This window comes from Chitinophaga sp. W3I9 (assembly GCF_050434025.1).
In the GTDB taxonomy this organism is placed as follows: domain Bacteria; phylum Bacteroidota; class Bacteroidia; order Chitinophagales; family Chitinophagaceae; genus Chitinophaga.
This window is the reverse complement of the sequence record NZ_JBNPWC010000001.1, coordinates 5,789,120-5,846,790: the sequence shown is the minus strand read 5'-3', so window position 1 is coordinate 5,846,790 and position 57,671 is coordinate 5,789,120. Positions and strand designations below refer to the sequence as shown.

Below are 57,671 nucleotides of genomic sequence, written 5' to 3'. Positions count from 1 at the left end.
AAAGACTATGTGATCGATAACGGTAATCTCGTGATCTATCCAACCAATGGCGGTCACGGTAACCTCTATACGAAAGACGAATACAAAAACTTCTCTTTCCGTTTCGAATTCCAGCTGACACCGGGCGCTAACAATGGCCTGGGTATCCGCGCACCGCTGGAAGGTGATGCTGCCTACGAAGGTATGGAGTTACAGATCCTCGATAACGAAGCAGATATCTATAAAGACCTGCAGGTATATCAATATCATGGCTCTGTATATGGTGTAATCCCTGCCAAACGCGGTTTCCTGAAACCCGTTGGAGAATGGAATACAGAAGAAGCGATTGTAGATGGCACCCATATCAAAGTAATATTGAATGGCACCGTTATCCTCGACGGCGACATTGCAGACGCCCGTAAAAATGGTACGCTGGATCATAAAAAACATCCTGGCCTGAACAGGGAAACCGGTCATATCGGCTTCCTGGGGCATGGATCTATTGTAAGGTTCAGGAATATCAGGGTGAAAACGCTGTAGTTTTTTGTTTGAGATATAGAACCGTTCCTGCGTAAGCGGGAGCGGTTTTTTTATTGTTGTACCAGTTCAATCTTTCTTCCGTCAGGGTCCTGGATAATAGCGGTATATCCCCATGCTGTTAATGCAGGTGCGGTGAGGATGTTTTCTTCAGGGAGTTCTTTCATAAGGTTATCCAGATCGGCAACTTTGAAGCCCAGCCTGGTAGTATTATCTGCAACAGCAGTCCCTTTGGGTAAGGGATAGATTTCCAGGACTATATTTCCACCGGTACTTGCATAATGATAAGGTCCTGTACCATGCCGGTGATAATCAAACTGAAAACCAAGCTTAGTATAGAATGCAGCATGTTCGGCAAGTTGGCCGGTTTTTATAACGAGCAGATTCAGGTCGGGCATTATTTATTATTTATTGTAATGTGAAGTTAGAAATAAAGTGCCTGACAAAATACCACGAATGTGGGATGATCCGGTTAATGATAAGTTAATTACTTTTGGCCCCGGATTTAATTGATTTTTACTATTTTGTGTCAGAATTAACTGTAGTGTTCAACCCAGTAGGAATGTAACTGTTTACCCTTATAGTAAGTCATAGTCATATACCTGATAAGTTTGTTTAATTGTTTTATCCTTTATTTATGAAATATTCTTGTTCCCTGCTTCTTTCTTTTGTTGCGTTAAGCAGTTATGCCCAGAATAAGCTGGAAGCCACTGGTAATGCGGGTGTTGGTACTACTGTACCTACGGAAAAGCTGGAAATTTACTCCGCTGGTTTATCAAATATAAAGCTGACACATTCGTCCGACGTTTTAGGCGTGGTAGGTGCTCTCAAATTTAATATGTCCGGTTCCGACCTGGGTAAACTGGAAGTTGAGAGAACTGACGCTTCTGGAAGGATGTCTGCCATGAAGTTTTTTGTGAGAGGTAGCGGAGGTGAGTTTGAAACGATGAGGATTGTGAATAATGGATTTGTGGGGATTGGGACAACGTCACCGGCTGCGAGGCTGCATGTCGTCAATTTGCCGGGAACTGTATCTGCCGAATTTACACAAACAGATGTAGACGCAATGGACGGAGCACTGAGCTTCATGAATGCCACTGGTACCGCGGGGAATTATTTTCCTCAAATTAATGCGCGTAGTTATGTGCCAGGTCGCTCGTTAGGTCTTTATATTACCGCCGAGGTGGAGGACGTGCTTCCTGCTTCTGATCTTGTCTATGGAGGGATAATACTTGACAGCAGAAATAAAACAGGTGCGAGATTGGCCACCAGTAATGTCCTTGCAGTTAACAGCGCCGGCGTGAATCTCATGCTGGTAAAAGCCAACGGCAGCGTAGCTATTGGAACTACAGACGCCAAAGGCTACAAACTAGCCGTAAACGGCAGCGGTATCTTTACAAAGGTCGTCGTGAAATCCTATGCCAATTGGCCCGATTTCGTTTTCCACCCGGATTACAAATTACCTGCCCTGTCTGAAGTAGAGCAGTTTGTTGCAAAGAATCAACATCTTCCTGGTATCCCATCTGCCAGCGAAGTAGAGAAAGAGGGAGTAGATGTAGGAGAGATGAACAAACAATTATTGCAGAAAGTTGAGGAGCAAATGTTGTATATTATAGAGATGAATAAGCAACTGCTATCCCTTACCAAAGAAGTAGCAGTGCTTAAAGAAAAGATCGCTACGAAATAACCCCCGTATTCGCCATGAAAACTATTTATCATCTGATCTTACTGTTGTTTGTCTGCTTTTGTACCGCGCAGGCCCAGGATAGCCTGTTGCAAAAAGCCAGCGCTATTCCGGATAAGTACCTGTCGCAGGTAAAACAAAAGTCGGATAAAATGGAGCGGCAAATCACCCAGCGCAGCGAAAAAGCCCTGAGCCGTTTCATGAAACAGGAGGAAAAGCTGAAATGCAGACTGGGGCGCATCGACTCCCTGAAAGCCAATAATCTTTTTGCCCATTCGATCGATTCTCTTGGAAGCCTGAAGTCCCGTATGAAAGGCAAGCTTGGGAAGTACTCCGGTGCCTTAACCCAAGCCGGTGGCCCTTACCTCGATAGCCTCAGCAATTCGCTTTCCTTTCTGAAAGACACCAAAGGCTTATTGAGCCAATCCAAAGGGATTACAGATAAACTAAATGGCTCATTAAAAATCTGTCGATAACCTGAAAGATAAACTGGCCCAGGCAGAGCAAATCAAAGCGTATATCCGTGAGCGTAAACAGCTGCTGAAGGAACAGTTAAGTCAGTATACCGGCTTCACCAAAGACCTGCAGAAGATGAATAAGGAAGCCTACTACTACGCCCAGCAACTGAAAGAGTATAAAGAGGTTTTTAAAGATAAAAAGAAAGCAGAGCAAAAAGCGATGGAAGTGATTAAGAAGATCCCCGCTTTCAATGACTTCATGCAGAAGCATTCTCAGCTCGCCAGCCTGTTTAATATACAAGGCGCTACTGCATCAGCCGCCAACCTCGAAGGACTGCAAACGCGCAACCAGGTGGAACAGCTCATCCAGCAGCGTTTAGGCAGCGGTCCTAATGCCAGTGCCGCCGTAAGCCAGCAGATGGCCGAAGCCCGCAGCAAATTCGACGAACTGAAAAGTAAGTTTCCCGATCTTGATAATGCTGCCGAGATGCCGGATTTCAAGCCAAAGGAAATGAAAACAAAAAGCTTCCTGCAACGATTGGAATTCGGAAGCAACATCCAGTTCCAGCGCAGCAATAAATTCTTCCCCACTACCGGCGACCTCGCCGGACAAGCCGCCTATAAGTTTCATAAAAACGGAAGCGCTGGTCTTGGGCTTTCTTACAAACTGGGCATGGGCACCGGCTTTGACAATATCCATTTCTCCGGTCAGGGTATGGGCATCCGCTCGTTCATCGACTGGAAACTGAAAGGCACCTTTTTCCTGAATGGCGGCTATGAGCAGAATTATCAGCCGGATTATGCCGGCGTACCGGAAGGTGTGGGGCAGAAGTGGACACAGAGTGGGTTAATTGGAATTAGTAAGAAGTACAAGATCAATAGTAAGCTGAAAGGGAATATGATGGTGTTGTTTGATTTTTTGTATAACCAGCATGTGCCACGGACGGACCCTGTGAAGGTGAGGCTGGGGTATAATTTTTAATTTTTTATTCAAAAACTATTCTAAATGCGTTCTTTTTTTCGTTCCTGCAGTTTGTTAATCAGTATCATTTTAATCATTTCCAGTTTAGGTGCAGAAGCTGCCCGTGTAAGTGAACCGGGTGATTGGCTTATAATGGGGCCCGCCAATACTAGTGCATCTCCCTATAATCTCTGCTACTATAAGGTGGCTAAAATCAACAATGATGCAGACCGGTATGCTACCACCATAGAATTGGATGTGGTGGGAGATGTCAATTACCATTATAGGCAAGGCGCCTACCTTATCCGGATTAATAAATATGAGGGAACTCTTGCAAGATTCGACGGACTAGAGATTCGTTGTATTTCAGGGAATCCATTAGCGGCGACTTTTTATGTGTTTAATAATGCGTTGTGGGTTAAGTCCAATTATCAGTGGGGTGCAATTTATTATCGCAGCGAAGATCATACGGCCGTTAGTCCCCTGAATACGGCTCCTTTTGACCAGACTATCACTGCACCGGTTGGCTTTGTGGCAAGTACCGATACTTATGGCTTGAATTGTGATTTTGATAATAGTAAGTTTTATCAGTTGTCCTATGAAGATGTGCAGGGAAATACCACAAATATGGGGAAAATGGGGATAGGCACTGTGCCGGGATATACGCTGCATACGGTTTCACAAGGTAATACAACTAAAGCATCCGCCTATTTATGGGGAGAAAACTATGGGGTGGCAGTAGGTACCTTGAATGCAACAGCTGCCAACTATTCATTTGCCGTTTTAAATAATGCTAATACAGACGGCTCCGGTGCCACGGGCGGAGGTAAGCCACTACTGTACGTTAGAGGTGATGGTAATGTAGGTATAGGTACAAATATCCCTCAGGCAAAGCTGGCCGTGAAGGGAGATATTTTTGCGCAGAAAGTAAAGGTTACACAAAGTGGTTGGGCTGATTTTGTATTTCATCCGGATTATGAGTTGCCATCGTTACAGGAGGTAGAATGCTTTATTAAAGCCAATAAGCATTTGCCTGAGATTCCTTCAGAGAAAGAAGTAGAGAAAGATGGACTGGATGTAGGAGAGATGAATAAGAAGTTGTTGCAAAAGATTGAAGAACTGACATTGTATATTATTGATCTCAAGAAGGAAAGTGTGGTGCAACGGAAGGAGTTGGAGATGTTGAAGGAGAAGACTGAAAAAGAAGCTAAGAAATCTACTGGGAAGTAAAGCGTATGAATAGTGGGCAGATAGGCAAATTGCTTCTGTTCATCCAACCATGTATATGTATCGATTTATGTTTAAGTGAAGTTCATTGAAATTATGAGATGGATTAATTGTTTTATTTTTTGTTTGGTTATCCTGTTGACCCAGGCGGAAGCACAGACGCTGCCCTCTGTCACTTTTAAAACACCAGAAGTCGCCGCTTTTAACCGGTTCATTGAAACACCGGTTTCCTATTATACCGGGGTCCCCAACATCAGTATCCCTTTGTATGAAATTAAGATAAAAGGCGTGACAGTTCCGATAACGCTTGATTACCACGCCGGTGGTATAAGAGTGGATCAGGATGCCACGTGGGTAGGACTTGGATGGAGTCTGAGTTACGGCGGGGAGATTTCCAGGAAAACCAAAGGCGCCCCGGATGAAAATTATTATTACACAGCCGGGGTAAATAATAGGGGATTTACCATAGATGAGTTTAATAATCTGGCTACTGACGTGGAGAGTCAGGCCCAGGTGAGATTGGAAAATATTACTGCTGCGAAATACAATAGAAAGGATTATATGCCCGATGAGTTCTACTATAATATATTGGGAATGGGTGGACGTTTTATGTATAGTCAGAAGCAAAATAAATTCATCCTGTTCCCTAAAGAAGATATTCTTGTTACGCAGTATGATAACAATAATACGCTTAATGGAACTATCAATCCATTCAATTACTGGAACCTGAAATTGCCCGACGGGACCAGTGTGGACCTGGGGAAAGACGGTACTATTACCGATGATCCGTTAAGTGTAACGCCAGCCGGAGCTTTTAAAAGCGCATGGAATATAAAAACTATTAGAAATATATTTAATGATAGTATTAATTATACTTACGAGAAATTTAACTATATCAATTATCGTTTATCGGGCCTTAAAGTAAGTCTTTTTCAATCCTCTGTGTCAAGTGGTAACGGTGGTAGAGATGGTCTTTATGACAATTTATCCAATAGCGCTTACTTGGCAGGAGTCAGGTATTACGATGCGAGACCAAGTTCAATCACTTACCCTGAAGGGAAAGTTGATTTTCTTACCACATCCAGGAATGACGCGCCTTCCAAGGCATTGAACGAAATAAATGTAGTAAGCCAACAAGGTAAACTGATCAGGAAAATACGTTTTTACTACAGTTACTTTTATGGTAATGCCTTTGACAGATATACCAATCAGGAAAGTATATTCCCCTCCGAATATCGTTTTCAACGATTGCGACTTGACAGCATTGCTATAAGTGGAAGTGATAATACTGAGTCAGTTAAATACAAGTTTGATTATTATGTAGCCCAGGATATGCCTTCCAAGTTTACCTATTCTCAGGATCATTGGGGCTTTTATAACGGGGCCGCCAATATTACTCAGTATTCCTTTATACCAGATATTGCCCCGAACTTATTTACCGGAGGAGATAGAAGAGTACATCCTTTAAAGGCCAATGTTTTTTCTATCAAGAGTATTACTTATCCGGAAGGAGGGAAAAGTGAGTTTATATATGAAGGTAATACAGCAGGCATTTGGAATATGCCTGTGGAAACTTATCAGGATGATAATAATAATATTGCAGATAAATCTGCGGCTATTGGAATCAGTAGCTATAGCAGGAGCACGTCATATCCATCTCCGGATTATGTGAATGGAAGCGGTGGGCGTTGTTTTACAAAAACTTTTACCATTGAAAACGGTGTGCAGCCGGCAATGGGATATGGCTGGGAGTGTAGTACGAACTTCGGTATTTCTGACATGGAGAAGGATATGCCTCCCAATGTTAATAATGTGAACTTCCTGTTAGAAAAACTCGAGGCAGGAAGATATGTTTCAGTACGGGAATTTAATACAGCTTCCTATCAGGGATCAGTGGTAGTCCGCAAGGGGGAAGATAAACAACCGTTATCACTTGCACCGGGGACCTATAAAATGACAGTGACTTTATCTTATGGTAATCAGCCCGGCTCTCCGGCTGATAATCAGCCATACAATCTGGCATTTACAGTGAAGTGGCGGGAAGTTAATACTGGGTCTAATATGGTAAACGTAGGAGGTTTACGGATAAAAGATATTAACTACTATGATAATAATGGTAAATTGGCAAAGAAGAAAAGTTATACTTATTTAAACCCATATGCCTACCCAACGAATCCTAATTTTACTTCAGGCAGAGTGGTGTCTTTTCCGCAGTATTATCAGTATAACTTCAAGTTTTATCCTATGACGACAGGTTCTGGAGGTGGAATTTATGCACAAATGCAATGGGGAATAAATTTCTATTCTAATTCTGTGCTACCTCTGGAAACAACTTCTGGTTCTTATTGCGGATATGAGTATGTGGATGAATATGCGATTGATAATACCAACCCCGATAATAATCAGCGAACTGGATATAGGTTTTCCTTTGCCATGCCTTACTTTAGTCAATATTATCAATATAACTATGATGGAATTATAGAACCACAAGAATGGACAAGGGGGAAATTGCTTGAAACAAAATATTATAAAGGAGACAAACTCGTAAAAAAGGATTCTATCAGCTATTATGATTGGTCCCCGCATTTGAACGATATCTCAGGAGAAGATTACGTACAGGAGATCAATACAAATCTTATCAGTTTCCAGTATCTCAATTTTTTTCAGAGTAATACAGCATTACCGGAGGATTTTTATGATAATGCTCCCAAAAGTATTAATTACGAAGACTATCCCAATTTTAATAGGGCCAGCGGTGGGGTCCATTGTGCAAAATTTAATTTTGGCGCTGTTGAGAAAACAGTGGATTTTGCCTGGCCAAATCTCCTGCTCTCATGTGGGCTCTCTACTTACGTGAAAGTCCCATACTTTACTCATAGCACAGGTTTTGATAAGCCGAAAACAAAAACTGTTATCACTTTCGACGATGCAGGTAATAGTATTCAGGAAAATGAAGCATATTACTATGAGAAAACGCCGCTCCATTACCAGTTGACACAAACAGCCACAATAAATAGTAAGAAAGACACACTGAAACAAAAAGTCCAGTATGCTGCTGATTTTGGAACCATGCCTCCCTATTCTGGTATGGTACAGCGAAATATGGTGAATACTGTTATAAACACATCCAGTTATAAGAATAATACGTTTCTGCGATCTTCGAAGGTAAATTATAAAGATTGGGGGAACAATATTTTTATGCCAGTTTCTTCTGAAACTCAGACGGGTGGCTTTGGTGCTGAACAACGTGTGAATTTTGAAAGCTATGACAACAAAGGTAACTTATTGGGAATGTCCCAATCCGGAGGTACACCCACCGCTTATCTCTGGGGGTATAAAGGATTATACCCAGTGGCCAGAATTGACGGCGCGGATTATAGCACCGTAAAGACATACATTACGCAAAGTATTCTTGACAATCCTCTAAGTGATCAACAATTGAGAGATGAATTAAATACTCTAAGAACTAAGTTCCCAAATACGCTGATCACGACCTATACCTATATGCCATCTATAGGTATTACAAGTGAAACCAGCCCTGCAAACAGAACTACATATTATGAATATGATGGTTTAGGTCGTCTCAGGCTGGTTAAAGACCAAAATGGTAAAATCCTGAAACAACTTGACTACCAGTATCAAAAACCTATTAACCAATGATTTCGTCCTTGATGTCTATCTCAAAGCAACGTAGAATTTCTTTTTACTTCAGGTTGGTTAGTATTGTAGCGGGCTTGTTTTCAGGTATATTAACTGTAGCCGCCCAGACTCCGAACCCATCTACAAGGCCTATTGCTACCCCTGTACAAATTCCGGCTGCCTATACTAATCCGGTGATCAATTATGTGCGCACCTGGGAACCTGCAACACCAACCGCTGATACTGCCTATGTGGCATCATCCAGTCGGTCGGTGGCGGAGGTAAGGCAAACAACCACCTATGTAGACGGACTTGGCAGACCATTACAAACCGTATCAAAAGCAATGAGCTTTGGTGGTAACGATATTGTGTCTCCCGTAGTTTATGATCAATTTGGAAGAGAACAGACTAAATATTTGCCTTATGTTCCGCAAGGCGTAAAAGATGGCAAGTTTAAAACAGATCCCTTTAACGCGCAAAAGAGTTTCTACCAAACACAGGTGCCCGGCGCCAGTGGAGAAAATGTGTATTATAGTCGTGTTGATTATGAGGCATCACCTCTGAACCGGGTATTGAAATCCTATGCTCCAGGTAACAGCTGGGCAAAGAATGATCCTTCAACGGTTGAAAGGGGAGGGAATCACCCGGTGGAAAGTCAATACCTGATAAATGCTGTGACGGATTCGGTGCGTATCTGGGATTTTGTAGCCGGAGCTATTATCCCAACCAGCGTAACGGGGCGCATGTATGCAGCCGGTCAGCTGTATAAGAACATATCAATCGATGAAGCAAATAACCAGGTAGTTGAGTACAAGGATAAAGAAGGGAAAGTTCTTCTTAAAAAAGTACAACTGGGTGCAAATCCGGGTACTGGCCACATGGGCTGGCTATGTACCTATTATGCATATGATGACCTGGGAAATCTGCGTTTTGTAATTCCTCCTAAGGCAGTGGAAGCTATTATCAGTAACTGGACAATCAGCACCGCTATCGCAGCTGAACTCTGTTTTATCTACCGGTACGATGGGCGTAACCGCATGATCGTAAAAAAAGTACCCGGCGCTGATTCAACAGAAATGGTGTATGATGTACGCGACAGATTGGCTTTCTCCCGGGATGGCAATATGAAGGGCAAAAGTTGGCTGGTTACTTTTTATGATGGACTGAACCGGCCCACGATGACTGCCCTTTACAATGTAGCTACTGACCGGGCTACATTGCAAAGTACTATGAATACGGCAACCAGCAATACACAAAGCCTGTCGTATGACTTCCCCGGAACAGCCGACCTGGTATTGGCATCTCATAATGGAAGTAGTTCCTATGTGGCCACCAACAGTATCACACTTACCGATGGTTTTGATACCGGAACGGGCGTGGAAGTGACTGCAGAAATTAATGCCTCGGCTCTTAATGGCAATGCAAATGTTACGGTTACCAATCCGCTGCCGAACATACCCATGAGTGCACTAATACCGCTAACTTATACCTTTTACGAGAATTACGGATTTGCAGGCAAGCAAAACTACGCCAGTACCGATATCACTAAACCGCAAGCCGGTAGCAACTTAAATGCAGAGGCATTACCTGCCGTGGCCAGCACTATGATAAAAGGGCTGGTTACCGGCACCAAAGTAAGAGTGCTGGGTTCCGATCAATGGTTGACAACCACCAACTATTACAACGACAAGGGACGGCTGATCCAGACATTATCAGATAATCTCAGCGGAGGACAAGACGTAGCCACTAACCTGTATGATTTTAACGGGAAGTTATTAAGCACCTATCTCCGCCATAGGAATCAGCGCAGCGGCACCATTCCACAAACCGAGGTGTTAACGATGTTGGCATACGATGCCGGTGGCCGTCTGCTTAACATTAAAAAGCGGTTGAATAATGATGTGAACCAGGAAAAAACAATAGCTGTAAATGAATATGATGAATTAGGTCAGCTAAAGAAGAAACGTTTGGGCGTAACAAGTACCACACAGCTGGAAACGTTGAACTATGAATATAATATCCGCGGCTGGCTGAAGGGAATTAATAAAGACTTTATTTCCACAGCAGGAAGTACTTCTAATTGGTTTGGGCAGGACCTGAATTATGACTATGGCTTTACCACCTCCCAGTATAACGGCAATATATCCGGAGCCAGATGGAAAAGCCGCAGCAATGGCATTGCCCGTGCTTATGAATATAATTATGATAAAGCCAGTCGTCTGACGGGAGGACAGTTTACCCAACAGAACACAGGTAGTACCAACTGGACGGATAACCTTGCTAATTTCTCGGTAAGCGGCTTGTCCTATGATGCCAATGGTAATATTTTATCCATGAACCAGAAAGGATTGAACGGTACAGTTGTACAAACTATTGACAGCTTAAAGTATGGTTATCTTACAGGTAGTAATAAATTATCCTTCGTAACAGACAGGACAAATAACACACAAAGTCAGTTGGGTGATTTTAAGGAGATCAATAACAATGAAACAGCGGATTATACTTATGATGTTAACGGCAATCTTACTAAAGATGCCAATAAAAATATAGCCGCTATTCGTTATAATTACCTCAATCTGCCTGATAGTATAGCTATTACCGGTAAGGGCGTCATTAAGTATCAATACGATGCTGCTGGTAATAAACTGAAGAAGACGGTTACAGACAACACAGTAACTCCGGCTAAAATCACTACCACAGACTATATAGGTAGTTTTGTGTATCAGAATGACACCTTGCAGTTTTTAGGTCATGAGGAAGGACGTGTACGTGCTGTTTTTCAACCCGGTCAGCCTTTTGCGTTTAAGTACGATTACTTTGTAAAGGATCATCTCGGAAATGTACGGATGGTGCTCACAGAACAAACAGATTTCTCAATGTATGCTGCAACAATGGAAACGTCCGCAGCCGCAACTGAAACAGCTTTGTTTAGCAATATTGATAATACCCGTTCGGCTAAACCAGTAGGGTACCCATCAGATGAGAGTGCCGGTAATAACGCATCTGTGTCGAAGCTGACAGCCGCCAATGGAGGCAAAAAGATAGGTCCCTCCCTTGTACTACGGGTGATGGCAGGGGATACAATCCAGATAGGAGCCAAAGCTTTCTATAAATCCACAGGACCTCAAAATAAGAATACCCCAACTGCACCTGCGGAAAGCATGCTGGAGGATCTGGTACAGGTATTTAATGGAGGCGCCTCCATAGATGCCACCCACGGGATGGCTTCGTATGAACAGGCAACGCCGTTTAACAGCAGCTTCTACAATAATGATTACCAGCGTCTGAAAGAAAAGGAGCCCGATCAGCAAAACATTGACAGACCCAAAGCGTATCTTAATTTTGTTTTGTTCGATGATCAGTTTAAATTAGTGGATGGGAACAGCGGAGTTAAGCAAGTAAAAGCAGAACCAGATCAATTACAGACATTAGCCCAGGATAAAATGGTGATGGAGAAGAGTGGGTTTCTGTATGTTTACACAAGTAATGAAAGCCCGCAGGATGTGTTTTTTGATAATGTAGTAGTGGCGCAGGCAAGTGGACCGTTGTTGGAGGAGACGCATTATTATCCATTTGGGTTGACAATGGCGGGGATAAGTTCAAATGCGTTGAAGGGGGCGAATTATCCCAAAAATCGAGAAGAGTTTAATGGTATAGAGCATACGACAGACCTGGATCTGAATCAGTATGATGCGTTTTACAGAAATCTAGATCCACAGATAGGCAGATGGTGGCAGATTGATCCTAAGGTAGATCTTTTTGAGGATTACAGCCCTTATAGTCATGTTCTTAACAATCCAATTGGATTAAGTGATCCATTTGGTGATGATACAGTGCATGTGAGTGATTTGCCAAAAGTTTGGAATGAATTTAATACTAGTACTGATGTAGTAAGATTAAATGGAATAGACGTTTCTCCTACGAAGGTTACTACTGGTTGGGATGAGTATGGATATGGATTGACCTTTGGGATTGGGTATAAAGCAGGGCCTTCTAGAAGTCCCATGGAAGAATATTTTGGAGGCCAGCGACAGAGGGGGGGGCATGTTGTTAATCGAGCAGGTTATATAACTTCTGATTTGGTTACTAGATATATTGCTGGGATGCCTCCTGATTATGTCGATGTAGGAGGAGTTAACCTCGGCAAGAATTTATGGAAGATTAGAAATGTGTTAGGGACGATTAAGGCTATGAAATTCTCTAAAATAGGAAGAATAATAGTCGAGTCTGGCGATGCGACAAAGGTTTTGGATAAATTGGGGCCTTCTGCAAGAAAAAGTGTTGAAGAAGCACTAGAGTTGATTCGGCACGGGAAGGCAGGAGGGAATCAACACGTTTTAACGGGGGATTTAAAAGGCTTTAATGCAATTGATGTTAAAGGGAGTGGAAAAGGTAGAGGGGCTCTTCGTATAGTTTTTCAATCGACTGAAGATGAAATATTTATTCATAGTATACAAGATTATCATTAGCCATTAATATGAGCATTAAACAAATTGAAATAAATATGAATGAGCCAGTTTCTAAATGGCATGATTTATTAATGAATAATAACTATCTCAATGATTTTATTTTATTTGAAGATGACCGAGACAAGTTAATTTGGTTTATAACAAACTATACTCAATATTTGGTTCGAAAGGGCGCTAACGAGGTTGTTCCTCTATATGGAAATGCTATTAATAGTTTAGAGAGGTTTATTTATCAAGTTAATTTAAGCTTGCCCGTAAGCTACCATTTAGGCTCAAGATTGGATGCTCTTTATGACTTGCTACTAAATTTTGAAACGGAGCCAGAGGGCAGATTTATTATTTGGAATGATTCAAGTTACTTGTTCAATAACAATAAGGCTGATTTTGAAAATATTTTTGAAAAGTTAATAGTAGCTGCATATTGCAATAGGAATGGTATTTCAACCATAAAGGAAGATGGAACACGTTATAAAGTCGATCAAAGAAATATACTCATATTTAATAATAATAAGTTAAAAGACATAAGGTATTTATTGGATAAAGAGTATTTTATTCCATCTATAGATGAGCAATGGCAATTAGATAAGATTATGGACTTTAATTTAATTGAATTAATCGAAGTATAAGATAGAGAGGCCGCAGATATTTTCCTGCGGCTTCTGTTTTTTAGATGCTTTACTGCTTTGTAATCGTGTAGGTAAGAATCAATAATATTAAATAAATAGTTTTAGTATTTGGGCCGGTGGCTTTAATTTATTCAACACGTTAAATTGTCTCTCTTTGTAATAGGAGGCAATCCCCCTCACCCCTTCCCCACAGGGTCCTGCCTGAATATCTTCACCAGCATCCCATACAACTCCGGGTGCTTCTCCGCCAATAAATCCGGTCTTTCAAAAAAGTACTCCGATATCACCGCAAAAAACTCCGCTTCATTCATCGCGCCATAAGGATTGATATCCGTATGCCCTTCTGAAATCTCCTGGATCGTTTGATGCACCAGTTTCATCCATGGGATGCTATAGCTGTGATCCAGTAGTTTACTTGGGAAGCCGTCAATGACGCCATCAGTTTTATCCAGGAGATGCACAAATTCATGAATGGCGGTATTGTTTTTATCGGTTACATTGGAGAAGCCTTCCCGCAGCGCGGAGCGGGAAAGGATCATCTGTCCGTTCAGTGTGCCGCTGCCCACCATGCCGAGGATGTTACGTCGATTCCCTTCATACTGGTAAGTTTCGTCGAAAGTATCGGGGTAGAGGATTACGTTGGTAAGATTGAAATATTCCCAGTCTTTGAATCCGAAGATGGGGATGATGGCGCTGGCGGCTACCAGCACGCGGTCCAGCGGTTCCACTTCGGTGCCTACGCCTTCTATGCTGGTTCTTTTGAGGAAGCGTTGCAGCATGCCTTCAAAGCGGGTTTTTTCTGTGGGTTGCAGCTGCTGGTAGTAGCGTACATGTTCTTCTAACAACGACTGGTACCCTTCAGGCACCGCCGTTTTCTTCCCTTTCCTGCGGCCGTACATATTTTGAAAGTACAGGAACAGGATGAGTCCTATCATTATCAATCCGAATAAAACCATGTCTGTAGTTATTTTCTGTATGCTTTAAACTCTGAACCTTTCTTCCATGCAGGGAAACTGCTTTCATTGCTGAGGTGGTAGCCTACGTCAAATAAGAGGCGGATATCTTCTACCATGCCGTCCATGTTCCAGGTGGCGGCATTAAATTCATCGGCAGGGGAGTGGTAACGTAAGCGGTTATACGCAGCTGTCTGTTCCTTTCCCCAGCCGGTTTCATGGCCGATGGCATCGTTGCCGGGGCCGATATACAATCCCGGCACGCCCTTTTTGGCGAAGTTGAAATGGTCGGAGCGGAAAAACCAGCCACCTTCAGGATTGGCTTCAGGCACGGTGACGCGGCCTTGTTTCCGGGCGGCGCGCAGCGCGTATTCGTCCAGCTCCGATTGGCCAAAACCTATCACCGTGATGTCGCGGGTACGGCCAAACGTATTGAGTACATCCAAATTGATATCTGCTACGGTCTTCTCCATCGGGAACACGGGATGCGCGGCGTAGTATTCCGATCCCAGCAGCCCTTGTTCTTCGCCGGTAACGGAAAGGAACAGGAGGGAGCGGGCCGGGCGCTGTGGCAGCCTGGTGAAGGCTGTGGCCAGTTCCAGCAGTCCTGCGGTGCCGGTGGCATTATCTACGGCGCCGTTGTAGATAGAGTCGCCTTTAACGGGCTCGCCTATACCAAAATGATCCCAGTGGGCCGAATATACTACACATTCCTGCGGGCGTTTGGCGCCCGGTAGTACTGCCAGCACGTTATGCGAGGTGGATTTTTTAATAGTATTATTGATAACGAGAGATGTTTGCAGGTGGAGGTCTACCGGCTTGAAACCTTTTGTCCTGGCCTGCTGCATAATATCAGGTGCTAGGCCGGCCAGCTGGAAGATCTTCTTTGCAGCATCCAATGTGATCCATCCTTCCAGCGCTGTACGATGCATATTGTTATTGGCGGTTTGCAGGTGCAGCTTGGAGTTTGACCAGCCGCTGCGCACTACCTTCCAGGGATAGCTGGCGGCGGCGGTTTCATGGATGATGATTACGCCGGCAGCGCCTTGCCTCGATGCCTCTTCAAATTTATAGGTCCAGCGGCCGTAGTAGGTCATGATGCGTCCTTTAAACAGCGTGCTGTCGGCAAAGCCGGGGTCGTTGATCATTACAATCACCGTCTTTCCTTTTACATCCAGCCCTTTATAGTCATTCCAGTTATATTCCGGCGCTACAATGCCATAGCCGGCAAATACCAGTTCGCTGGTGGGAATGGTTACCTGCTCCTGCACGCGGCGGGTGGCGGCCACAAAGTCTTCGAGGTATTGCAGCGATACTTCACCTCCCGCACCTTTTATTACCAGGTTGCCGGCGGGCTTGGAACTGATAGATACCATCGGCACTTCCTGGAAATAGCTGTTGCCATTACCGGGCTTTAACCCCAGCTGCTTAAACTGCGCCGCCAGGTATTGAATGGAGCTGTCTTCCCCGCGGGTAAAGGGCTTACGGCCCTCAAAGGCGTCGGATGCAAGTACGCTGATGTGCCGTGCAAAATCTGCCGGGTTAATAGCTTTGATGGCCGTTGAATCCTGCGCTTTCAGCCCGGTACCGGGGAAAAGCGCGGCAAGCGCCAGTATGATAGGTACTTTCAATGTTTTACGGTTTATTCAGGGCAAAAATTAGCGGACTTAAGCTAGAATTCCAAAAAATAGGTGAGGTGATAATATGCGGATATTTTTTAAATTTCGGTAGAAGATGAGTTTTTTCGGTTAAAATCTGCGTAGTATTGATTAATTACAGCAGCGTGCTATCGGGCCTCCACGGCTATTTTTGTTGACATAAAAAAGATAGGAAAAAATGGCAGCAATTAACTGGCAAGGCGTATTTCCCGCACTGCTCACCCCTTTTACTGCGGATGATCATATTGATTATGAGATGTTCGACAAAAACCTGCAGGCACAGATCGATGCAGGCGTTAATGGTATTATCCTCGGCGGCTCGCTGGGAGAAGCCAGTAGTTTACTGAACGAAGAAAAGTATGCGCTCGTGAAACACGCAGTGGCTTTTCTGGCTGGTAAAGTACCGGTAGTGATGAATATTGCAGAGCAAACTACTGCTGCAGGTATCGCCTGCGCGAAAGCCGCAGAGGAAGCCGGTGCAGCAGGACTGATGCTCCTGCCTCCCATGCGCTATAAGGCAGACGACCGCGAAACAGTGGCCTACTTTCTCGCCATTGCAGGCAGCACTTCTTTGCCAATTATGATCTACAACAACCCGGTGGATTATAAGATCCTCGTCACATTGGATATGTTTGAAGAATTGTCGAAAGCGCCCAACATCCAGGCCGTGAAAGAATCTACCCGCGATACCACCAACGTAACCCGCATGATCAACCGCTTTGGCGATCGTTTCAGTATCCTCTGCGGCGTGGATACGCTGGCGCTGGAATGCCTGGTACTGGGTTCCAATGGTTGGGTAGCTGGATTGGTAGATGCCTTCCCCCGCGAAACAGTTGCCATCTATCGCCTCGTGAAAGCCGGCCGCATCGCGGAAGCACTGGCCATCTACCGCTGGTTTATGCCACTGCTGGAACTGGACATCGATCCTAAACTGGTGCAATATATTAAACTGGCAGCCACTGCTACAGGTATCGGCACTAAGAATGTACGCGCACCACGACTCATACCACAGGGCGCCGACCTGGCCTACGCGGAAAACGTAATAGCAACAGCACTGGCTGTACGCCCGCAACTACCGGATTACTTAAAACTCCCTGCATGATAACAGGCAAAAATATTATCGGCTTCACGACGGCTGCTACGGGAACGGATACACTTCGTGCATACGATCCCGTTAGCAATGCCGCCCTGCCGGAAATGTTCGCAACAGCAACAACAGAAGAAGTAAACCTGGCAGTGGAAAAAGCCGCTACGGCTTTTAAAACATACCGCCACACTTCCCCGGAACAACGGGCCGTATTCCTCGAAGCCATCGCAACGGAAATACTGGCTATCGGCGATCCGCTGCTGGAAAGGGCTGTATCGGAATCCGGGCTCCCGCTGGCCCGCATTACCGGTGAACGTATGCGTACGGTAAACCAGCTTCGCCTCTTCGCAGCAGTGCTGCGCGAAGGCTCCTGGGTAGAGGCCATCATCGATCCGGCCCAACCGGAACGTACGCCGCTACCGCGGGCGGATATCCGAAAAATGCTGGTGCCATTGGGCCCCGTACTTGTATTTCCTGCCAGCAATTTCCCGCTGGCATTCTCTACTGCCGGAGGCGATACCGCATCCGCACTGGCTGCCGGTAACCCCGTTATTGTCAAAGCCCATGAATCTCATTTAGGCACCAACGAACTGGTGGCTTTCGCTATACAGAAAGCAGCCCAATCCTGCGGTATGCCCGATGGCGTATTTTCCAGCCTGAATGGCCCGGGCGCATTGCTGGGACAACAACTCGTAAAACATCCCGGTATTAAAGCCATCGGCTTCACAGGCTCCTTCAAGGCAGGCACCGCTATCTTTGATGCAGTGAACCAAAGGGCCGAGCCTATCCCCGTATACGCGGAAATGGGCAGCATTAACCCCGTACTGCTGTTACCCGGCAAACTGGCGGAATCCGCGCAACAAACAGCGCAACAGTATGCGCAATCTATCACGCTGGGCACAGGGCAGTTCTGCACCAACCCCGGTCTCCTGGTAGCACTGGCCGGCGATGCCACGGAACAATTCGTGGTGGCATTGCAAAAGGAATTAGCTGCCATCAACGCCGGAACCATGCTCAATCCCGGTATCTGTTATCACTATTATGAAAACAGGGACCAGCTGTCGCGCCGCAAAGGAGTGCAAACCCTGTATGCCGGCAAGCCGGAAAAAGACGCTACCAAAGGCTCTCCGGCGCTCTACCGCGTAGCGGCGCAGGATTTTATAGCCAATGAAGAACTGCAACAGGAAGTGTTTGGCCCCGCGTCATTACTGGTAGTATGTAAAGATGCTACGGAACTGACAAAGTTGTTATTACATTTACACGGTCAGCTAACCGGTACTGTAATGGCTACGCCTACGGACTTGTTAGCATATGAAGAAGCCGTGGAAACCCTGTGCCAGAAAGTAGGCCGCGTTATTTTAAATAATGTGCCTACCGGCGTGGAACCCGGTTACGCCATGCATCACGGTGGCCCGTTCCCTGCTACCACGGATATACGAAGTACCTCTGTGGGCGCATCGGCGATCATTCGTTTTGCACGACCGCTATGTTTCCAGGACTGGCCACAGCAGCTGCTTCCGGATGCCCTGAAAGATGAGAATCCCTTAGGTATCTGGAGAAAAATAGATGGTCAGCTGACAAAGGACACCGTTAGTCGTTAAAATATTAAATGCTTATGTCCACCAAGACTTTTTTTTGTATAGATGCGCATACCTGCGGCAACCCGGTTCGACTGGTTGCCGGCGGCGGCCCGGTGTTGAAGGGTAACAACATGATGGAAAAACGACTGCATTTCCTGCAGGAGTTCGACTGGATCCGTAAAGGGCTCATGTTTGAGCCCCGTGGCCATGATATGATGAGCGGCAGTATCCTGTATCCACCCACTGATGAAGCAAACGATACAGGCGTATTATATATTGAAACCAGCGGCTGCCTGCCCATGTGCGGCCATGGTACCATCGGTACCGTTACCATCGCCATTGAACAAGGCCTGATCATCCCGAAAGTCCCCGGCCAGCTGCGACTGGAAACACCAGCAGGACTGGTACTGGTCAGCTACGTACAGGAAGGAAAGAAAGTGAAATCCGTAAAGCTCACCAACGTAAAATCTTTTCTCGCTGCAGAAAATCTGGAAGTAATGTGCCCCGATCTCGGCATGCTGAAAGTAGATGTGGCCTATGGCGGTAACTTCTACGCAATAGTAGATCCGCAGGAAAACTTCGAAGGACTGGAAAATCATACTGCGGATCAACTGGTATCCTGGAGCCGGGAACTACGGAAAAGACTAAACGAAAATTATTCCTTTGTGCATCCGGAGAATGAGCACATCAAAGGATTAAGCCATATTCTCTGGACCGGCGCCACCATTAGCCCGGAGGCAACCGCGCGCAATGCCGTGTTTTACGGCGATAAAGCCATCGACCGCTCACCCTGCGGCACCGGCACATCCGCAAGGATGGCACAGTGGCACGCCAAAGGGAAACTGAAAGCAGGCGACCGCTTTATCCATGAAAGTATCATCGGCTCACAATTCACCGGCACCATTGAAGCAGAAACCACCATCGGCGGCAAACCCGCTATTGTACCGGGCATCGAAGGCTGGGCAATGGTAACCGGCTATAACACTATTATACTGGATGACGACGACCCGTATGTACACGGATTCCAGGTGATCTAACTTATTAAAACATGAAAGCAATCGTCATCGGTGGTGGAATTATTGGTCTTTGTACCGCTTATTACCTGAACGAAAGCGGTTGGGATGTAACTGTACTCGATAAAGGAGATTTCAGTAACAACTGCTCCTATGGAAATATGGGCATGATTGTACCCAGCCATTTTGTACCACTGGCAGCACCAGGCATTATCTCACAGGGAATCCGGTGGATGTTTAGCAGCAAAAGCCCTTTTTATGTGAAACCTTCGCTGAACAAACAACTGGTCAGCTGGGGCCTCAAATTCATGAAAAGCGCTACCGCAAAGCATGTGGAAGCTTCCGCGCAGCCGCTGCGGGATATTAATTTGCTCAGCCGCTCTTTGTATACATCGCTGGCAGAACAGCCCGGGTTTAACTTCGGACTGGAACGGAAAGGCATTATCATGTATTATAAAACAGCAGCCGTTGCGGAAGAAGAAGCACACCTCGCAGCCCAGGCCAATAGCATGGGACTGGACGCTGTAGTGCTGGATAAAGCCGCCCTGCAGGCGCTGGAGCCACAGGTGCAGCTGGATGTACTGGGCGGCGTGCATTATCGTTGCGACAGCCATCTCTATCCCAACGACCTGATGCAGCAACTGAAACAATACCTGGAACAAAAACAGGTGCAGTTCCTGCCGCATCGCGAAGTAACAAAGATCAGAACCAATGGCAATAAAGTAACAGCGGTAATAACCGGGCAGGAAACCCATACTGCAGACGTGTTTGTATTGGCAACCGGTTCCTGGAGCCCTGCTGTAGCACATCTGGCAGGTGAACGGCTGCCCATGATGCCCGGCAAGGGATATTCCGTTACCCTGGAGGCGCCATCCGTAAACTTAAATATTCCGGCCATCCTTTGCGAGGCAAGGGTGGCACTAACGCCAATGGGTAATCGTTTGCGTTATGGCGGCACTATGGAAGTAGCGCCGGTGAACGACCAGGTAAATATGAACCGTGTGGCGGGGATCGTGGATTCTGTGAACCGTTATTTTACAAATCTCCCTATACAAATACCCGACAAAAATCAGGTATGGAGCGGTTGCCGCCCCTGTTCGCCGGATGGCCTGCCTTATATCGGTTACGCGCCCTCCCATACAAATCTGCTGATGGGTACGGGGCATGCTATGATGGGCCTCAGCCTGGGACCCGCTACGGGCAAGCTGTTGGCGGAACTGGCCAATAATGCCAATACCAGTATGGATATTGCCGCATTTTCTCCCGCAAGATATCGTTAGCTAACAGCTAATAGTTATATTTGTTCCATGCAAACAGATATCGGAAAAAAAGCAGCAGGCGAAAAAGCCGCTGAGTATATTAAGCCTGGTATGACCGTTGGTTTGGGTACCGGGAGCACCGCATATTATACTATTCTGCGTATAGGCGAGTTAGTTAGGGCCGGTCTTGAAATAAAGGCAGTCGCTACTTCTGCACAGTCGGAGCAGCTGGCTGTTGAACAGCAGATCCCCCTGGTGGATTTTGAAAAAATTGAAAAGATAGATATTGATATAGATGGGGCAGATGAAGCCGATGCCCAGTTGCAATTGATCAAAGGAGGCGGCGGCGCATTGCTGCGGGAAAAAATTATAGCAGCAGCATCCAAAGAAATGCTGGTGGTGATAGACGAAAAAAAATTCGTGAAGCACCTGGGCAAATTTCCTTTACCGGTAGAAGTAGCCACGTTTGGATGGGAGCTTACCTTCAAACAACTGGCAGCGCTGGGAGCCCATCCCGTGCTGCGTTTAAAGGATAATAACCGCTTTGTAACAGATAACGGTAATTATATCCTCGATTGTCATTACCAGAAAATACACAATGCGGCCGCGCTGCATACACAGCTGAATAACATTCCCGGCGTAGTGGAAAATGGTTTATTTCTCCACTACGCCAGCCGGCTCATCATCGGTAACGCCGATGGCACCGTCAGGGAGATCACGCATCCTTATCAAGCAAAGACGTCTTTTTAGTATCCCGCGAAGTGGCGTATACCAGCAGCGAAATAAAGATGCAGATGGTTACATACCAATAGTACAGCGGTTCATACCCAATTTTTTTAAAGTACAGCGCAATAGGTTCTGCCGTGCCGCCAAAAAGCGCCACCGTAATGGCATAGGGAAATCCAACACCCAATGCCCGCACCTCTGCGGGGAACATTTCCGCTTTCACCACGGCATTGATGGAAGTATACCCGCTTACGATCAGCAGCGCCATTAAAATAAGCCAGAAGGCCGTCCATTCGGAGGCCGCACGGCTAATCCCCGTAAGAATAGGAACGGTGAACAGCGTTCCTAACACTCCAAAGCCGATCAGTAAAGGCTTCCGGCCATAGATATCTGAAATCCAGCCGAAAAGCGGTTGCAAAACCGCGAAAATAAGCATGAGGAAAAAGGTGAGGGTAGTAGCGTGTTCTATTGTAAGATGAACGGTGTTTACCAGGAACTTCTGCATATAAGTGGTGTAGGTATAAAAGGCCAGGGTACCGCCCATCGTTAAGCCTACCACTGTCATCACTGCCCGCGGATGCTTTTTAAACAGCAGCTTCAGGGAGCCTTTATCTTTTGTTGCTTTTATTTTTTCGAAAGAAGTTGATTCCTGCATATGCCGGCGCAGGTACAGCGCAAAAAATGCCAGCGCGGCCCCGATCACAAACGGAATACGCCATCCCCATTCGTGCAGCTGCTCAGGTGTAAGGAATACCTTTTGCAGCAACATCTGCACGCCAAGCGCTACGAGTTGCCCGCCTATGAGCGTTACATACTGGAAACTGGAATAAAAGCCCCGCAGGTCCTTTGTGGCTACTTCACTGAGATAAGTAGCGGAAGTGCCGTATTCACCGCCTACGCTGAGGCCCTGTAACAGGCGCGCTATCAGCAGCAGTGCGGGCGCCGCCAGGCCAATGCTGTTATAGGAGGGGGTAAATGCAATCAGCAGGGAGCCCAGCGACATCAGGAGCACCGACAGCGTCATAGAGGCTTTACGCCCCTGTTTATCGGCAATGCGGCCAAACATCCAGCCGCCGATAGGCCGCATCAGGAAACCCACCGCAAATATGGCCGCCGTATTAAGCAGCTGGGCGGTATAACTGCCCTTCGGAAAAAAGACCGGCGCAAAATAAAGGGAAAACGTGGCGTAAATGTACCAATCGTACCATTCTACGAGGTTGCCGGCAGACCCGGTTAATATGGCTTTAATTCGCCATGCGTCAGGATGTTTCATATAGAATGCGAAAATATATTTTAATACGGAATTATGAGCCAGGAGGCCATGGTGGCGAAGAAAAAGTTGAAAAAAAATTAGGGTTGTATTCTGGAAAACACCTATCTTCGTATTGCTTCTTAAGGATAATGTATTGCAATTCTGTTGGTAGATCACCTCTCACATTCAGCTTTTTCTTACAGTCTTTCTTCTAGTTGCCCAGGTAGCCGCCTGCTGTAATAATAATGGCGAGAACACGTTCACAATTAAATATTAAATATAATGCAAACAGGTGTAGTAAAATTTTTTAATGAAGCTAAAGGTTTTGGATTCATTAAAATCGAAGGTTCAGGACAAGAAATTTTTGTTCACGTATCTGGTATCAAAGAAAGCATCGGCGAAAATGACCGCGTAGTTTTTGACGTGGAAGAAGGTAGAAAAGGCCCGAATGCTGTTAACGTAAGACTGGCATAATTTATTTTATAATAGTTCGTTATAAACCGCGCTGGCTTTGCCAGGGCGGTTTTTTTTATGCATAAACCGGGATGAATAATCTACCTGTTGTTCATGTTGTTCACTAAAACGCTGAAATCCTTTCCAGCAGCACGGTTCCCCATCAAGTCCACATCACCTCCGCCTGCACTCCATGTCATACCCGCCTCCACTGTAATTACCATCCCATAGCCACGCGGTTGCTATCCACACTTACATACATATCAGTACATCGTTCCGGAAAATAAAAAACCGCTCCACAAGGGAACGGTTCTTTTATACAAGAAGCTAAAAAACGGGTTATCTTAAAGCTCTGTAAACAAGAGTAAGAAGTTGCAAAGATAACCGACCAGCCGGATTTATTGGTTTTATTTAAGGCCAATCCGTTAAAACCCGCAACCAATCCAGTTTTTTTATTTGTATTATAATTTAGTTTAAATTATCAAGCTCCGTGCCGCCGGTTGTCTCCTGGTCGCGAATGCCGCATCAGCAGCGAGTTTATGCCTGCTGCTGTGCTATTTTTCCTGGAGCCACACCACTTTTTGCACCGGCGTATGCGCCGCCGCAATCACTTCTCCATACAAATCAGGACGGCGTGCCAGTCGATACCGGTACCCACCGGCTTCGGTCAGCTTATTTCGTGTAAGCGTAGCCGTTACTACATCATTGTCCAGTTTCCGGCATTCTGCTATCACATCACCAAACGGATCAATGATCATAGAGCAGCCGTTTTTCAACTGGTCGTCGTCCATACCGATAGGATTGGAGAAAACAGCATACACCGCATTATCATACGCACGCGCCGGCAGCCACTTCATCAGCCAGGAACGGCCCTTCATGCCGTCAAATTCCAATCGCAGCGAAGTAGGATCTTCCCGGCGTTTTTCCCACAGCGCCGGATCCACGAAACCCGCGCCGGGCCGCGTAGATGGCGTACACATAGTTACATGCGGCATGAAAATGATTTCTGCACCCAGCAGGGCCGTTGCGCGTACATTCTCTGTAATATTATTATCGTAACAAATCAATATGCTGCATTTCCATCCCTTCAGGTCAAAAATTACATATTCATTTCCCGGTTGTAAATGCGGATTGATAAACGGATGCAGCTTGCGGTACTTCGCCACCAGCCCGTTTTTATCTACACATACGTAGGCTTTGAACAGGTTGTCGTCCGCATCTTTCTCAAATAATCCCGCCAGCACGGCAATATTATTTTCAGCGGCAATATCCTGTAATACCTTGATAGACGGGCCATCAGGGATTATTTCCGCCAGCTCCAGCATCTGCTCCCGCGACAAACTCCTCGCAAAGGTATATCCTGTCACTGAACACTCGTGAAAGGCCACTGCATCTGCACCATCAGCGGCAGCCTGCCGCGATAACTCCCGGATAACCCCCAGGTTATACGCTTTATCATTACTCCTGTTTTCAAATTGCGCGGTAGCAATTTTCAGATCGTTCATATGAGAAAATTTTTTTGTTGGCAGAAAGTAAAACGAAGATACTTTACATTTGGTTACACGCAATATCTCCGCTATTTTCGCCGCTTTTTCTGTATATTCGCCCTTTCAATTTAACAGCAAATGCCCCAACCGGATAATACAAATACTATCTTTCACCTGGCGGCAGATTTCATAAACCACACACACCGCCATATCTTCCTTACCGGTAAAGCCGGTACAGGGAAAACTACGTTCCTGAAATACATCAAAGAACATACGCGTAAAAACACGGTAGTAGTAGCGCCTACAGGAGTAGCCGCTATTAACGCCGGTGGTGTTACCATGCACTCCTTTTTTCAGTTGCCCTTCGGACCCTTTATCCCCGGCACTAAAAGAGGATTTGGAATGGATGAAATCAGCAGTACAGATAAACACGGCCTGTTCCGCAATATTCGTTTTACCAACGATAAAAAAGTATTGCTGCAGGAAATGGAACTCCTCATCATCGATGAGGTAAGCATGGTGCGCTGCGATATGCTCGATGCTATCGATGTGATCCTCCGCCATTTCCGCAATAAACCACTGCTGCCTTTTGGCGGTGTGCAGGTATTGTTTATCGGGGATCTGTACCAGCTCCCGCCGGTAGTGCCCGACGCGGAATGGCGGATGCTCTCGGAATATTACAACAGCACCTTTTTCTTTGCGGCCAAAGTAATAGAACAGGCGCCGCCACTGTATATCGAACTGAAGAAAATTTACCGGCAGAATGAACAGCATTTTATTGATGTGCTGAACAGGATCCGCAATAATGAAGTGCTGCACGAAGACCTGCAGCTGCTCAATGAACATTATCAGCCGAATTTTACGGGACAGGATGAAGAATACATCGTACTCACCACCCATAACCGGAAGGCCGATGAAATCAATGCCAGGCGCCTGGCAGATATGCCCGGAAAAGTATATCGCTTTGAAGGAAAGATAGAAGGGGATTTCAGCGATAAGGCATTGCCCACGGAATTACTGCTGCAACTGAAAATAGGCGCGCAGGTAATGTTCCTCAAAAACGACCTGGCACAGCCACGCCGCTATTACAACGGCAAAATTGCCACCGTAAAGGAAATTAACGACGAAGAAATTGTACTGGTGCTGGCAGGCTCCCATGAAGAGCTTAAACTGGGAAAGGAAACCTGGCGCAACATCCGCTATTCCTATAACCAGGACGAGAACAGCATCGAGGAAGAAGAAATCGGCAGCTTCACCCAGTTCCCGATACGGCTGGCATGGGCCATCACCATCCACAAAAGCCAGGGACTTACCTTTGAACGCGCCATCATCGACGCGGGATACGCCTTTGCACCCGGACAGGTATACGTGGCGCTGAGCCGCTGTACTTCGCTGGACGGACTGGTACTGCATTCCCGCATCGGGCACGGCAGCATCAGAACAGACCGCCAGGTGATTGAATTCGCAGAAAAGGAAAACGAAGCCAATGAACTGGTAGTGCTGCTGGAAATGGAAAAGAAGAAGTTCCAGGCCACATCCCTGCTGCAGCTGTTCGACTGGTACCGTATGCAGGCCACCATCCGCAGCCACGCCGTATGGATCCAGGATAAAAAGATCCCCGACTTCGATGCCGCCATTAAACTCAGCCGCGCCATGTCTGCCAAAGTAGAACAGCAGCAGGAAGTAGCGGCCAGGTTTGTGACACAGCTGCATCAACTGCTGGACACCGCCGTGCAAACAGGCGAAATGGAACAGCTGAAGCAACGCGTAAATAAAGCCATCGGCTACTTTACCCAAAGCATTTATGAGGACCTCATCCAGCCTTTGCAGGCGCACATCGCTGATGTGAAGAAAGCAAAGTCGAAAAAATATCTCCTCCAGCTCATGGCCCTTGAAGCCGATTGCTGGAACAAGCTGCGTCACGTTTGGGAAGTATCCTACGCGGACCTGGACTTTACCACCGGCCTGAAAGACTACACCAAACTCAGAGACGCAGATGCTGCCGCCGCCGCACCTGCCGCCGCCGCAAAGGAAAAAGCCGCCAAAGGCAAAGTGGAAAAGGGCAGCAGCCGTCGCGGCACCCTGGAACTATACCTCGCCGGTAAATCTATCCCCGACATCGCCACCACACGCCAACTCGCTGTCAGCACCATTGAAAGCCACCTGGCCCAATGCGTGGAAGCCGGCGAAATGGACATCAACCGCTTTGTTACAGAAGGCACCATGCGCCTTATCCTCCGCCATATTGGCGAATTAGGCGCTACCGCCGCAGGCCCCATTAAGGAACGGGTTGGCGATGCCGCCACCTTCGCTGAAATCCGCGTGGTCCAGTGGTACCTCAAAAAGAAACAGGAAGAACAGATTATGAACGACTAGGAGGTTGTCTTACTCAGGATTACGCTGATTTTGCTGATTTATTTGATTTTACTTTTTGGATTTTTAAATGATTTTAAAGATTATGGGAGATATGAGCGAAAATATCCGCTTATATCTCCCATAATCATTTAAAAATCCAAAAAGTAAAATCAAATAAATCAGCAAAATCAGCGTAATCCTGAGTAAGACAAAATCCGCTCATATCTCCGTAAATCCCTTAAAATCAGAAGCTGATCAAATCAGCGTAATCAGTGTAATCAGTTTAATCCTGAGTAAGACAACCTCCGCACCGCGCCGAAGGCGCGCAACAGGACAGACCGGGTTGCCACTCTCCAAACACTGCTTTAATTTGTATCAGTGAAAAATAAGCCAGTAACCGGTAAAAAAGAGGGAGGATTACTGTCAAGTTGCCCGCTAAATTTGCAGGTCAGCAATGATCATTTAAATTACTTCACCCGTGAAAGTAGGATTATTTATACCATGTTATATTGACCAGTTCTACCCGCAGGTAGGTATTGCCACCCTGCAACTGCTGCAGAAGCTGGGTTGTGAAGTGGAATACCCGCAGGGGCAAACCTGCTGTGGCCAGCCAATGGCCAACTCAGGATACGAACATCTTACACACCAGTGCAATAGCCTGTTCATAAAAAATTTTGCTGACTACGACTACATTGTAGGCCCCTCCGGCAGTTGTGTGTTACATATCAAAGATCATCTGCACGATCCGGCAGCAGAAACAGCTGCTACACATATCCGTGAACGGATCTACGAACTCACCGAATTCCTGACGGATGTACTCAAAGTGGAAAACCTGCCGGCACGTTTCCCTTGTAAGGTAGGACTGCACCAGAGCTGCCACGGGCAGCGCGGCCTCGCCCTTGCCCAGATGAGTGAGCTGGTGGCGGCGCCTTTCTCCAAACCGGAAAAGCTGCTGCGTATGGTAGAAGGAGTGGAGCTGGTACCGCTCGACAGGCAGGATGAATGCTGTGGCTTTGGCGGCACTTTCTGTGTGACCGAAGAAGCAGTATCTGTAAAAATGGGTAAAGATCGTGTAGCCGATCACGTTAAACATGGCGCAGAGGTGATCACCGGAACAGATGTGAGTTGCCTCATGCACATGGAAGGTATCTTACGCCGGCAGCATGCAGGCGTAAAAGTGATGCATATTGCAGAAATTCTCAATCAGAATATCCATGAACAGGCAAACAGCTGATCACGCCACGCTGGCAGACAAGTTCAACGAGAATGAGCCGCGGGTCGACTGGCACGACCAAACCCTCTGGTGGGTACGCGCCAAAAGGGATAAGATGGCCTGGACCATCCCGGAATGGGAACAGCTGCGGGAAGCCGCTTCCCGCATTAAGCTGAACGCCCTGGGCAACCTGCATGATTATCTCGTACAGTTTGAACAACAGGCCATACAAAATGGCGCCACCGTTCACTGGGCCGCGGATGCAGCAGAGCATAACCGGATCGTGACAGACATATTAAAGAAACATGGGGTACATCACCTCGTGAAAAGTAAGTCCATGCTCACGGAAGAATGCCACCTGAATCCCCATCTCATCGCCAATGGCATCGATGTAATTGATACCGATCTGGGCGAACGGATTGTGCAACTCGCCAAAGAGCCGCCCAGTCATATTGTACTGCCCTGTATCCATAAAAAGAAAGAAGAAATAGGAGAGCTGTTCCACGAACACCTGGGAACGCCCGCCGGGAATGCCGACCCGCAGTTTCTCACCGCTGCCGCCAGGCAACACCTGCGCAAGGAGTTCCTGCAGGCCAAAGCGGCTATCACCGGCGTGAACTTCGCAGTAGCGGAAACCGGTGAAATGGTGGTGTGCACCAACGAAGGCAACGCCGATATGGGCGCCCACCTGGCCGATGTGCATATTGCCTGTATGGGCATCGAAAAAATAATCCCGCAACGTAAGCACCTGGGCGTATTCCTGCGTTTACTGGCGCGCAGCGCCACCGGGCAGCCCATTACCACCTATTCCAGTCATTTCAGAAAGCCCCGGCCTGACCAGGAGCTGCATATTGTACTGGTGGATAATGGCCGTTCCAGGCAGTTGGGCAGGGAAGACTTCCGCAATTCATTGAAATGTATCCGTTGTGGCGCCTGCATGAATACCTGCCCCGTATATCGCCGCAGTGGCGGGCATAGTTATCATACCGCTGTAGCAGGGCCTATTGGCGCTATCCTGGCGCCTAACCTGGATATGAAGGATTATGCCGACCTGCCCTTTGCATCAACGCTGTGCGGCTCCTGCTCTAATGTATGCCCCGTGAAAATAGATATTCATCAGCAATTGTATAAGTGGCGGCAGGTATTGGTAAAAGAGGGGTATACTACGGCCGCAAAAACAGCCAGTATGAAGGCTATGAGCGGTGTATTATCCACTCCCCGTGTTTACCGGACAGCGGGCAAAATGGGACGCTGGGTAATGCGTGCATTCCCCGGTATGGTGAATAACCGTTTAAACCCCTGGTATAAACAAAGGGAGATGCCTGCACCGCCGGTGCAATCATTCTCCCAGTGGTATGAAAAAAATAAAAAGTCATGAGCAGCAGGGACCAGATATTAGCCGCCGTTAAGCAAAATCAGCCGGAGGCATCCGTATTACCTTCCCTGGAAGGGTTATCCGGCAATATGCCCGGTACGCTGGAAGCTTACCGCAAAGTACTGGAAGGATTAGGCGGCAGTTTGTTTGAGATAAAAGATGAAAGTGAGATACCGGCATTACTGGCGGAGCATTATCCGCATCTGCAACGTATTATCGTGGTAGGCAGTGAACAACGTGCATGGATACACGAAGATCCGCATTTGCTGGAGGATGTGGATATGGCGGTTGTGCCCGGTCAGTGGGGGGTAGCGGAGAATGGCGCCATATGGCTTACAGAGGCGGAAATACCGGTAAGGGTGCTGCCGTTTATATGTCAGCACCTGGCAATTGTACTGCCTGCGGATAAGCTACTTCCTACTATGCATGAAGCTTATGAAAAGATAGGCGCTCCGCAAACGGGTTTCGGGGTATTTATTGCGGGTCCTTCCAAAACCGCTGATATCGAGCAATCGCTGGTACTGGGCGCGCATGGAGCGAAAAGCCTGGTCGTATTTATTACAACAGCATAATATCTTTTACGTATACACAAGTACGTTACACTTTGTGGAAACGGCCTCACCAGTAACCGGTGAGGCCGTTTCTGTAGTGAAATCTTCTGGATGGGAATGCTAAAATTATCTACAGAATATTTTCGTTATTTTTCAATAATTGAAGCAGTATAATAAATACTTCACTAACTTTAGGCCGGGAAATTAAATAGATCCCCCGAAGTTGGTATGGTGTTTGTTCAATTGCGTGCGTTGCAAGAATCGATAGCGCAGTGATTTTTTAACCATAGTATATTATAGCCATATTTTTTAGTAGCTGCGTTAACCAGAAAAAAAGAAAGACCATGTTTCATCTACTTAACACTTTAGAGCGGCATCAGAACACGTCGTTACAGCAAAAGATCCAGGTGCATCACCACCAATGTAGCATCACGGGAGAAATCTCTTTAATAGTATGCAAAATGGACAGCATGATTGGCTGATCCGCATTTTTCGTTTAACCGACGGAGTTATTTGCCGTTATGTGCCAACTGATCAGTGTTTGAGCAAATAGTCCATAGGAAAAAATGGTTGTCATAACCGCTTTGTTAGAGTGGTCGGGGAATGCATGTGTTGTTGATCTTTCAGAAGAGTAGCAGCTGGAAATTTTTTTCAACAGTTTACTTTTTCATAACAGAACTTTTCACTTTTAGTACTTATCTTGCGCTAACTTTGAAAACCGAAAGAAAGATCGTAATCGTTTAATTCTCCGTCCTGTATTTTAACTAAGCGCCTCTATGAAAACCTTGAAACTTGCGCGACCTTAGTTGAACAGGCGAGCTTATATTTAATAACCATATCTTATTATTGAACCTATGGTGCGTAATTCATCATGGATTACCCCGTCGTGGCTAATCTTGCTATTAGACCTGGGGTGCTCTGTCATCGCAATCAATTTAGCATTTCTTCTCAGGCTGAACTTTGATGCTGAGTTATATGCAGCATTTCCTCTGGGAAAAATCGGAATGCTTGTTTTAGGTGTAAACCTTTTCCTCTCCTTATTTTTGCGTACTTATCGCGGTATTGTAAGATTTACAAGCCTCACGGATATTGGCCGCATAGCAGGATTGAATATTGTGAGTTGCCTCATCCTTTTCACCATTGGCTATAGTCATGTGATGGATCAGCAACAGAACCTCTTTCCCATTTCAGTAATCCTGATTAATTTCTTTATCAGCTCCTTCTGTTTATTATCTTATCGCCTGCTGGTAAAGTGGACGTTTAAATACTACAACAATTTCAGGAGCCAAAGCCGGACGCGCGCCGCTATTTATTATACCGGGCATACCAGTCTTATGCTGCGCAAAGCCATCAGCGACAACCCTGAATCGGATGTGAGGATAACGGCGTTTCTGGCCGATACTAATGCCCATGCTGGCAAATCAATTGAAGGGCTGCCAGTGTATGCTTCCCGTAAGGGACAACTCTTTAAGATGGTAAAAGAGGGCAAAATTTCGTTGTTGCTCATTCCTGATGATCACCTGGATGCAGCGCATCTGAATGAACTCGTAGAAGAATGTATTGCATTGAATATAAGAGTGCAAAAAATTATTCCCGTGAGTCAGTGGACAGAAGGTTCTAACAATAACAGTATTCAATTGAAAGACATCAACATTGAAGATCTGCTTGATAGATCTGTTATCAGCATCAAAAATCAACAGCTCAGCAAAGAGCTGAAAGGTAAAAGCATTTTGGTAACGGGGGCTGCCGGTTCTATTGGCAGTGAGATAGTAAGACAACTGGTGAGTTATGAACCCTCTGTGATTGTGTTGTGCGATAAGGCGGAATCCCCGCTCCATGAGCTGGAGCTGGAAATGTCAGAAAAAGCAGTGAGCGTACCCATCATCCCATTCATCGGAGATGTATGTGATAAGGTGCGTATGCAACAACTGTTTGAAATTTACGCTCCTTCCATTGTGTATCACGCAGCAGCATATAAACATGTTCCAATGATGGAAAAAAATCCATCCGTGGCAGTGATGAACAATGTACTGGGAACAAAAATTGTGGCGGAGTTATCAGTAGAGTATGGTGCAGAGAAATTTGTAATGGTATCCACCGATAAGGCGGTGAACCCTACTAATGTAATGGGAGCTTCCAAAAGAATTGCGGAAATCTTCTCCCAATCCTTTAATAATCACCTGAACGAAAAATACCAGAAACTGGGCCCGGTGTACGGCACGCCACCAACACGTTTTATCACTACGCGTTTTGGTAATGTACTTGGTTCCAATGGATCTGTAATTCCACGATTTAAACAACAACTGGAAAAAGGCGGGCCGCTGACGGTTACGCATCCCGATATCACCAGGTATTTCATGACCATACCAGAGGCATGTCAACTGGTGCTGGAAGCGGGAGCAATGGGACAAGGCGGGGAAATATTTGTATTTGATATGGGCAAGCCCATGAAGATTGCAGAACTGGCCCGGAAAATGATCTGTATGACAGGTAAGGAGCCCGGAAAGGATATCCAGATCGTATACACCGGCTTACGTCCCGGGGAAAAACTCTACGAGGAACTATTGAACAATGCAGAAAATACATTGCCTACTTACCACGAAAAGATCATGATCGCCAAAGTAAGGGCATCTGATTTTACAGAGGTAAATGAGCAGATCAATCAGTTGATAGCTACAGCCAAAGAGCACTACCTGACGCCCACTGTTGCAAGGATGAAGGCGCTGGTACCAGAGTTCATCAGTAAAAACTCTGCTTACGAAGAATTAGATAAGGGAAAAATAACTACCTGATTCATCAGGGAATAATACCAAAACATATTTTTAATTAGTCTGTCTTAAAATGAGTATAATCTATCAGGGTAAACATTCAGCCCGACGTGTTCCAGCTCTGGCTGTATTGTTATTGAGTGTATTTAGCTTTTGTGTGAGTTCCTGTTCCGGACCTAAAAATATTACCTACTTCAGGGATGTTCCGGATTCTGTAAAGCGACAACTGGTAGATATGGCGGCTTATTCCATGCCCCTCATCCAGACAGATGATATTTTGCAGGTAACTATTCAAACACTGGACCCGGCTGCCTCCACGTTGCTTAACCAGCAGAACACCGCACAGTGGCCGGTGGTAGGAACCGGAAGCGCTGCAGGGCTTTCCAATGCAGGTCCGGGAGTAAGCGGATATGTAGTAGATAAAGATGGATATATTACGTTGCCACTGGTAGGCAGGATCCTGGCAAAGGATAAAACAACAGACAGTGTAAGGAATGAAATAACAGGTAAAGTAAGCACCTACTATAAAGATCCGGTAGTAAATGTACGCTTCGCAAATTTTAAAGTAACCGTACTGGGGGAAGTAGCCAGGCCATCGTCCTATGTAATGCCCAATGAAAAGGTAACGATCATGGATGCAATAGGTATAGCCGGCGATCTGACCATTTATGGCAAGAGGGAAAATGTGTTGCTGATCAGGGAAACCAACGGGAAGAAAGAGTTTATACGTTTTAATCTCAATGACAGTAAGCTATTTACTTCTCCCTACCTGTTTCTGCACCAGGGAGATATTGTATATGTGGAACCAAACAAGGCTAAATCAGCCTCCACAGATATGGCACAGGTAAAACGTATTTCAATTTTAGCATCTGTACTTTCCTTGTTGATAGTAATTGCGACCAGGGTTAATTTTTAGAAAATGAGAGAAACATTTTATACTAACGGGAACGGGAAAATGCCTCCCAATGGGTTTATGCCTTCAGAGGAGCCAAAGGAAAACGGTTTCGAACTGAGGCAAATTGTGGATTGGGTGTGGCACTATTGGTACTGGTTTCTCATCAGTACCCTGGTTTGTGTGTTCGGCGCCTACCTGTACCTGAGATATGCCACACCAACTTATAAAATAAGTGCGAAGATTCTCGTAAGAGACGATCAGAAGGGGCCCAGCATCCCGGGAGGAGAAATCCTGGAGCAACTGGAAATATTTGACAGCAAAAGTAATGTGGATAATGAAGCTGAAATCCTCAAATCCCGCAGCCTGATGGAACGGGTGGTAAAGGATATGCAGCTGAATGTTGAATATTATGTGGAAGGAAGGGTAAAGAAAAGCGAACAATTCAATAATGTTCCCTTTGCATTTCATTGGATCACACTCCGGGACACGCTTAACAAAGAAGTAAATTATTCGCTGATCCCAGAATCTGAAACCGCTTTCCGGATCACAAGGGAAGATGGCCAGGCAAGGAAATTGAAATGGAACGATACTTTACATACCCGGGAAGGAATCTTACAGGTAACAAGAATGGCGTCTGTACCGCTGAATGAAGATGCATACCTGGTTAAAATCCGTTCGGTAGACAAAACAGTGGCCGATTACCAGAAGGTATTAAATGTGAGTGTGGCCAATAAGCAGGTAAGTACAGTAGATCTCAGTATTACCAGCTCCGTTCCCGGTAAAGGAGAAAAGATCCTGGATAAACTGATTGACGTATACCTGCATAACAGCGTGGAAGACAAAAACAGGATAGTAGACAGTACGATTGCTTTTGTGGATAACCGCCTGTCGGTGGTAAGCCGCGAGCTAAGCGGGGTGGAGAAAGATATCCAGGAATTTAAACAAACGAATGAACTGGCAGATCTGACGGAACAATCCAAATTATTATTCTCCAATACCAATGATTTTGCCAAGCAACTGATAGATCAGCAGGTACGCCTGAATATAATAGAATCCCTGAACCAGTATGTGCAGGACGACAAGAACAATAAACGTATTGTACCTTCTGCCCTGGTAATGGAAGATCCTACTTTTGCCTCTCTGGTAGAAAAATATAACAACCTGCAGCTGGAAAGGGAGCGGATGTTGCTGTCGAGTACCGAATCAAACCCGATGATCCGTAATATAGATCAGCAATTAAGCGGATTGCGGACAGATCTGAGCAGCAACCTGTCGTCCTTTAAACGTAATGTGGAGGTAAGTATCCGGGAGCTGAAGAGGAACGCAGATGCCGCCAACCAGCAGATCCGCCAGGTGCCGGCAAAGGAAAGAGTATTCCTGGATTACTCCAGGCAACAGGCGCTGAAGCAGGAACTGTACCTGTTTCTGCTAAAGAAACGCGAGGAATCGGCTATTTCAAAGGCATCCAACCTGGCCATTGCCCAGGTAGTAGACCCCGCGAAGAGCGACGCCTTGCCGTTTTCACCGAAAAAGCTCCTTATATTTGCGCTGGGTTTAATATTAGGCGCCGGTCTTCCTGCCTTGATATTATACCTGAAAGAAATGCTCAGCAGGCGTATCCGCTCCAGGGGAGACATTACCAATAATACACCGGTGCCTATCTTATCAGAGATCGGACACAGTGATAAACACGAAGCTGTGATCAGTAACAATACAAGAACCCCGCTGGCGGAACAGTTCCGGGCGTTACGCACTAACCTGCAGTTTGTATTGTCCGGCGCCAACGACAAAGTGATCCTGCTTACCTCCAGTATGAGTGGCGAAGGCAAGTCCTTTGTTGCCACCAACCTGGCAACTATGCTGGCCCTCTCCGGCAAAAAAGTGGTCCTGATGGAAATGGATCTGAGAAAACCTAAAATATCCACCATGCTGGGACTCAGTAACCATGCAGGATTCAGCACTTATGCTATCGGAAAATCACTGATGGATGTTATTATCCAGCCATCAGGGTTACATGAAGGCCTTTATGTTATACCTTCCGGCCCGATTCCTCCAAATCCCGCAGAATTAATGCTGCTGGATAAAACAGAATCGCTTTTCAGGGAGCTGAAAGAAAACTTTGACTATATTGTTGTTGATACCGCCCCGATAGGTATGGTAACTGATGCCCAGTTGCTGGCCAAATGGGCAGATGCCACCCTCTACCTGGTCCGGCAGGGCTATACTTTCAAAGATCAGCTCCAGATCAGCAGGGAATTATATCTTCATAGAAAAATGCCTAAACTTAATCTCATTATCAATGACGTTAAAAGCGGCAGCACCTATGGTTATGGCTATGGATACGGGTATGGCTATGGCTACGGATATGAGGAAGAAAACAAAAAAGGCATCTTTAAAAGAATAGGAAAATCTATTTCACGAAGCTAATAAACAAGGACATAAACAGTAATTAAATTGGATATGAACAATAATGCTCCATCCGTAAAGGATGCCAGGATAGCCCTAATAGGACTAGGTTACGTAGGATTACCGCTGGCGGTTGAATTTTCAAAGAAGTACAAAACTATAGGCTTCGATATCAACAGCAGCCGGGTAAAGGAACTCAACGAAGGAACAGACAGAACACTGGAAGTTACCTCAGCAGATCTGAAAAATGTACTTACTGCAGACAACAATGCTCCGGCCGGACTTTACTGTTCCAGTACCCTGGAGGATATCCGCAGCTGCAATTATTATATCATAACAGTACCCACCCCGGTAGATAAATATAACAGACCGGATCTCACCCCCTTGTATAAAGCAAGTGAAACAGTGGGTAAGGTGCTGAAGAAAGGAGATATCGTAGTGTATGAGTCCACCGTATATCCAGGGGTAACGGAAGATGAATGTGTTCCGGTGCTGGAAAAGGTATCCGGACTTAAATTCAACGTTGACTTTTTTGCAGGATACTCACCTGAACGTATCAATCCCGGAGATAAAGAACATACGGTTGCTAAAATAAAGAAAGTTACTTCAGGCTCAACCCCTGAAATAGCAGATAAGGTAGACCAGCTATATAACTCCGTTATCACTGCCGGTACGCATAAAGCTACCTGTATTAAAGTAGCGGAAGCAGCCAAGGTAATCGAAAATGCACAGCGCGATATCAACATCGCATTTGTAAATGAACTTGCAAAAATATTTAACCGTTTAGGCATCGATACCGACGATGTACTGAAAGCTGCCGGTACCAAATGGAACTTCCTGAACTTCAAGCCCGGATTGGTAGGCGGCCACTGTATCGGTGTGGATCCTTACTATCTGGCGCAAAAGGCACAGGAAGTAGGTTACCATCCGGAAATTATCCTGGCTGGCCGTCGCCTGAACGACGGAATGGGAGAATATGTGGCGCATGAAGTGGTAAAACTGATGGTAAAGAAAGACATCGCTGTCAGAAATTCCAACATCCTTGTACTCGGTATTACCTTCAAGGAAAACTGCCCGGATGTTCGCAACACAAAAGTGGTTGATATCCTGCATACACTTAAAGGCTACGATACCAATATCACCATTTATGATCCGTGGGCAAACCCGGCAGAAGTGGCACATGAATACGGATGGGAGTCTGTTACAGAACTGAAAAATTTACAACAATTTGATGCAGTGATCCTTGCCGTATCCCACGACGATTTCAAAACACTGGATCTGGGTAAGCTCTGTAAGGAAAATAAAGTGATCTATGATGTGAAAGGGGTATTGAATGTAAACAGCATTGATGCCAGATTGTAATAACCGTCAATGGCGGTTCGGCAATTGCCTGCCGCCATTGTACATACATTGTATCTATCAGGCAGGAATTTTATCATTAAAGCAGAAAAGATAGTATTTACGAGATGATCAGTAATAGTAAAATATTAGTAACAGGGGGAGCAGGCTTTATCGGGTCCAATCTGATTGACCAGCTACTGGCACAGAACAACACCGTGATCTGTTTGGACAACTTTGCTACCGGGAAAAAAACTAACCTGGAACCTGCACAGCAACAGCCCGGTTTTACACTCCTGGAGGGCGATATCCGCGATTATGAAACCTGCGTAAAAGCAGCGGAAGGTTGTGAATTCGTTTTTCACCAGGCAGCCCTGGGCTCTGTACCCCGTTCTATCATTGATCCCATGACTACCACAGATGTAAATATCGGTGGTTTTGTAAAAGTGCTCCATGCAGCAAAGGAAGCGGGTGTTAAACGGGTGGTATATGCCGCCAGTTCCTCTACTTATGGTGATCATCCTGATTTACCAAAAGTGGAACATAAAATTGGAAATGCACTGTCGCCCTATGCCATCACAAAATATGTAGATGAGTTATTTGCAAAAAATTTCTCCGATATCTATGGTATTGAAACAATAGGTTTGCGGTACTTCAATGTATTCGGCAGAAGACAAGACCCCAACGGGGCCTATGCCGCAGTGATACCCAAGTTTGTTTCGTCCCTGATCAACGGGGAGCAGATCGTTATCAATGGCGATGGTTCCTATTCAAGGGATTTTACTTACATAGATAACGTGATACAGGCGAACCTGCTGGCGGCCGCTAAACCATCTGCGGCATTGAAACAGGATCTGGCACGGTATTACGAAGGGATAGGCGAATCATATACCGCTGGTAAAGCAATATCAGAAGTGTTTAATGTAGCATTTGGCGAAAGAACCACTTTACTGGAGCTGGCACAGATTTTAAAAGATAACCTGTCTGCTTTTGACCCGGCTATCAGCCAGGCGGAGTTTAAACACGGAGGTAACAGGAACGGGGATATCCCTCATTCGCTGGCTTCTATAAACAAGGCAGGAACAGTTCTTGGATACCGTCCGGAATTTTCTGTGCGCGATGGACTGAAACTGGCTTGTAACTGGTACTGGGACAGCCGTCAGTAAGAAGAAGTATAATATTATTGTATAACCATATTTTTGAGTAATAGGAGAACCAGGAAGATTATCGGTTTTTGCGCTTCCTGATTCATTCTGTTGATACCATGTCTTTATTGAAACCATCACCGCCACTTCTCCCGGAGTGTGCCGGTGATGCGGTACACCAACAGAAATCCTTTCCATATTTTAAGTAAAAACTACGTACCGTATTCTTTTTTAATGACAGCACTTAGATATAAAGTACTTACAGGTACTTTTTGGTCAATGTTCGGACAAGTTGCTTACGTAGGAGTGATGTTGATTACCAACATCATTATGTCCAGGATATTATCCCCTTATGAATTCGGGCAGGTGGGTATTGTGATGTTCTTTATCGTGATCGCAAATGTGCTCACGGAAAGCGGATTAAGCGGCGCGCTGGTAAGAAAAAGTGATGCCAGTGAAACAGATTTTTCAACGGTATTCATCTTTAATCTTGTTGTAAGCATAGCGCTTTGCTTATTGCTGATCCTGTTTGCAGGAACCATTGCTGCTTTTTATAAAGATCCGTCATTGAAACGCATATTAATGGTACTGAGCACTGTACTGGTTATTAATGCGTTTCAAATGGTACAGAACGCAAAACTGGTTAAAGAGCTTTCCTTCAAAAGGAAATCAGTTTTCAATTTTGTTGCCATTGCACTGGCTTCGGTCATAGGTATTATTGCAGCATGGAAAGGGGCCGGTGTATGGGCTATGGTGTTAATCCAGATCCTTTCTTCCCTCTTCCTGACCATACTGTTATGGTACTATGAAGGACCGGTACGCAAATGGATCTTTAGCAGGGCGTCGTTTAAGGATTTATATGCTTATGGCGTAAATACCACGCTGGCATCTATTCTCAACACTGCCTTTGATAATATTTACCAGATAATAATAGGAAAGTATTTTTCAATTATGCAGGTCGGATTATATTACCAGGCAAAAAAATTACAGGATGTTCCCGGTAACGTGTTAAACTTAACCATACAGGGAGCCCTGTTTTCTTCTTTATCACAATTACAAAATGATAAGGAACAGTTTTCCCGTGCCTATAATAAAATTATTCTGTTGTTTACCGTGCTCATGGGATTAATAACATCAGTTACCTTCCTTTTTTCAAAGGAAATAATTGTATTCCTGTTTGGCGCTAAATGGTCAGACTCTACTTATTTCATCCAGATGCTGACACTGGGCTCCTTCTTTTTTCTCCAGGAAACCATGAACCGGAATATTTTCAAGGTATTTAACAGAACCAGGACCATACTGCATCTTGAACTTGTTAAAAAGGCGATACTCTGCGTCAGCCTTGTGATAGGAGTATTTTACAGGGACCTGCATATCATGCTCGTGGGTTTTGTTATTACATCAGCTATCAGTTACCTGATCAACTTCTACTATTCCCGTAAAATACTTGGAAGTGTTTCCGCGTATGAGCTGATAGTAGTGGCAAAGATCATTGTGATAGCTGCTTTTAATACACTCGCCTGGGGCCTGCTGTTTAACTACATAAATCTGAAAGGACCGCTGTTGTTGCTTTTAACACCGGTGTTTGCGGCTACTTACTTTGTGCTGCTCCGTGTTTTCAGGGTGTCCGATATTGTAAAGGAGGGTAAACAGGTATTGACGATATACAAAACAAAAAAATAACAGCAATGGCTATAGGTATTTATTTGGATAATCATAAAGATTGTAATAAATGATTGTTGAAATCATCCTGTTACTGGTATCAATTGTTATATACATGTTTGCACCCGGTGTGTATTCATACAACTATTGCGTGCTTACATTCGTCGTATTCCTGGTTTCATCGCTTTGGGTGATCCGGAAACGGTCTAATGGAAATTATTTCAATTTTCATGTGCTGTTCCTGATCAGCTACTTTTTTGTGAATTTTGTGTACCCGGTCTTTTTATTTCCTGTAGATAAGTATTATTTCCCTGTATTTAATTACGATTTTAACGAGAACCTGATCTCTAAATCTACCGCGCTCGCTATGCTGGGATCAAGCGCCTATACACTTGGCGCGGCCATGTTGAGAATAAAATCAGATTATACGTTTGAAGCGAACTACCGCCCAATGCAGTTTGCCCGGTTTACCGGGATTCTGAAGCTGCTCACATATGCCTTTTTTGGTTTGTTCCTGGCTTTTGTGGGGCGCGACTTCTTCTCCGGTATCTTCAACTCCGGCACCTCCAGTTCCAATTATTTCCTCATCGGGTTTCAGTCACTGGTCGCACTAACAGTAACAGTGGTTTGTTATACCGGCTATTACAGGTCTTCCGAAAAGATGACCTTCTGGAAATTCGTTGGGCAGTTCGATAAGGTTTTTTTAGGATTTATGTTCCTGTTCATATTGTTGTTCTTTTTTATCGGCGACAGGGGACCTGCGTTGCAGGTATTCCTGATCCTGGTAACGCTGTATGCCGTGTACGTAAAAAAAGTGAAGCTAAAAGTATTCCTGCTCGGAGCTTCTCTTGGCATGTTCCTCATGCTGTTTATTTCTTCCGCCCGCGTAACCAGAACATCCGGTTTTAACGACAGCAACTCCATCGGGGGATTTCTTGAGCGGGGTTCGAGCAATATGAAATTCAACTCCATTTTTGATTTGGGAATGGACCTGACGATGAACAACAGGAACCTGTATGTAGCGGTGGATTATGCCGACAAGAACGGCATCAACTACGGCAAAACCATGATCACCCAGGTAGTAGGGATCGTGCCTGGTTTACAACCTGTTGTATTGTCGATGCTTGGGATGACGGAAGACGAGATGTCTTCAGGAAGGATTATCAATAAACTTACCATCGGCGACGATGCCACCTGGGGGGTAGGAACCAACCTGATAGGGGATATTTACCTGTCGTTTGGCGTGCTGGGAGTGGTGGCATTCATGTTGTTTTTCGGATATATACATACAAGATTTCAGCAGAAGATGCTTTATTCACAGGATATTAATTATGTGATCGCTTATGTGATCTCCATGTCGTTCGCGATTTATTATCCAAGAGCATCCTATTTCTCTGCGTTCCGTAATATTTTATGGCCCATTATTTTGCTGGCCATCATCAGGTTCATGACCTATAAGCGTCAAAGGACAACAACAAAATTGATATTCCATGAAGATATTAGTTATCAATAGTAACGCGATGTTTGAAGATAGTAAGGGGCTATATATCTATAAGGAAACAGGAAAATTTCTGAATGAACTGAATCATGTTTTCCAGATAGAGAACTTTCATTATAAGCGTCCTTTCAACGGGAATGACGCTATGGCCAATTACAATCTGAAAGAAACGCAAATACAGTTAACGGCATTAAAGATCAGGAAAAGTAAGGTGCTGTCTTATGTAGTGGCTTATACCACCGGTTTAAAACGGTTAATGAGCAATGATTTCCTTTATCTGTTTTATCCCAACAGTTTCTTTTTACTGGGATTTGCAGCAGTGATACTAAGAAAACCTTTTGGCTTGTATGTGAGAGGAGAGAAGGGGATCAACAGCTGGCCATCCACTTTTTTATTTAAACGTGCGGCTTTTATAGCTACCGTGTCTCCGCGGTTTACCAACAATACAAAGCCGTTCTGCGACCAGTCATATACCATCAAACCCATGATGGGGTTTGGGGCCGGGGATATCGTAACGGACAGGACTTATGAAGCAAAGCCGGTACTGCGTTTTCTGTTTATAGGAAGGGTGGAGCGCGACAAAGGTATTTACGAGCTGATAGAAGCGTTCGATAAACTGCTTGAAAGCGGCATCACCAATTTTGTAGTGGACGTGGCAGGGGAAGGAGCCGATATGGAGGCCGTAAAGCAAATGCTGCAAGGCAGCGTGCTGGCTGACAAGGTAATCCTGCATGGCCCGGTATATGATAAAGACCGTATCCGGGACTTTTACCTGCAGGCAGATGTATTCCTGCTGCCCACGCATCATGAAGGATTTCCGAGGGTACTCTATGAAGCGATGATCTTTGGTACGCCTATCATTACCACGTTTGTAGGGAGTATTTCGTACGTGATGAAAGACCAGGAGAACTGTTATGAAATACAGCCTAAAAACGGCGCAGATCTGTATGCGAAGATGTTGCCCTTTTTTAATAATTATAAAAAACACGCACAGGTGGCGGTAAACGGCACCGCTACCATAAAAAGATATCTGGAAGAGAATAGCAAATCCCACCTGGATATTGTTTTGGACGAAGTAAAAATGATTAGTAATGGCAAGGCTTAGCGGTTTTTGGAATAACAGGATAAGTGGCGTGGGAGGACTGGTAATGCTGGTGGCCTCCCGCTGTGTTGAGCAGTTCAAAGATAAGCTGGGTGGCGCCCTGGTACAAAAGAACCTGGGCAGCGTTGGAAAAGGAGTTACTATTCTCAGGGGATTCAAATACAGAAATCCCGGCAATATTTCCCTGGGAAACAATGTAACAATAGGTATGAATGTCATCTTCTCCTCAGAAATACCTGCAGGAAAAATCAGGCTGGATGATCATGTGGTGATTGGCCGGAATTGCAGGATCGATTTTAGCGGGGACATACATATAGGAGAAGGTACTTTATTATCGGAAGGCGTTATCATCCAATCTCATGATCATGGATTGGATCCCAGAAGTAAGCCGGAGGGGAAGAAACTGGTGATCGGGAAAAATGTATGGGTGGGACTGAATGCCATGATCCTGTCGAATGTTTATGAAATAGGAGATAATGTAGTGATTGCCGCCGGCGCTATCGTAACAAAACCAGTTCCCGGCAATAGCATTGTGGGGGGGGCGCCGGCTAAATTAATCAAACATAAAACAGCAGTTGAATAGTATGGTGAATCAGGCGAAAATAAGTGTAATCATTCCGTTTTATACGAATGTTGACTGGCTGGCTCAGGCGATTGACAGTGTATTGGCCCAAACTTATCCGCATTATGAAATACTGGTCATTAATGATGGATCACCGGAAGATGATACCTACTTTTTGATGCAGTATGAAACTAAGATCAAATACATAAAAACAAAGAATGCAGGCCCTGCCAGCGCCAGGAACCTGGGCATAGAAATGGCAGAGGGAGAATATATCGCATTCCTGGATTCAGATGATCTTTGGATGCCGGAGAAACTGGAAGTGCAGCTTAATGCCATGATTGCAGAGAACGCAGTATGGTCGCATACCAGCTATACATCATTCTATGATGGCAGTGAAGCCGATTATAAACTGGTAGACATTTCTGACTTCAGTGGCGAAGTATTTAAGAGGGGTTTACTTTCTACGCCCATTGCCACTCCTTGTGTGATGATCCGGGCAAAATACCTGAAAGAGAACCCCGCATGCAGATTTTCAAATGTTATGAGACACGGACAGGACTGGTATTTGTGGATCATGATGGCCAGGTTGTTTCCGTTGCTGGCTATTCCTGCATCTCTTACCAGGGTGCGGCTGAGAGGCGCCAATGCGGCGCTGCGGGCAAGGGTACAGATAAAGTCCAAGGCGCAGCTCTGGACGCTCTTTAATAATAACAACGCTATTAAACCGGAATTGCAAACGCTGAAGCCGGGCGTAAGGTTCAGTTATAAATTTTGTAAGGCCGGCAGCTCGCTGATTGATTTTACAGAGAAATATTTTATTAAGAACAGGAAAACACTGGAATTTATGTCAAAGGTAGTTTACCTGACGCCCTATTTGATTTTAAAAATGTATTCATTAAACTATAAGAACTGATATGTTTAAAGATAAGGTATTACTGATCACAGGTGGAACAGGTTCATTCGGAAACGCTGTTCTGAATAAGTTTCTTCATACGGATCATTTCAGGGAGATCCGGATTTTTAGCCGGGATGAGAAGAAACAGGACGATATGCGCAACCAGTTGAAAAACGGGAAGCTCAAGTTTTATATCGGCGATGTGCGGGATTATAACAGCATCGAAAAGGCCATGCGCGGCGTTGACTACGTGTTTCATGCGGCAGCGCTGAAACAGGTGCCTTCCTGCGAGTTTTTTCCGATAGAAGCCACCAAAACAAACGTGTTTGGAACGCAGAACGCCATCGATGCGGCAGTAGCCAATAATGTATCGAAGATTATTTGTCTCAGTACAGATAAGGCTGCTTATCCCATTAATGCCATGGGCATTTCAAAGGCCCTGATGGAAAAGGTAGCCATTGCAGCTTCCCGCAATATTCCCGAAAACGCCACCAGGGTATGTCTTACCCGCTACGGTAACGTAATGGGGTCCAGGGGCTCTGTTATTCCTTTGTTTCTTAAACAGATCAGAAACGGTGAAAGTTTAACGATCACAGATCCGAATATGACCCGTTTCCTCATGTCACTGGAAGAAGCAGTGGACCTGGTGTTGTTTGCTTTTGAAAACGGTAACCAGGGCGATCTCTTTGTAAATAAAGCGCCGGCTGGTACCATTGGCGACCTGGCAGCTGCTTTAAAAGAATTATGCCATGCGGATAACGAAATAAAAATAATAGGTACCCGTCATGGTGAAAAATTATATGAAACCCTTTGCACCCGAGAAGAAATGGTGAAGGCAGAGGATATGGGAGATTTCTACCGTATTCCTGCTGATAACAGGAACCTGAACTACAGCCAGTATTTCTCCGAAGGAGAGGTGAATGTAGCCACTGTAGATGATTATCATTCCCATAACGCGGAACAACTGGATGTGGAAGCTATGAAGAAGCTGTTAGCGAAGCAACCGCTCGTGAAGGCGGAACTGATGAACAGCAAGGAAGCTGTGGCCAATATAGCGTCATAGGAGAGAAACACGAAATGTTCAATATTAAAAGCAAAGGAATGATCCACTTGCCATTATATCCGCTGGTTGCCTTTAGTCTGGTTTTTGCATCTCCGGATGCAAATTCCGCTGTCGACAGCCATTGCCGGGAAGCAGCAGTATATAGTGTGGGTACTGCACCAGGTACAACGGATCAATCTGCCGCGTTTAATATAAAAGATGCTTTGCCACCGGGCTATGTGAAAGATGGCTCTGTCGATTATACGGATGTAATACAAAAGGCAATTAATACGCATGATGTAATCATCTTCCCTGGCTTTCCGTTACTGGTAAATGATAAAGGGCTGATTATCGGCAGCAATAAGCATATTACTTTCGGGAGTGGGGCAAAAATTATGTTGAAGCCTACCACCGCAGGGTCGTACGCGATATTAAGGATGCGTGATGTGAGTAATGTTACCATCGTAAATCCGGTGATTTACGGCGACCGGAAGCAGCATCTCGGAACGGGCGGCCAGTGGGGCGCAGGAATAGGCATTTATTCCGGCAATAATATTACTATCAAAAATCCAAAGGTATACGATTGCTGGGGAGATGGTATTTATATCGGGGAAGATATGAAACTGGGCAGGGAAAGCCGGGACATCCTGATTTCCGGCGCCTATTGCAGGAATAACCGGAGAAACGGCATTTCTGTGGTGAGTGTGGACGGTCTTCAGCTGATATCGCCCTATGCGGGGTATACAAACGGCCAATCTCCTATGTGTGGTATCGACGTAGAGCCTAATAATGCAAAAAATGTACTGAAGCGCATCCGTATCACAGATGCGGTAACGGAAAAAAACGAAAGCTATGGTATCCTGATGAACATTACCCGCTTATATGGCGGGGGCAACAACCTGGTAGATGTAACCGTGCAAAACCATAATGATAATTATTCCGCCGGAGGGCTAAGGGTAGTTGCCTATCGGCTGCAGCCTGGCAACGGCGGTAATCTTGGCGGGAACATCTCGGTTATTAATCCACATTGGAACAGCAACTCAAAAAGAGCCCTTGACGCCATGGGTGTATATGAAAAGAACCTGAAGCTGAATTTCTCCGGTGTTAAAATATCCTCCGCCAACAGGAGGGTATTGGATTCCAGTCAGACCCGGAACTTAATCATCAACTCCGTTAGTAAAAAAACGGACCTTCAGTTTGTACACTAGCAATAAACAGGAAACAATAACATTGAATGAAAGAAGTAACACTCATAAAAGGAGCATCCTTCACTGATCACAGGGGAACGCTGAAATTTGTTAATGATTTCTCTTTTCCGGACGTAAAAAGATTTTACCAGATGTTACATCATGATATCTCTGTTGTGCGTGCATGGCAGGGGCACCGGGTGGAGAAGAAATATTTTTACGTGGTAAAAGGAGCTTTTGCACTGGCATGGGTGAAAATAGACGATTGGGACAAACCCTCTCCCGGACTGAAGGCAGACCATGTGATATTAAATGAAGATGAGCCGGTAGTATTGAGTGTGCCCGCCGGATATGCCAATGGTATCAAGGCACTTATACCCGGATCAGTGCTGATGGTTTACAGCGATCTGACCCTGGAGGAATCGGCCGCCGACAGGTGGTCATTCCCGGAAGATCAGTGGTTCGATTGGCAGCATACCAGGTTGTAAACAGACCGCACAACTATTATCATAAATCAAGTAGTTTATAAATGAAAAAAATTGGTATTACCGGACAGAATGGATTTGTGGGATCTTATTTGTTTAACAGGTGTTCGCTGTTAAAGGAAACATTTACATTGGTGCCGTTCAACAGATCCTTCTTTGATACCGCCGAAGCCCTGGAAAACTGGGCAGGGCAATGTGACGTTATCGTTCATCTCGCCGGCCTGAACCGGCATCCGGATCAGCAGGTGATCCATGATACCAATCTGGGTCTCGCACAGCAACTGGTAAATGCATTAAAGAAAACAGGCAATAAACCGCATGTCATCTTTTCTTCTTCCACTCAGGAAGAACGGGATAATCTTTATGGAAAATCAAAGAAAGCCGGCCGCGAATTATTACAGCAATGGGCTGCTACCAGCGGAGCCAAATTTACCGGGATGGTAATCCCCAATGTATTCGGGCCATTTGGGAAACCGTTTTATAATTCCGTGGTGGCTACCTTCTGCCATCAGCTCTGTAATAATCAAATACCCAAAATAGATCAGGATGGTTTTCTGAAACTGATTTATGTAGATGAACTGGCTACGGCCATCATCCATGCAGTGGAAACCGGCAACAACGACGGCGTATATGAAGTAGCGCCCACCAGTGAAATATATGTGTCTGAAATTCTGGCAAAACTGAATACCTTCAGGGAGTTATACCTGGAACAAGGTGTTTTCCCCGAAATGAAGGACCAATTCACCATCCAGCTGTTTAATACATTCCGTAGTTATATAGACCATAAAAACTATTTTCCTTTCCCCCTCAAAAAACACGCAGATAACCGTGGTGTATTTGTGGAAATGATCCGCCTCGAAGTAGGAGGGCAGGTGTCTTTCTCTACCACACACCCGGGAATCACCAGGGGGAATCACTTTCATACCAGGAAAATAGAACGTTTCCTGGTGATTAAAGGGAAGGCGCTTATCCAGCTGAGGAAATATAATACAGATGAAGTGCTGGATTTCGAACTGGATGGAGATACGCCTTCCTATGTAGATATGCCCGTTTGGTATACACACAATATTAAAAATACTGGTACAGAAGAACTGTACACAGTATTCTGGATCAATGAATTCTTTGATCAACAGGACCCCGATACTTATTTTGAAACGGTATAGCAACTAATTAATCATATAATTTTTATGAGCACGGTTACGAAGAAATTAAAAGTATTAACGGTAGTAGGCACCAGACCTGAGATCATACGCTTATCAAGGGTATTGGCGAAGCTGGATGAATCGGCAGCAATTGAGCATATTTTAGTGCATACCGGTCAGAACTACGACTATGAACTGAACCAGATTTTCTTTGAAGATCTTGGTTTGCGGAAGCCGGATCATTTCCTGGAAGCCGCGGGGAAAACAGCCACCGAAACCATCGGGCAGATCCTGATTAAAATCGATCCTCTACTGGAAACCATACAACCAGACGCCTTCCTCGTACTGGGAGATACGAACAGTTGTTTATGCGCTATACCCGCAAAAAAGAGAAAGATCCCGATCTTCCACATGGAAGCAGGTAACCGGTGCTTCGACCAGCGGGTACCCGAGGAAACAAACCGGAAAATAGTGGATCATATCAGTGATATCAATTTAACCTATTCAGATATTGCCAGGGAATATTTACTAAGGGAAGGGCTGCCGGCAGACCGTATCATTAAAACAGGCAGTCCGATGTATGAGGTGCTGCATCACTACATGCCGAAGATAAAAGCCGCTACCATCCTGGAGGAATTAAAGCTGCAGCCGGGCCAATATTTCGTGGTGTCTGCACACCGCGAGGAGAATATCAATTCGGAACGCAACTTTAACCACCTGGTAACTTCCCTGAACAGCATTGCAGAAGTATTTAATGTGCAGGTGATTGTAAGCGCGCACCCGCGCACCCGCAAAATGATAGAGGCAAAAGGAGTGACGTTTAACCCCCTGGTAAAACTCATGAAACCATACGGTCTCAGTGATTATATCTCCTTACAAATGCAGGCCAAAGCGGTATTGTCGGATAGCGGCACTATCTCTGAAGAATCTTCCATCCTTAATTTCCCCGCGCTGAACCTGCGCGAAGCGCACGAAAGACCGGAAGCTATGGAAGAGGCGTCTGTTATGATGGTAGGACTGAATCCGGAAAGGATATTGCAGGGTCTTCAACAGCTTGAATACCAGGAACGGGGTGATCGCAGGAACTTCAGGGAGGTAAGCGACTATTCCATGCCAAATGTTTCCGATAAAGTAGTCAGAATCATTATTTCTTATGTGGATTATGTGAGAAGGACTGTCTGGAAAATAAACGACTAATGAAAAAAGACAAACGGAAATTATGGGTAGTTACTGAGTTGTTTTTCCCGGAAGAAACTTCCACTGCGTATATCATGACAAAGATCAGCGAGCATTTTGCCAGGGATACGGAAGTACATGTTATATGCGGGCCGGCGGCCTATCAGAAATCAAACCTGGTAGCCACGGAAGCGCTTAACGCTAACATAACAATTACGCGGGTGAAAACGCCCGGGCTGAATAAAGATAAATTGTTGCAACGTGCGTTGCGGATGGCATTGCTAAGTATCCAGTTAACGTATAAATTATGGAGAAAAGCCGGTAGAGGTGACAACGTGCTGATCGTAACCAATCCCGCTCCCGTAGTGCCACTGGTAACATGGGTGTGCAGATGGAAATCCCTGAAGTGCTTTACCATTGTACATGACGTGTTTCCGGAGAACCTGGTGGCGGCAAAAATAATGAAGCCGGGAAGCTTGCCATATCGTTTGTTGAAATCAGTTTTTAACAAGGCTTATAGTAATATGGCGGTACTTTTTGTGCTCGGCAGGGATATGAAAGCGGTGTTTGAATCCAAATTGCAGGGGTACAAAAAGCAACCTGATATAAAGATTGTGGAGAATTGGGCGGATACGGTATCTATTGCTCCAACAGCGAAAGATGAAAACCCTGTCATCAGGAAACTGGGTGTTGCCGATAAAATCATTTTCCAGTTTGCCGGTAACCTGGGCAGGGTACAGGGGTTAATGGAATTATGTCATATCATCAAAGATATCCGGAATCCGTTGCTGCATTTTATATTTATAGGCGAAGGCGCCGTAAAAAAGGAAATGCTGCAGTTTATAGCAAAGCATCAATTGAGTAACGTATCTATGCTGGATTCTTTCTCCAGGAGCAAACAGCAGGAGTTTCTGAACGCAACTGATGTCGGTATCGTTTCTTTACAGGAAGGAATGGCAGGATTGGGAGTACCGTCGAAGTCATATAACATTCTGGCTGCAGGCAAGCCCATATTGTTTATTGGCAATGCCAACAGCGAGATTTCACTCATGATAAATGAACACAATGTAGGGTGGACTTTTGATGTGTCTGAATCAGCGGCCCTGCTTGATTTTTTCAATGGATTATCCGTTACTGATGTAGCACAGCTTACACAGAAAGGTAAGAATGCAAGAGCCCTGGCAGTTAATAATTATGCACAGGACATCATTTTGGATAAGTATGTAAAACTGACAATGAGTGAAAACTGATATTCTATTGACCGGGGCATCCGGTTTTCTTGGAAAGGTGATATACGAGGTTCTTTCTTCGCAGCACCTCATTACCACTGTGGGAAGAGGACCTGCTGTAGCAAACGGCGGGCATCTGACCGCCGATTTTTCAAAGGAACTGATTACCGGCCTGCCTGATGTTGATTGTGTAATTCATTGTGCAGGGAAGGCCCATAGCGTGCCAAAAACGGAAGAGGAAAAGGAAAGCTTCTTCCAGGTAAATTATCGTGGAACAGTAAACTTGTGTCAGTCGCTGCAACAGGAAGGTAAAGTTCCCCGGTCCTTTATTTTTATCAGTACGGTGGCAGTTTATGGGAAAGAAGAAGGAGTGCTTATCAGCGAGGATGATCCGTTGGACGGCACCAGTCCGTATGCAAAGAGTAAAATTATGGCAGAAGAATACCTGCAGGAATGGGCGGCCGTTAACAATGTTAAACTGGGCATATTACGGCTGCCGCTGATAGCCGGACCCACTCCTCCCGGCAACCTTCAGGCAATGATAAATGGCATCCGTACCGGTCGGTACCTGAGCATCGGCAAGGCAGATGCCCGCAAAAGCATGGTATGGGCATACGATGTGGCAATGGTTATACCTGCAGTTGCGCAAAGGGGAGGTATCTATAATCTGACCGATAGCCGGCATCCTTCCTTCAGGGAGCTGGAATATAAAATAGCCGAAGGCCTGGGTAAAAAAGCTCCGCTGACAATTCCGCTTCCGCTGGCAAAACTGCTGGCTCTAGCCGGAGATGTAATGGGAGACAGATTTCCTATTAATACGGATAAATTAAAAAAAATAACAGCAACGCTGACTTTTGATGACGCCAGGGCGAAATCCTCGCTTAACTGGAGGCCATCGCCGGTTGCAGAAAAAATACGATTTGTTGTATGATCTACCTTGTTTTAGCGCTGGTTTTCTTTCTTACTATTAAAGTATATTTTAAAATAGCCGCGCATTATAACATTATCGACAAACCCAACGAACGCAGTTCCCATACCACCCTTACTATCCGGGGTGGTGGAATCATCTTTGTTGTTGCCGCCCTGGCAGCGCTGGTTTGGCACTTTGATGAATACTGGCTGCCCGTACTGGGTATGCTGATTATTGGTACCGTTAGTTTCCTGGATGATATCTACAGCCTTCCTAACCGCGTCCGGATGATATTCCAGGTGGCCGCCGTAACCATGATGCTGTACTACCTGCAGGTATTCGCCAACGTAAATATTTTTATGGTGATCCTGTTGTATATCCTTGTTATAGGTATTATTAATGCCTATAACTTTATGGACGGCATCAATGGTATCACTGGCTTATACAGCCTGGTAGTACTGGCGGCGATGCAGTATGTAAATATCCGGCAACAGGCTTTTATCAGTGAAGATCTTATCTGGTTACCGGCATTGGCATGTGTTGTGTTTCTGTTCTTTAATTTCAGAAAAAAAGCAGCATGTTTCGCCGGCGATGTAGGAAGCGTTACCATTGCCTTCTGGATCGTTACCATGTTGCTGAAACTGATATTTACTACCGGCGACTGGAAGTATCTCTTGTTCCTTTCTGTATATGGGGTGGATACTATCTTAACGATCATTCACCGGTTGTCATTACGCCAGAATATTTTTAAAGCACACCGTTTGCATTTTTACCAGATACTGGCTAATGAAAGAAAAATACCACACCTGGTAGTAACGTCTTTATATGCAGCGGCCCAGTTGCTGGTGAATTTTTTTGTAATCGGCAATGCCACTAACCTGATGGTAAATATCTTAGTGGTATGTTTGCCGCTGGTGCTGGTGTACATTGTTGCAAAATCAAAACTGATGCATAAAACTGTTTAACAATGGAGTCGTGTCTTATTTATGGTGCTGGTGGCCATGCAAATGTACTGGCTGATCTGGTCATGTTGTCAGGCGGATCCGTTCCCGTAATGTTCACGGATCAGGCAACAGGTGAAAGCTCCCGGGTACAGGCATATCAGCCTTCACTTTTTCCGGAGGTGCCCCTTGTATTGGGAATTGGTAATAACGAAGTCCGGCGGCATTTATCTGAAAAGGTATCGCATCGTTTTACCGCTTTAGTGCATCCGGCTGCTTATGTAGCCGGCAATGCGGTGGTGGGTGAAGGCAGTGTTGTACTGGCCAAGGCGGTAGTGCAGGCCAACAGCATTATTGGAAATCACTCCATCATCAATGCCGGGGCTGTTGTGGATCACGACGCGGTGATAGGTGACTATGTTCATATTGCAGGTAATGCCTATATAGGCGGAGGCGCTGTTATTGGTAATGGCGCACTGATAGGCCAGGGTGCCGTTATAATGAGAAATACCGTTATTGCACAGGGCGATGTGGTACCACCACTAACAGTGGTAGGTGATTAATCCTGTTTTTATGCTGAATCCTTATACCACTGTGTACGCTGGAAAAAAACTGCACGGATATCAATGAAGTATTCGTTACATTAGTCATGGTGGATAATATAAATACTTTTCAACCGTTATTCCCTCGACCGGGAGAATGTACATGTGATCAGTATCCTGTTTTTGAAATTAGTATTATCTATGAAGACCATATCCTGTATAGTGCATATCGCATTATTGAAAGCCCGTGCAGACGCTTCTTTAATAAGCAATGGCTTGTTAAGGAAAGTTGTTTGTGTGGCAACTTTCCTTTCCCTTTTTTTAACATCCGCCTTTGATACTGCTGCACAGGATATTGTAATAGATAATCCCTCATTGGAAGGAAAAGTAACGGTGTCAGGACGTTTACCCAAGCCCTGGCTGGTGATAAGCCAATCGCCGGATCAGCAACCGGGAATTGCCGGTTTTTCTTTTCCTGCGTCAGCCGGAGATTTTTATATTGGCGCAGTGCTTACAAATGATTGGCAGGAACTTTTTGGACAAAATCTTCGCAGTCCGCTAAAAGCAGGCAAAACATATACGCTTTCAGTAGACCTTGCTTCTACCACATTTTATACGAGAGATATTTGTAATGGCTCTTTCGCTATTTATGGATGTAATCCCGGCGAACAACCCGAACTGCTCTGGGAATCCGGTAATTTTAATCACACCACCTGGAGACGTTACGCTCCGGTTTTTACGCCTAAAAAAGATTACCGGCAGATCATTTTCGGACCTAATTCAATATTTAAATGTAAAGAGAGAAGTTATGCGGCTGTATTGGTGGATAATTTCTCTCCTACTATCCGCGAGGTGCCACAGGTATCAGTAACCACTACCACCACCTGTAAAAATGCCAGTACCGGCGAAGCATCCGTGAAGCTGCTCAGTGCCCATAATCCGGTCACCTATTTATGGATGCCTGGTGGGCAAACGACCTCTCATGTCAGTGGCTTGTCTGCCGGCACTTATAAGTTGACCGTTACTGCGCTTAATGGCGCTTCGGTTACTGTAGATGTGATCATTAAAGAAACGGATCTGAAAAGCGTTGTAAACATCATCATCTCAAAATGTAACGGGGATAACGAAAATGGAATTGCGCTCACAACCAGCGGCGGGATTCCTCCTTACCGTTATTATTTAAATGACGATACGCAACCCAGTTACACACCTGCATTTAATCAGCTGCATCCCGGTACTTACCGCGTGATGGTAAAGGATGAACAGGGATGTGAAGATCCGTATGAAAAAATAGATTTGAAAGAACCACCGAAACTGCAACTGTTGAGCGTTACCACGAAAGCAGCCAGTTGCAGCGAAACAACTGATGGCAGGATCTTTTTACAGGCAAACGGTGGCACCCAGCCCTATGCGTATCGTTTGGAAGGCACTGAATGGCAGATGGACAGTATACTTGGACACCTTGACAAAGGCAGGTATTATTTTCAGGTAAAAGATAAAAACGACTGTGAGGTGAAAGGATCTGCAGATGTTGATAAAAACATCCGCCAGTGCGCCGTTTTCGTTCCCACCGCATTCTCCCCCAACGGCGACGGTCAGAATGACCTGTTCCGTGCAAAAGTACACGACGATGTAACTGACTACAAGCTGGAAGTATATACCCGCTGGGGACAAACAGTTTTCAGTACCAATAGCCCGGATGGCGCATGGGATGGCCTTTTCAAAGGGAAAATGTTACCGGCGGCCGCTTATGTGTGGGTACTTTTGTATACTGATAGCAAGCAACAGGCGAGAAAGCAAACCGGTACGGTCATGCTGATCCAATGATATTATAATGCGGCGTTGCCAAAGGGATAGGCTTCCAATGCCTTGCGGAGCTTCGTATTTTTGGCTATGCCGGCAATGGCACGGAGGTGTTTTTCATGATGAAGATCGGTACCGATAAGATCAAATAAACCAGCCGCCATCAGCTTTTCAGCGGCTTGCTGTACATGTTTTCCGTAATAACCCGTGAGCGACAGCAGGTTAAGCTGCAACAGGCAGCCCTGTTGTTTCAGTTGTTCGTACTGCGGTATGTTTGCGTGATAGTAGCCATATCTCTCGGGGTGGGCCAGTACGGGCTGATAGCCGGCGGCCTGTATATCAAACAGCCATTGCGCCAGTTGCGGCGGAGCCGACATAAACGATATTTCCACCAGCACCCTGTTCCCGGAGATGGTTAGCAAAGGTTGCTGCATCAGCGGCACAAACTGTTCATCCAGATAGTATTCTGCAGCAAAGTGAAAAGGAAGGGGACTGTTTTTCCGGAGCAACTCCTGTTGTACCTGTTGATATGGATTGGTTAATGTACCGGCGGAATTTGGGTACCGGTCCATCATAATATGCGGGGTAGTGATAATTTTCCGGATCCCCATCGCCTGCAGCTGTTCAATAAAATGTAACGACGTAGCCACGTCAGGTACACCATCATCCACTCCCGGCACCAGGTGGGAGTGGATATCTGTAGCCATGAACGCCAGCAGGTCTGCAGGCGGCGTTGTTTCGGTATTTTTTTTTCTGAAAAAAAGCATAATAATGGTCTCTCAATAAAGCGATGATACGAAAATCCGCTTTGCTATCACACAATCAGTGCCACAATTTCTTCCAGGTATTGCTGGTCAGTAACATCAAAATGAGAAAGATGCTCACTGTCTGCATCCAGTATCGCCGTTACTTCGCCGTTACGGATCAGCGGTACCACGATCTCAGATTTCGATAAGCTGCTGCAGGCAATGTGCCCGGGAAATGCTTCCACATCAGGTACAATCAGTGTTTGGGCCTGTGCCCAGCTGCTGCCGCAAACACCCCGGTTCTTACGGATACGGGTACACGCTACCGGGCCCTGAAAGGGACCGAGTACCAGTTCATCTTCTTTTACCAGGTAAAAACCTACCCAAAGCCATCCAAACTGCTCTTTCAGCGCAGCGGCTACATTGGCCATATTGGCCACCAGGTCGGTTTCCCCGTCCAGTAATCCTTTTATCTGGGGGAGAAGAGAAGTGTATTGCTCCGCTTTATTTCCTCTAATGATTTGTAAGTCTTCTGCCATTTTTTTGTGGTTGTTAATATTGCAAAAGTCCGGAAAATTTATATTATATTTATCTAAGTAACCGTTAAAGTATTGCTGTTAACCACTCAACCAATTATTATTTGTTTAAGCATAGTTTTTTGATTCTTTGTCCTATTTTTTATCTGCCGGAAGCGTAAATCAAATATCTTTGACAGTCTATGAAATCACCGGACGTAATATTAGTGAACGAACAGGATGAGGCTATTGGAACGATGGAGAAGATGGAAGCCCACGAGAAAGGATTACTTCATCGCGCTTTTTCTGTATTTATCATCAATGATGCAGGCGAGATTTTATTGCAGCGCAGGGCACTGGAGAAATATCATTCTGCCGGACTATGGACCAACGCCTGTTGTAGCCACCCGTATCCAGGTGAAGATACTGCTGCTGCCGCGCACCGGCGTTTACGGGAAGAAATGGGTTTCGATTGCGATCTGCAGGAGATTTTTTCTTTTACTTACAGAACCGGTTTTGACAACGGGTTAACCGAACACGAATTTGATCATGTATTGCTGGGTACCTATAACGGCAACATATTTCCCGAAGCATCCGAAGTGTGTGATTACCGCTACCTGTCTCCCGGCGAGATACTGGAATTAATGAAAAAAGAACCGGCTGCATTTACCATCTGGTTTCATCGTGCACTGCCAATGGTATTACAATACCTGGGTACGCCGATCAGCGCTGTATAATTAAACTTTTATTTTACTATGCCAATTTTGCTGTTAACCGGATCATTTTAATTAAAATGATGATAGCACCTACCTGCCTTATTTACTGCTTTAAGTAGCGGCTGCTTCCCTGTGCCCGCTCCTTCACACTTTTCCGGGATTCCCGCCCGGTAATGCCAACGTCGTTTTTATTACCCACCATAGTTAACTATTAAATCCAAAGACACATGACAACCATCCAAATGCCAACTGTCAGTTACCCTTTCCCTTCCGGCGTTAACCAACACGCAGATGAAGCCCAGCAACACATTGTTTCCTGGGTACAAGCTTATGGTCTGATCACTTCTGAGCTGGCCTGGCGGCGCTTTGAGAAAGCCCGGTTCGCCTGGCTGGCTGCCAGGGCCTTTCCTGATGCCGCTTT

47 protein-coding genes (2 of these 47 running past the window's edge) are annotated in these 57,671 nt (G+C 45.5%); 40 read left to right on the top strand and 7 right to left on the bottom strand.

Going from position 1 to position 57,671, the window contains the following annotated elements; translation table 11 throughout:
* Window positions 1-519, top strand: the final stretch of a protein-coding gene (locus QFZ51_RS23670) for a DUF1080 domain-containing protein (protein WP_429049608.1). It extends 2,838 nt beyond the left edge of the window; 519 of the gene's 3,357 nt are visible here — the last part of the coding sequence; its start codon lies beyond the left edge, outside the window; its stop codon occupies window positions 517-519.
* Between the two features lie 50 nt (window positions 520-569).
* Here the strand turns inward: QFZ51_RS23670 and QFZ51_RS23665 are convergent, their stop codons facing one another.
* On the bottom strand, window positions 570-914 hold the full coding sequence (locus tag QFZ51_RS23665) for a VOC family protein (RefSeq protein WP_429049605.1): 345 nt from the start codon (window positions 912-914) through the stop codon (window positions 570-572).
* A gap of 239 nt (window positions 915-1,153) precedes the next feature.
* Between QFZ51_RS23665 and QFZ51_RS23660 the strand changes: the two genes are divergently transcribed.
* From QFZ51_RS23660 to QFZ51_RS23630, 7 genes are all read left to right on the top strand, one after another.
* The gene (locus QFZ51_RS23660) at window positions 1,154-2,203 is read left to right on the top strand and encodes a hypothetical protein (protein WP_429049602.1); all 1,050 of its coding nucleotides are present in this window, start codon (window positions 1,154-1,156) and stop codon (window positions 2,201-2,203) included.
* A 14-nt stretch (window positions 2,204-2,217) separates the two neighbouring features.
* Entirely contained in the window at window positions 2,218-2,676 is a 459-nt protein-coding gene (locus QFZ51_RS23655) for a hypothetical protein (protein WP_429049599.1), read from the top strand.
* A gap of 115 nt (window positions 2,677-2,791) precedes the next feature.
* On the top strand, window positions 2,792-3,640 hold the full coding sequence (locus tag QFZ51_RS23650; RefSeq protein WP_429049597.1) for a hypothetical protein: 849 nt from the start codon (window positions 2,792-2,794) through the stop codon (window positions 3,638-3,640).
* Window positions 3,641-3,664: 24 nt separating this feature from the next.
* Entirely contained in the window at window positions 3,665-4,849 is a 1,185-nt protein-coding gene (locus QFZ51_RS23645) for a hypothetical protein (protein WP_429049595.1), read from the top strand.
* A 93-nt stretch (window positions 4,850-4,942) separates the two neighbouring features.
* Window positions 4,943-8,506 carry a hypothetical protein gene (locus tag QFZ51_RS23640; protein WP_429049593.1) on the top strand — a complete coding sequence of 1,188 codons (3,564 nt, stop codon included), beginning with the start codon at window positions 4,943-4,945 and terminating at the stop codon, window positions 8,504-8,506.
* Window positions 8,503-12,954: a DUF6443 domain-containing protein gene (locus QFZ51_RS23635; RefSeq protein WP_429049590.1), complete on the top strand. Its 4,452-nt coding sequence runs from the start codon at window positions 8,503-8,505 to the stop codon at window positions 12,952-12,954. Before QFZ51_RS23640 ends, QFZ51_RS23635 begins: the two co-directional genes overlap by 4 nt.
* 35 nt (window positions 12,955-12,989) lie before the next feature.
* Window positions 12,990-13,580, top strand: a complete 591-nt coding sequence (locus QFZ51_RS23630; protein ID WP_429049587.1) for a barstar family protein — start codon at window positions 12,990-12,992, stop codon at window positions 13,578-13,580.
* Between the two features lie 176 nt (window positions 13,581-13,756).
* Here QFZ51_RS23630 and QFZ51_RS23625 read toward each other — a convergent pair whose 3' ends face one another.
* Window positions 13,757-14,515, bottom strand: a complete 759-nt coding sequence (locus tag QFZ51_RS23625) for a zinc-dependent peptidase (RefSeq protein WP_429049585.1) — start codon at window positions 14,513-14,515, stop codon at window positions 13,757-13,759.
* Between the two features lie 29 nt (window positions 14,516-14,544).
* A complete protein-coding gene (locus tag QFZ51_RS23620) occupies window positions 14,545-16,164 on the bottom strand; it encodes a M28 family metallopeptidase (protein WP_429049582.1) in 1,620 nt (539 codons plus the stop codon).
* A 205-nt stretch (window positions 16,165-16,369) separates the two neighbouring features.
* Here QFZ51_RS23620 and QFZ51_RS23615 point away from each other — a divergent pair, with 205 nt between their 5' ends.
* From QFZ51_RS23615 to rpiA, 5 genes are read left to right on the top strand one after another with little or no spacing between them, the layout of a single operon-like run.
* On the top strand, window positions 16,370-17,293 hold the full coding sequence (locus QFZ51_RS23615; protein ID WP_429049580.1) for a dihydrodipicolinate synthase family protein: 924 nt from the start codon (window positions 16,370-16,372) through the stop codon (window positions 17,291-17,293).
* Complete coding sequence (locus QFZ51_RS23610; protein ID WP_429049577.1) at window positions 17,290-18,879, top strand: aldehyde dehydrogenase (NADP(+)); 1,590 nt, start codon at window positions 17,290-17,292, stop codon at window positions 18,877-18,879. The genes QFZ51_RS23615 and QFZ51_RS23610 overlap by 4 nt, the downstream gene beginning before the upstream one ends.
* A gap of 14 nt (window positions 18,880-18,893) precedes the next feature.
* The gene (locus tag QFZ51_RS23605) at window positions 18,894-19,895 is read left to right on the top strand and encodes a 4-hydroxyproline epimerase (protein ID WP_429049575.1); all 1,002 of its coding nucleotides are present in this window, start codon (window positions 18,894-18,896) and stop codon (window positions 19,893-19,895) included.
* Between the two features lie 11 nt (window positions 19,896-19,906).
* Complete coding sequence (locus QFZ51_RS23600) at window positions 19,907-21,151, top strand: NAD(P)/FAD-dependent oxidoreductase (RefSeq protein ID WP_429049573.1); 1,245 nt, start codon at window positions 19,907-19,909, stop codon at window positions 21,149-21,151.
* A gap of 27 nt (window positions 21,152-21,178) precedes the next feature.
* Entirely contained in the window at window positions 21,179-21,880 is a 702-nt protein-coding gene (gene rpiA / locus QFZ51_RS23595) for a ribose-5-phosphate isomerase RpiA (RefSeq protein ID WP_370907439.1), read from the top strand.
* Here the strand turns inward: rpiA and QFZ51_RS23590 are convergent.
* Window positions 21,846-23,129: an MFS transporter gene (locus tag QFZ51_RS23590; RefSeq protein ID WP_429049570.1), complete on the bottom strand. Its 1,284-nt coding sequence runs from the start codon at window positions 23,127-23,129 to the stop codon at window positions 21,846-21,848. The two genes, rpiA and QFZ51_RS23590, sit on opposite strands and share 35 nt — an antisense overlap.
* A 261-nt stretch (window positions 23,130-23,390) precedes the next feature.
* Here QFZ51_RS23590 and QFZ51_RS23585 point away from each other — a divergent pair, with 261 nt between their 5' ends.
* Window positions 23,391-23,582 (top strand): cold-shock protein, encoded by a 192-nt coding sequence (locus QFZ51_RS23585; RefSeq protein ID WP_079472790.1) that lies wholly within the window; start codon window positions 23,391-23,393, stop codon window positions 23,580-23,582.
* Between the two features lie 533 nt (window positions 23,583-24,115).
* Here QFZ51_RS23585 and QFZ51_RS23580 read toward each other — a convergent pair.
* On the bottom strand, window positions 24,116-25,066 hold the full coding sequence (locus QFZ51_RS23580) for a nitrilase family protein (protein WP_429049567.1): 951 nt from the start codon (window positions 25,064-25,066) through the stop codon (window positions 24,116-24,118).
* A 120-nt stretch (window positions 25,067-25,186) separates the two neighbouring features.
* Here QFZ51_RS23580 and QFZ51_RS23575 point away from each other — a divergent pair, with 120 nt between their 5' ends.
* From QFZ51_RS23575 to QFZ51_RS23460, 24 genes are all read left to right on the top strand, one after another.
* Window positions 25,187-27,424, top strand: a complete 2,238-nt coding sequence (locus QFZ51_RS23575; RefSeq protein ID WP_429049564.1) for a helix-turn-helix domain-containing protein — start codon at window positions 25,187-25,189, stop codon at window positions 27,422-27,424.
* 457 nt (window positions 27,425-27,881) lie between these two features.
* Window positions 27,882-28,637 (top strand): (Fe-S)-binding protein, encoded by a 756-nt coding sequence (locus tag QFZ51_RS23570; RefSeq protein ID WP_429049561.1) that lies wholly within the window; start codon window positions 27,882-27,884, stop codon window positions 28,635-28,637.
* Complete coding sequence (locus QFZ51_RS23565; protein ID WP_429049559.1) at window positions 28,618-29,994, top strand: lactate utilization protein B; 1,377 nt, start codon at window positions 28,618-28,620, stop codon at window positions 29,992-29,994. The genes QFZ51_RS23570 and QFZ51_RS23565 overlap by 20 nt, the downstream gene beginning before the upstream one ends.
* A complete protein-coding gene (locus tag QFZ51_RS23560; protein WP_429049557.1) occupies window positions 29,991-30,563 on the top strand; it encodes a LutC/YkgG family protein in 573 nt (190 codons plus the stop codon). Before QFZ51_RS23565 ends, QFZ51_RS23560 begins: the two co-directional genes overlap by 4 nt.
* A 983-nt stretch (window positions 30,564-31,546) precedes the next feature.
* Window positions 31,547-33,334: a polysaccharide biosynthesis protein gene (locus tag QFZ51_RS23555; RefSeq protein WP_370907431.1), complete on the top strand. Its 1,788-nt coding sequence runs from the start codon at window positions 31,547-31,549 to the stop codon at window positions 33,332-33,334.
* A 133-nt stretch (window positions 33,335-33,467) separates the two neighbouring features.
* Window positions 33,468-34,226, top strand: coding sequence for a polysaccharide biosynthesis/export family protein (locus QFZ51_RS23550; RefSeq protein ID WP_370907430.1), 759 nt, complete (start codon window positions 33,468-33,470; stop codon window positions 34,224-34,226).
* Window positions 34,227-34,229: 3 nt separating this feature from the next.
* Entirely contained in the window at window positions 34,230-36,632 is a 2,403-nt protein-coding gene (locus QFZ51_RS23545; protein WP_429049554.1) for a GumC family protein, read from the top strand.
* Between the two features lie 33 nt (window positions 36,633-36,665).
* Window positions 36,666-37,973, top strand: coding sequence for a nucleotide sugar dehydrogenase (locus QFZ51_RS23540; protein ID WP_429049552.1), 1,308 nt, complete (start codon window positions 36,666-36,668; stop codon window positions 37,971-37,973).
* A gap of 104 nt (window positions 37,974-38,077) precedes the next feature.
* Complete coding sequence (locus QFZ51_RS23535; protein ID WP_429049550.1) at window positions 38,078-39,115, top strand: SDR family oxidoreductase; 1,038 nt, start codon at window positions 38,078-38,080, stop codon at window positions 39,113-39,115.
* 147 nt (window positions 39,116-39,262) lie between these two features.
* A complete protein-coding gene (locus QFZ51_RS23530; protein WP_429049547.1) occupies window positions 39,263-40,777 on the top strand; it encodes a lipopolysaccharide biosynthesis protein in 1,515 nt (504 codons plus the stop codon).
* 49 nt (window positions 40,778-40,826) lie between these two features.
* Window positions 40,827-42,269, top strand: coding sequence for an O-antigen polysaccharide polymerase Wzy (wzy, locus tag QFZ51_RS23525; RefSeq protein WP_429049545.1), 1,443 nt, complete (start codon window positions 40,827-40,829; stop codon window positions 42,267-42,269).
* Complete coding sequence (locus QFZ51_RS23520) at window positions 42,247-43,359, top strand: glycosyltransferase (protein WP_429049543.1); 1,113 nt, start codon at window positions 42,247-42,249, stop codon at window positions 43,357-43,359. The genes wzy and QFZ51_RS23520 overlap by 23 nt, the downstream gene beginning before the upstream one ends.
* The gene (locus QFZ51_RS23515) at window positions 43,346-43,939 is read left to right on the top strand and encodes an acyltransferase (protein ID WP_429049540.1); all 594 of its coding nucleotides are present in this window, start codon (window positions 43,346-43,348) and stop codon (window positions 43,937-43,939) included. The genes QFZ51_RS23520 and QFZ51_RS23515 overlap by 14 nt, the downstream gene beginning before the upstream one ends.
* Before the next feature lies 1 nt (window position 43,940).
* Entirely contained in the window at window positions 43,941-44,834 is an 894-nt protein-coding gene (locus QFZ51_RS23510) for a glycosyltransferase family 2 protein (protein WP_370907422.1), read from the top strand.
* A gap of 1 nt (window position 44,835) precedes the next feature.
* Window positions 44,836-45,879: a polysaccharide biosynthesis protein gene (locus QFZ51_RS23505; protein ID WP_370907421.1), complete on the top strand. Its 1,044-nt coding sequence runs from the start codon at window positions 44,836-44,838 to the stop codon at window positions 45,877-45,879.
* Between the two features lie 38 nt (window positions 45,880-45,917).
* The gene (locus tag QFZ51_RS23500) at window positions 45,918-47,066 is read left to right on the top strand and encodes a right-handed parallel beta-helix repeat-containing protein (protein ID WP_429049537.1); all 1,149 of its coding nucleotides are present in this window, start codon (window positions 45,918-45,920) and stop codon (window positions 47,064-47,066) included.
* Between the two features lie 26 nt (window positions 47,067-47,092).
* Entirely contained in the window at window positions 47,093-47,533 is a 441-nt protein-coding gene (locus tag QFZ51_RS23495) for a WxcM-like domain-containing protein (protein ID WP_429049535.1), read from the top strand.
* A gap of 41 nt (window positions 47,534-47,574) precedes the next feature.
* The gene (locus QFZ51_RS23490) at window positions 47,575-48,693 is read left to right on the top strand and encodes an NAD-dependent epimerase/dehydratase family protein (RefSeq protein WP_429049532.1); all 1,119 of its coding nucleotides are present in this window, start codon (window positions 47,575-47,577) and stop codon (window positions 48,691-48,693) included.
* 24 nt (window positions 48,694-48,717) lie between these two features.
* Window positions 48,718-49,869, top strand: coding sequence for a non-hydrolyzing UDP-N-acetylglucosamine 2-epimerase (gene wecB, locus QFZ51_RS23485; RefSeq protein WP_429049530.1), 1,152 nt, complete (start codon window positions 48,718-48,720; stop codon window positions 49,867-49,869).
* Window positions 49,869-51,098, top strand: a complete 1,230-nt coding sequence (locus QFZ51_RS23480; RefSeq protein WP_429049527.1) for a glycosyltransferase family 4 protein — start codon at window positions 49,869-49,871, stop codon at window positions 51,096-51,098. The genes wecB and QFZ51_RS23480 overlap by 1 nt, the downstream gene beginning before the upstream one ends.
* The gene (locus QFZ51_RS23475; RefSeq protein WP_429049526.1) at window positions 51,088-52,008 is read left to right on the top strand and encodes an NAD-dependent epimerase/dehydratase family protein; all 921 of its coding nucleotides are present in this window, start codon (window positions 51,088-51,090) and stop codon (window positions 52,006-52,008) included. The genes QFZ51_RS23480 and QFZ51_RS23475 overlap by 11 nt, the downstream gene beginning before the upstream one ends.
* On the top strand, window positions 52,005-52,952 hold the full coding sequence (locus QFZ51_RS23470) for an MraY family glycosyltransferase (RefSeq protein ID WP_429049524.1): 948 nt from the start codon (window positions 52,005-52,007) through the stop codon (window positions 52,950-52,952). The genes QFZ51_RS23475 and QFZ51_RS23470 overlap by 4 nt, the downstream gene beginning before the upstream one ends.
* Window positions 52,953-52,954: 2 nt before the next feature.
* Window positions 52,955-53,491, top strand: a complete 537-nt coding sequence (locus QFZ51_RS23465; RefSeq protein ID WP_429049521.1) for a hypothetical protein — start codon at window positions 52,955-52,957, stop codon at window positions 53,489-53,491.
* Window positions 53,492-53,671: 180 nt separating this feature from the next.
* Window positions 53,672-55,297 (top strand): gliding motility-associated C-terminal domain-containing protein, encoded by a 1,626-nt coding sequence (locus tag QFZ51_RS23460; RefSeq protein ID WP_429049518.1) that lies wholly within the window; start codon window positions 53,672-53,674, stop codon window positions 55,295-55,297.
* Between the two features lie 2 nt (window positions 55,298-55,299).
* On the opposite strand, the gene QFZ51_RS23455 is transcribed toward QFZ51_RS23460, so the two are convergent.
* Window positions 55,300-56,040 (bottom strand): tyrosine-protein phosphatase, encoded by a 741-nt coding sequence (locus QFZ51_RS23455; protein ID WP_429049516.1) that lies wholly within the window; start codon window positions 56,038-56,040, stop codon window positions 55,300-55,302.
* Between the two features lie 47 nt (window positions 56,041-56,087).
* Window positions 56,088-56,558, bottom strand: coding sequence for a GAF domain-containing protein (locus tag QFZ51_RS23450; protein WP_429049514.1), 471 nt, complete (start codon window positions 56,556-56,558; stop codon window positions 56,088-56,090).
* Between the two features lie 179 nt (window positions 56,559-56,737).
* Between QFZ51_RS23450 and idi the strand changes: the two genes are divergently transcribed.
* Both idi and QFZ51_RS23440 read left to right on the top strand, forming a co-directional pair.
* The gene (gene idi / locus QFZ51_RS23445) at window positions 56,738-57,271 is read left to right on the top strand and encodes an isopentenyl-diphosphate Delta-isomerase (protein WP_429049512.1); all 534 of its coding nucleotides are present in this window, start codon (window positions 56,738-56,740) and stop codon (window positions 57,269-57,271) included.
* Between the two features lie 206 nt (window positions 57,272-57,477).
* Window positions 57,478-57,671: the start of a terpene synthase family protein gene (locus QFZ51_RS23440; RefSeq protein ID WP_429049511.1), read on the top strand. 781 nt of this gene lie beyond the right edge of the window; only the first 194 of its 975 coding nucleotides appear in the window; its start codon is at window positions 57,478-57,480; its stop codon lies off the right edge, out of view.

Bases quoted from the DNA above. Each gene is read 5' to 3' on its own strand.
- QFZ51_RS23560 (WP_429049557.1), top strand. From the start codon at position 29,991: ATGAGCAGCAGGGACCAGATATTAGCCGCCGTTAAGCAAAATCAGCCG.
- QFZ51_RS23585 (WP_079472790.1), top strand. From the start codon at position 23,391: ATGCAAACAGGTGTAGTAAAATTTTTTAATGAAGCTAAAGGTTTTGGA.
- QFZ51_RS23665 (WP_429049605.1), bottom strand. From the start codon at position 914: ATGCCCGACCTGAATCTGCTCGTTATAAAAACCGGCCAACTTGCCGAA.
- QFZ51_RS23660 (WP_429049602.1), top strand. From the start codon at position 1,154: ATGAAATATTCTTGTTCCCTGCTTCTTTCTTTTGTTGCGTTAAGCAGT.
- QFZ51_RS23510 (WP_370907422.1), top strand. From the start codon at position 43,941: ATGGTGAATCAGGCGAAAATAAGTGTAATCATTCCGTTTTATACGAAT.
- QFZ51_RS23575 (WP_429049564.1), top strand. From the start codon at position 25,187: ATGCCCCAACCGGATAATACAAATACTATCTTTCACCTGGCGGCAGAT.
- QFZ51_RS23500 (WP_429049537.1), top strand. From the start codon at position 45,918: ATGATCCACTTGCCATTATATCCGCTGGTTGCCTTTAGTCTGGTTTTT.
- QFZ51_RS23590 (WP_429049570.1), bottom strand. From the start codon at position 23,129: ATGAAACATCCTGACGCATGGCGAATTAAAGCCATATTAACCGGGTCT.
- QFZ51_RS23505 (WP_370907421.1), top strand. From the start codon at position 44,836: ATGTTTAAAGATAAGGTATTACTGATCACAGGTGGAACAGGTTCATTC.
- QFZ51_RS23545 (WP_429049554.1), top strand. From the start codon at position 34,230: ATGAGAGAAACATTTTATACTAACGGGAACGGGAAAATGCCTCCCAAT.
- QFZ51_RS23645 (WP_429049595.1), top strand. From the start codon at position 3,665: ATGCGTTCTTTTTTTCGTTCCTGCAGTTTGTTAATCAGTATCATTTTA.
- QFZ51_RS23615 (WP_429049580.1), top strand. From the start codon at position 16,370: ATGGCAGCAATTAACTGGCAAGGCGTATTTCCCGCACTGCTCACCCCT.
- QFZ51_RS23640 (WP_429049593.1), top strand. From the start codon at position 4,943: ATGAGATGGATTAATTGTTTTATTTTTTGTTTGGTTATCCTGTTGACC.
- QFZ51_RS23600 (WP_429049573.1), top strand. From the start codon at position 19,907: ATGAAAGCAATCGTCATCGGTGGTGGAATTATTGGTCTTTGTACCGCT.
- QFZ51_RS23630 (WP_429049587.1), top strand. From the start codon at position 12,990: ATGAATGAGCCAGTTTCTAAATGGCATGATTTATTAATGAATAATAAC.
- QFZ51_RS23610 (WP_429049577.1), top strand. From the start codon at position 17,290: ATGATAACAGGCAAAAATATTATCGGCTTCACGACGGCTGCTACGGGA.
- rpiA (WP_370907439.1), top strand. From the start codon at position 21,179: ATGCAAACAGATATCGGAAAAAAAGCAGCAGGCGAAAAAGCCGCTGAG.
- QFZ51_RS23480 (WP_429049527.1), top strand. From the start codon at position 49,869: ATGAAAAAAGACAAACGGAAATTATGGGTAGTTACTGAGTTGTTTTTC.
- QFZ51_RS23650 (WP_429049597.1), top strand. From the start codon at position 2,792: ATGAATAAGGAAGCCTACTACTACGCCCAGCAACTGAAAGAGTATAAA.
- QFZ51_RS23530 (WP_429049547.1), top strand. From the start codon at position 39,263: ATGCGGTACACCAACAGAAATCCTTTCCATATTTTAAGTAAAAACTAC.
- QFZ51_RS23605 (WP_429049575.1), top strand. From the start codon at position 18,894: ATGTCCACCAAGACTTTTTTTTGTATAGATGCGCATACCTGCGGCAAC.
- QFZ51_RS23655 (WP_429049599.1), top strand. From the start codon at position 2,218: ATGAAAACTATTTATCATCTGATCTTACTGTTGTTTGTCTGCTTTTGT.
- QFZ51_RS23625 (WP_429049585.1), bottom strand. From the start codon at position 14,515: ATGATAGGACTCATCCTGTTCCTGTACTTTCAAAATATGTACGGCCGC.
- QFZ51_RS23455 (WP_429049516.1), bottom strand. From the start codon at position 56,040: ATGCTTTTTTTCAGAAAAAAAAATACCGAAACAACGCCGCCTGCAGAC.
- QFZ51_RS23580 (WP_429049567.1), bottom strand. From the start codon at position 25,066: ATGAACGATCTGAAAATTGCTACCGCGCAATTTGAAAACAGGAGTAAT.
- QFZ51_RS23540 (WP_429049552.1), top strand. From the start codon at position 36,666: ATGAACAATAATGCTCCATCCGTAAAGGATGCCAGGATAGCCCTAATA.
- QFZ51_RS23495 (WP_429049535.1), top strand. From the start codon at position 47,093: ATGAAAGAAGTAACACTCATAAAAGGAGCATCCTTCACTGATCACAGG.
- wzy (WP_429049545.1), top strand. From the start codon at position 40,827: ATGATTGTTGAAATCATCCTGTTACTGGTATCAATTGTTATATACATG.
- QFZ51_RS23555 (WP_370907431.1), top strand. From the start codon at position 31,547: ATGCTTGTTTTAGGTGTAAACCTTTTCCTCTCCTTATTTTTGCGTACT.
- QFZ51_RS23565 (WP_429049559.1), top strand. From the start codon at position 28,618: ATGAACAGGCAAACAGCTGATCACGCCACGCTGGCAGACAAGTTCAAC.
- QFZ51_RS23460 (WP_429049518.1), top strand. From the start codon at position 53,672: ATGAAGACCATATCCTGTATAGTGCATATCGCATTATTGAAAGCCCGT.
- QFZ51_RS23535 (WP_429049550.1), top strand. From the start codon at position 38,078: ATGATCAGTAATAGTAAAATATTAGTAACAGGGGGAGCAGGCTTTATC.
- QFZ51_RS23450 (WP_429049514.1), bottom strand. From the start codon at position 56,558: ATGGCAGAAGACTTACAAATCATTAGAGGAAATAAAGCGGAGCAATAC.
- idi (WP_429049512.1), top strand. From the start codon at position 56,738: ATGAAATCACCGGACGTAATATTAGTGAACGAACAGGATGAGGCTATT.
- QFZ51_RS23470 (WP_429049524.1), top strand. From the start codon at position 52,005: ATGATCTACCTTGTTTTAGCGCTGGTTTTCTTTCTTACTATTAAAGTA.
- QFZ51_RS23465 (WP_429049521.1), top strand. From the start codon at position 52,955: ATGGAGTCGTGTCTTATTTATGGTGCTGGTGGCCATGCAAATGTACTG.
- QFZ51_RS23515 (WP_429049540.1), top strand. From the start codon at position 43,346: ATGGCAAGGCTTAGCGGTTTTTGGAATAACAGGATAAGTGGCGTGGGA.
- wecB (WP_429049530.1), top strand. From the start codon at position 48,718: ATGAGCACGGTTACGAAGAAATTAAAAGTATTAACGGTAGTAGGCACC.
- QFZ51_RS23520 (WP_429049543.1), top strand. From the start codon at position 42,247: ATGAAGATATTAGTTATCAATAGTAACGCGATGTTTGAAGATAGTAAG.
- QFZ51_RS23635 (WP_429049590.1), top strand. From the start codon at position 8,503: ATGATTTCGTCCTTGATGTCTATCTCAAAGCAACGTAGAATTTCTTTT.
- QFZ51_RS23490 (WP_429049532.1), top strand. From the start codon at position 47,575: ATGAAAAAAATTGGTATTACCGGACAGAATGGATTTGTGGGATCTTAT.